At 52.1% G+C, this 57033-nt stretch carries 58 protein-coding genes, 3 tRNA genes and 1 other annotated feature (1 of these 62 running past the window's edge); of the genes, 29 read left to right on the plus strand and 32 right to left on the minus strand.

What is annotated here, in order from left to right:
• Nucleotides 1–226: 226 nt before the first annotated feature.
• The 5 genes from ACLJPQ_RS10255 to ACLJPQ_RS10275 all read right to left on the minus strand — a co-directional run bounded on the left by ACLJPQ_RS10255 (nt 227) and on the right by ACLJPQ_RS10275 (nt 3358).
• Nucleotides 227–688, minus strand: coding sequence for a DUF2501 domain-containing protein (locus tag ACLJPQ_RS10255; protein WP_080185051.1), 462 nt, complete (start codon nt 686–688; stop codon nt 227–229).
• Between the two features lie 57 nt (nt 689–745).
• Nucleotides 746–1483: a DNA replication protein DnaC gene (gene dnaC, locus ACLJPQ_RS10260; protein WP_000799924.1), complete on the minus strand. Its 738-nt coding sequence runs from the start codon at nt 1481–1483 to the stop codon at nt 746–748.
• Between the two features lie 2 nt (nt 1484–1485).
• On the minus strand, nt 1486–2025 hold the full coding sequence (dnaT, locus tag ACLJPQ_RS10265) for a primosomal protein DnaT (RefSeq protein ID WP_000098573.1): 540 nt from the start codon (nt 2023–2025) through the stop codon (nt 1486–1488).
• 92 nt (nt 2026–2117) lie between these two features.
• A complete protein-coding gene (locus ACLJPQ_RS10270) occupies nt 2118–2591 on the minus strand; it encodes a threonine/serine exporter (RefSeq protein WP_000511329.1) in 474 nt (157 codons plus the stop codon).
• Nucleotides 2582–3358: a threonine/serine exporter ThrE family protein gene (locus tag ACLJPQ_RS10275; protein WP_001727653.1), complete on the minus strand. Its 777-nt coding sequence runs from the start codon at nt 3356–3358 to the stop codon at nt 2582–2584. The genes ACLJPQ_RS10270 and ACLJPQ_RS10275 overlap by 10 nt, the downstream gene beginning before the upstream one ends.
• Before the next feature lie 712 nt (nt 3359–4070).
• Between ACLJPQ_RS10275 and ACLJPQ_RS10280 the strand changes: the two genes are divergently transcribed.
• Together ACLJPQ_RS10280 and bglJ are read left to right on the plus strand one after the other, a co-directional pair.
• Nucleotides 4071–4796, plus strand: a complete 726-nt coding sequence (locus ACLJPQ_RS10280; RefSeq protein WP_000936665.1) for a response regulator transcription factor — start codon at nt 4071–4073, stop codon at nt 4794–4796.
• Entirely contained in the window at nt 4757–5431 is a 675-nt protein-coding gene (bglJ, locus tag ACLJPQ_RS10285; protein ID WP_000431546.1) for a DNA-binding transcriptional activator BglJ, read from the plus strand. Before ACLJPQ_RS10280 ends, bglJ begins: the two co-directional genes overlap by 40 nt.
• 50 nt (nt 5432–5481) lie before the next feature.
• Here the strand turns inward: bglJ and ACLJPQ_RS10290 are convergent, their stop codons facing one another.
• The 3 genes from ACLJPQ_RS10290 to ACLJPQ_RS10300 form a co-directional block, all read right to left on the minus strand.
• A complete protein-coding gene (locus ACLJPQ_RS10290; RefSeq protein WP_000058276.1) occupies nt 5482–5940 on the minus strand; it encodes a YbaK/EbsC family protein in 459 nt (152 codons plus the stop codon).
• A gap of 150 nt (nt 5941–6090) precedes the next feature.
• Nucleotides 6091–6879: a siderophore-iron reductase FhuF gene (gene fhuF, locus ACLJPQ_RS10295; protein WP_000331526.1), complete on the minus strand. Its 789-nt coding sequence runs from the start codon at nt 6877–6879 to the stop codon at nt 6091–6093.
• A gap of 120 nt (nt 6880–6999) precedes the next feature.
• Nucleotides 7000–8064 (minus strand): GGDEF domain-containing protein, encoded by a 1065-nt coding sequence (locus ACLJPQ_RS10300; protein ID WP_000211207.1) that lies wholly within the window; start codon nt 8062–8064, stop codon nt 7000–7002.
• A 250-nt stretch (nt 8065–8314) separates the two neighbouring features.
• Between ACLJPQ_RS10300 and ACLJPQ_RS10305 the strand changes: the two genes are divergently transcribed.
• Complete coding sequence (locus ACLJPQ_RS10305) at nt 8315–8551, plus strand: DUF1435 domain-containing protein (protein ID WP_000941878.1); 237 nt, start codon at nt 8315–8317, stop codon at nt 8549–8551.
• A 31-nt stretch (nt 8552–8582) separates the two neighbouring features.
• Here ACLJPQ_RS10305 and ACLJPQ_RS10310 read toward each other — a convergent pair.
• The 4 genes from ACLJPQ_RS10310 to rsmC form a co-directional block, all read right to left on the minus strand.
• Nucleotides 8583–8669 (minus strand) — tRNA-Leu (locus tag ACLJPQ_RS10310).
• Between the two features lie 31 nt (nt 8670–8700).
• Nucleotides 8701–8787: transfer RNA gene (locus tag ACLJPQ_RS10315), tRNA-Leu, on the minus strand.
• Nucleotides 8788–8814: 27 nt separating this feature from the next.
• Nucleotides 8815–8901 (minus strand) — tRNA-Leu (locus ACLJPQ_RS10320).
• 190 nt (nt 8902–9091) lie between these two features.
• Complete coding sequence (gene rsmC / locus ACLJPQ_RS10325) at nt 9092–10120, minus strand: 16S rRNA (guanine(1207)-N(2))-methyltransferase RsmC (RefSeq protein ID WP_080185052.1); 1029 nt, start codon at nt 10118–10120, stop codon at nt 9092–9094.
• A 102-nt stretch (nt 10121–10222) separates the two neighbouring features.
• On the opposite strand from rsmC, the gene ACLJPQ_RS10330 reads away from it, so the two are divergent.
• The 8 genes from ACLJPQ_RS10330 (at nt 10223) to ACLJPQ_RS10365 (ending at nt 16707) form a co-directional block, all read left to right on the plus strand.
• Entirely contained in the window at nt 10223–10660 is a 438-nt protein-coding gene (locus tag ACLJPQ_RS10330; protein WP_080185053.1) for a DNA polymerase III subunit psi, read from the plus strand.
• Nucleotides 10605–11051, plus strand: a complete 447-nt coding sequence (gene rimI, locus ACLJPQ_RS10335; RefSeq protein ID WP_080185054.1) for a ribosomal protein S18-alanine N-acetyltransferase — start codon at nt 10605–10607, stop codon at nt 11049–11051. Before ACLJPQ_RS10330 ends, rimI begins: the two co-directional genes overlap by 56 nt.
• A gap of 21 nt (nt 11052–11072) precedes the next feature.
• Complete coding sequence (gene yjjG, locus ACLJPQ_RS10340; RefSeq protein WP_000870686.1) at nt 11073–11750, plus strand: pyrimidine 5'-nucleotidase; 678 nt, start codon at nt 11073–11075, stop codon at nt 11748–11750.
• A 91-nt stretch (nt 11751–11841) separates the two neighbouring features.
• A complete protein-coding gene (gene prfC, locus ACLJPQ_RS10345; RefSeq protein ID WP_080185055.1) occupies nt 11842–13431 on the plus strand; it encodes a peptide chain release factor 3 in 1590 nt (529 codons plus the stop codon).
• Between the two features lie 401 nt (nt 13432–13832).
• Complete coding sequence (gene osmY / locus ACLJPQ_RS10350; protein ID WP_000178963.1) at nt 13833–14450, plus strand: molecular chaperone OsmY; 618 nt, start codon at nt 13833–13835, stop codon at nt 14448–14450.
• A gap of 128 nt (nt 14451–14578) precedes the next feature.
• Complete coding sequence (locus ACLJPQ_RS10355; RefSeq protein WP_000490276.1) at nt 14579–14740, plus strand: DUF1328 domain-containing protein; 162 nt, start codon at nt 14579–14581, stop codon at nt 14738–14740.
• Between the two features lie 123 nt (nt 14741–14863).
• Nucleotides 14864–15937: a patatin family protein gene (locus ACLJPQ_RS10360; protein ID WP_000531538.1), complete on the plus strand. Its 1074-nt coding sequence runs from the start codon at nt 14864–14866 to the stop codon at nt 15935–15937.
• On the plus strand, nt 15934–16707 hold the full coding sequence (locus ACLJPQ_RS10365; protein WP_079966174.1) for a metal-dependent hydrolase: 774 nt from the start codon (nt 15934–15936) through the stop codon (nt 16705–16707). Before ACLJPQ_RS10360 ends, ACLJPQ_RS10365 begins: the two co-directional genes overlap by 4 nt.
• A 32-nt stretch (nt 16708–16739) precedes the next feature.
• Here ACLJPQ_RS10365 and ACLJPQ_RS10370 read toward each other — a convergent pair whose 3' ends face one another.
• Nucleotides 16740–17603 carry a YjjW family glycine radical enzyme activase gene (locus tag ACLJPQ_RS10370; protein ID WP_080185056.1) on the minus strand — a complete coding sequence of 288 codons (864 nt, stop codon included), beginning with the start codon at nt 17601–17603 and terminating at the stop codon, nt 16740–16742.
• Nucleotides 17575–19125 carry a YjjI family glycine radical enzyme gene (locus tag ACLJPQ_RS10375; protein ID WP_001111686.1) on the minus strand — a complete coding sequence of 517 codons (1551 nt, stop codon included), beginning with the start codon at nt 19123–19125 and terminating at the stop codon, nt 17575–17577. Before ACLJPQ_RS10375 ends, ACLJPQ_RS10370 begins: the two co-directional genes overlap by 29 nt.
• 259 nt (nt 19126–19384) lie before the next feature.
• Here ACLJPQ_RS10375 and deoC point away from each other — a divergent pair, with 259 nt between their 5' ends.
• The 4 genes from deoC (at nt 19385) to deoD (ending at nt 23814) form a co-directional block, all read left to right on the plus strand.
• Nucleotides 19385–20164 carry a deoxyribose-phosphate aldolase gene (deoC, locus tag ACLJPQ_RS10380; protein ID WP_001519713.1) on the plus strand — a complete coding sequence of 260 codons (780 nt, stop codon included), beginning with the start codon at nt 19385–19387 and terminating at the stop codon, nt 20162–20164.
• 123 nt (nt 20165–20287) lie between these two features.
• Entirely contained in the window at nt 20288–21610 is a 1323-nt protein-coding gene (gene deoA / locus ACLJPQ_RS10385) for a thymidine phosphorylase (RefSeq protein ID WP_000477838.1), read from the plus strand.
• Nucleotides 21611–21661: 51 nt separating this feature from the next.
• Nucleotides 21662–22885 (plus strand): phosphopentomutase, encoded by a 1224-nt coding sequence (gene deoB, locus ACLJPQ_RS10390; protein ID WP_000816454.1) that lies wholly within the window; start codon nt 21662–21664, stop codon nt 22883–22885.
• A gap of 209 nt (nt 22886–23094) precedes the next feature.
• Nucleotides 23095–23814 (plus strand): purine-nucleoside phosphorylase, encoded by a 720-nt coding sequence (deoD, locus tag ACLJPQ_RS10395; protein WP_000224864.1) that lies wholly within the window; start codon nt 23095–23097, stop codon nt 23812–23814.
• A gap of 37 nt (nt 23815–23851) precedes the next feature.
• On the opposite strand, the gene ACLJPQ_RS10400 is transcribed toward deoD, so the two are convergent.
• The 7 genes from ACLJPQ_RS10400 to ACLJPQ_RS10430 all read right to left on the minus strand — a co-directional run bounded on the left by ACLJPQ_RS10400 (nt 23852) and on the right by ACLJPQ_RS10430 (nt 31059).
• A complete protein-coding gene (locus tag ACLJPQ_RS10400) occupies nt 23852–24424 on the minus strand; it encodes a membrane protein (protein ID WP_000841607.1) in 573 nt (190 codons plus the stop codon).
• On the minus strand, nt 24421–26829 hold the full coding sequence (locus ACLJPQ_RS10405; RefSeq protein WP_023138566.1) for a fimbrial biogenesis outer membrane usher protein: 2409 nt from the start codon (nt 26827–26829) through the stop codon (nt 24421–24423). Before ACLJPQ_RS10405 ends, ACLJPQ_RS10400 begins: the two co-directional genes overlap by 4 nt.
• A 13-nt stretch (nt 26830–26842) precedes the next feature.
• Complete coding sequence (gene stjC, locus ACLJPQ_RS10410) at nt 26843–27550, minus strand: fimbrial biogenesis chaperone StjC (RefSeq protein ID WP_001112028.1); 708 nt, start codon at nt 27548–27550, stop codon at nt 26843–26845.
• A 77-nt stretch (nt 27551–27627) separates the two neighbouring features.
• On the minus strand, nt 27628–28317 hold the full coding sequence (locus ACLJPQ_RS10415) for a DUF1120 domain-containing protein (RefSeq protein WP_000722272.1): 690 nt from the start codon (nt 28315–28317) through the stop codon (nt 27628–27630).
• Between the two features lie 47 nt (nt 28318–28364).
• Entirely contained in the window at nt 28365–29054 is a 690-nt protein-coding gene (locus ACLJPQ_RS10420; RefSeq protein WP_000734712.1) for a DUF1120 domain-containing protein, read from the minus strand.
• Between the two features lie 310 nt (nt 29055–29364).
• Nucleotides 29365–30381, minus strand: coding sequence for a lipoate--protein ligase LplA (gene lplA / locus ACLJPQ_RS10425; RefSeq protein ID WP_080185057.1), 1017 nt, complete (start codon nt 30379–30381; stop codon nt 29365–29367).
• A 33-nt stretch (nt 30382–30414) separates the two neighbouring features.
• Complete coding sequence (locus ACLJPQ_RS10430) at nt 30415–31059, minus strand: YtjB family periplasmic protein (protein ID WP_000090067.1); 645 nt, start codon at nt 31057–31059, stop codon at nt 30415–30417.
• Between the two features lie 116 nt (nt 31060–31175).
• Between ACLJPQ_RS10430 and serB the strand changes: the two genes are divergently transcribed.
• From serB to nadR, 3 genes are all read left to right on the plus strand, one after another.
• Nucleotides 31176–32144 carry a phosphoserine phosphatase gene (serB, locus tag ACLJPQ_RS10435; RefSeq protein ID WP_001132983.1) on the plus strand — a complete coding sequence of 323 codons (969 nt, stop codon included), beginning with the start codon at nt 31176–31178 and terminating at the stop codon, nt 32142–32144.
• 83 nt (nt 32145–32227) lie between these two features.
• Complete coding sequence (radA, locus tag ACLJPQ_RS10440; RefSeq protein ID WP_001029710.1) at nt 32228–33610, plus strand: DNA repair protein RadA; 1383 nt, start codon at nt 32228–32230, stop codon at nt 33608–33610.
• 150 nt (nt 33611–33760) lie between these two features.
• Nucleotides 33761–34993, plus strand: coding sequence for a multifunctional transcriptional regulator/nicotinamide-nucleotide adenylyltransferase/ribosylnicotinamide kinase NadR (gene nadR / locus ACLJPQ_RS10445; RefSeq protein ID WP_001532645.1), 1233 nt, complete (start codon nt 33761–33763; stop codon nt 34991–34993).
• Nucleotides 34994–35110: 117 nt separating this feature from the next.
• Here nadR and ettA read toward each other — a convergent pair whose 3' ends face one another.
• The gene (ettA, locus tag ACLJPQ_RS10450) at nt 35111–36778 is read right to left on the minus strand and encodes an energy-dependent translational throttle protein EttA (protein ID WP_000046770.1); all 1668 of its coding nucleotides are present in this window, start codon (nt 36776–36778) and stop codon (nt 35111–35113) included.
• Between the two features lie 175 nt (nt 36779–36953).
• On the opposite strand from ettA, the gene sltY reads away from it, so the two are divergent.
• Together sltY and trpR are read left to right on the plus strand one after the other, a co-directional pair.
• Entirely contained in the window at nt 36954–38924 is a 1971-nt protein-coding gene (gene sltY / locus ACLJPQ_RS10455) for a murein transglycosylase (protein ID WP_155580949.1), read from the plus strand.
• Nucleotides 38925–38981: 57 nt separating this feature from the next.
• Nucleotides 38982–39308 (plus strand): trp operon repressor, encoded by a 327-nt coding sequence (trpR, locus tag ACLJPQ_RS10460; protein ID WP_000192003.1) that lies wholly within the window; start codon nt 38982–38984, stop codon nt 39306–39308.
• Between the two features lie 101 nt (nt 39309–39409).
• On the opposite strand, the gene yjjX is transcribed toward trpR, so the two are convergent.
• Nucleotides 39410–39925 carry an inosine/xanthosine triphosphatase gene (gene yjjX, locus ACLJPQ_RS10465; protein ID WP_000554311.1) on the minus strand — a complete coding sequence of 172 codons (516 nt, stop codon included), beginning with the start codon at nt 39923–39925 and terminating at the stop codon, nt 39410–39412.
• A gap of 48 nt (nt 39926–39973) precedes the next feature.
• Here yjjX and gpmB point away from each other — a divergent pair, with 48 nt between their 5' ends.
• Nucleotides 39974–40621 (plus strand): 2,3-diphosphoglycerate-dependent phosphoglycerate mutase GpmB, encoded by a 648-nt coding sequence (gene gpmB, locus ACLJPQ_RS10470; RefSeq protein WP_000942363.1) that lies wholly within the window; start codon nt 39974–39976, stop codon nt 40619–40621.
• On the opposite strand, the gene robA is transcribed toward gpmB, so the two are convergent.
• Complete coding sequence (gene robA / locus ACLJPQ_RS10475; protein WP_000371685.1) at nt 40618–41487, minus strand: MDR efflux pump AcrAB transcriptional activator RobA; 870 nt, start codon at nt 41485–41487, stop codon at nt 40618–40620. The two genes, gpmB and robA, sit on opposite strands and share 4 nt — an antisense overlap.
• Before the next feature lie 211 nt (nt 41488–41698).
• On the opposite strand from robA, the gene creA reads away from it, so the two are divergent.
• The 4 genes from creA to creD are packed head-to-tail and all read left to right on the plus strand — an operon-like array spanning nt 41699 to nt 45705.
• The gene (gene creA, locus ACLJPQ_RS10480; RefSeq protein ID WP_000875811.1) at nt 41699–42172 is read left to right on the plus strand and encodes a protein CreA; all 474 of its coding nucleotides are present in this window, start codon (nt 41699–41701) and stop codon (nt 42170–42172) included.
• Nucleotides 42173–42184: 12 nt separating this feature from the next.
• Nucleotides 42185–42874: a two-component system response regulator CreB gene (gene creB / locus ACLJPQ_RS10485; RefSeq protein ID WP_061383312.1), complete on the plus strand. Its 690-nt coding sequence runs from the start codon at nt 42185–42187 to the stop codon at nt 42872–42874.
• Complete coding sequence (gene creC, locus ACLJPQ_RS10490; RefSeq protein ID WP_080185059.1) at nt 42874–44298, plus strand: two-component system sensor histidine kinase CreC; 1425 nt, start codon at nt 42874–42876, stop codon at nt 44296–44298. Before creB ends, creC begins: the two co-directional genes overlap by 1 nt.
• A gap of 57 nt (nt 44299–44355) precedes the next feature.
• Entirely contained in the window at nt 44356–45705 is a 1350-nt protein-coding gene (gene creD, locus ACLJPQ_RS10495) for a cell envelope integrity protein CreD (protein WP_000920382.1), read from the plus strand.
• 57 nt (nt 45706–45762) lie between these two features.
• On the opposite strand, the gene sthE is transcribed toward creD, so the two are convergent.
• From sthE to arcA, 8 genes are all read right to left on the minus strand, one after another.
• The gene (gene sthE / locus ACLJPQ_RS10500; RefSeq protein ID WP_080185060.1) at nt 45763–46848 is read right to left on the minus strand and encodes a fimbrial major subunit SthE; all 1086 of its coding nucleotides are present in this window, start codon (nt 46846–46848) and stop codon (nt 45763–45765) included.
• A gap of 40 nt (nt 46849–46888) precedes the next feature.
• Complete coding sequence (locus ACLJPQ_RS10505) at nt 46889–47446, minus strand: fimbrial protein (RefSeq protein WP_023993828.1); 558 nt, start codon at nt 47444–47446, stop codon at nt 46889–46891.
• Between the two features lie 17 nt (nt 47447–47463).
• Nucleotides 47464–50001 (minus strand): fimbrial outer membrane usher protein, encoded by a 2538-nt coding sequence (locus ACLJPQ_RS10510; RefSeq protein WP_080185061.1) that lies wholly within the window; start codon nt 49999–50001, stop codon nt 47464–47466.
• Between the two features lie 45 nt (nt 50002–50046).
• Nucleotides 50047–50730 carry a fimbrial biogenesis chaperone SthA gene (sthA, locus tag ACLJPQ_RS10515; protein ID WP_000680522.1) on the minus strand — a complete coding sequence of 228 codons (684 nt, stop codon included), beginning with the start codon at nt 50728–50730 and terminating at the stop codon, nt 50047–50049.
• 70 nt (nt 50731–50800) lie between these two features.
• Nucleotides 50801–51346, minus strand: coding sequence for a fimbrial protein (locus tag ACLJPQ_RS10520; RefSeq protein WP_001727855.1), 546 nt, complete (start codon nt 51344–51346; stop codon nt 50801–50803).
• Nucleotides 51347–51684: 338 nt separating this feature from the next.
• Nucleotides 51685–52356: a winged helix-turn-helix transcriptional regulator gene (locus tag ACLJPQ_RS10525; protein WP_000811635.1), complete on the minus strand. Its 672-nt coding sequence runs from the start codon at nt 52354–52356 to the stop codon at nt 51685–51687.
• Between the two features lie 384 nt (nt 52357–52740).
• Entirely contained in the window at nt 52741–53055 is a 315-nt protein-coding gene (locus tag ACLJPQ_RS10530; RefSeq protein ID WP_080185062.1) for a hypothetical protein, read from the minus strand.
• 266 nt (nt 53056–53321) lie between these two features.
• Entirely contained in the window at nt 53322–54038 is a 717-nt protein-coding gene (arcA, locus tag ACLJPQ_RS10535; RefSeq protein WP_001194359.1) for a two-component system response regulator ArcA, read from the minus strand.
• 95 nt (nt 54039–54133) lie between these two features.
• Here arcA and yjjY point away from each other — a divergent pair, with 95 nt between their 5' ends.
• The 4 genes from yjjY to thrA form a co-directional block, all read left to right on the plus strand.
• Entirely contained in the window at nt 54134–54274 is a 141-nt protein-coding gene (gene yjjY, locus ACLJPQ_RS10540) for a protein YjjY (RefSeq protein ID WP_001541509.1), read from the plus strand.
• Between the two features lie 399 nt (nt 54275–54673).
• Nucleotides 54674–55360: a tRNA/rRNA methyltransferase gene (locus ACLJPQ_RS10545; RefSeq protein WP_001266773.1), complete on the plus strand. Its 687-nt coding sequence runs from the start codon at nt 54674–54676 to the stop codon at nt 55358–55360.
• Between the two features lie 213 nt (nt 55361–55573).
• Nucleotides 55574–55639: a thr operon leader peptide gene (thrL, locus tag ACLJPQ_RS10550; protein ID WP_001575544.1), complete on the plus strand. Its 66-nt coding sequence runs from the start codon at nt 55574–55576 to the stop codon at nt 55637–55639.
• Nucleotides 55575–55695, plus strand: a sequence feature (Thr leader region). (Overlaps the previous gene by 65 nt.)
• 25 nt (nt 55696–55720) lie before the next feature.
• A protein-coding gene (gene thrA / locus ACLJPQ_RS10555) for a bifunctional aspartate kinase/homoserine dehydrogenase I (protein WP_001264677.1) crosses the window boundary here: on the plus strand, nt 55721–57033 show its 5' portion. It continues 1150 nt past the right edge of the window; only the first 1313 of its 2463 coding nucleotides appear in the window; its start codon is at nt 55721–55723; the stop codon falls past the right edge of the window.

Here is a 57033-nt window from a genome sequence, read left to right on the forward strand (position 1 = left end):
TAATAGCGATGTCACATTGCTGCAATTCTAATAACTTTACACGGCGCTGTTATTTAGAATGAGTTTAGAAAGTTGGTTTTTTGATCGGCATCACTTCCTGCCATAGCGGTTAATAACAGGAAAAGACGAAGAGAAAAATCGGGTTAATGCCGTGTTGGCGGGTAAAGGGCCAAAACACGGCTTTTAACAGGGCGTCCCGGCGTGGCGCACGGTCAGAAAAGCGCAGTCAGGAGAGGAAATTCAGCCCTTGCTGCAACACCAGATCGCAAGCTTTGGTTTTCACCTTTTCCGCCAGCGGCGTACTGCCGATATTATTGAGGTTCAACTGCTGGCCGTCCTTCGTCTTGAGCAACCCTTGCAGGCCGTTCAGGTAGTTAGTGTCCTGCTCCTGCTGTGCGGTATCCAACCCCAACTTGTTCAGAATCTGATTTTTAACGTTTTCCACGTTGGTAGCGGACGCCAGTTTCTGTTTGGCGCAGTACTGCAAAATACCGGCGGCATTATTCATATTATCGGCGCTGAGCGACTGGGCACCTCTGCTGAGCAGACCGGTTAGCGCAGAAAGCGACATCCCGCCCTGCTGTGCGTTCGCGCCCTGAGCGCTTAACTGACTGGCGGCAATACCGCTGGTGGAAATCAGTACGCTGGCGATCGCCGCGCAGCACAGAACATGTTTTGCTGTATTCATGGTAATCACCTGTGTTATGCCAGCCAGGCGTCGTATCGCCCTGGCGCACGTTGCAATTTAATACTCTTTACCCGTCACCCGGCTGCGGTAACTGTCCCAGGTAAAATTAACCCATAAACTGTTGCCGAGACGCATACGGTCCATGACGCGTTCGCCAAGCATTTTCGTCATCTCTTCCATATTGCTGTTCGTCAACATGCCGGTGGGACGTTTTGACGAGGAACGACGATCGACAATTTGATTGATGATCACTTTTTCATAGCGGGATTCGGTCTGCACGCCGATCTCGTCGATCACCAACAGATCAACGTTACTCAGATCGTTAAGCAACTGCTCTTCGCTGGTTTCCCGATTGCTGAACGTGTCTTTCATCGCTGACATAATATCTGCTACGGTGATAATCAGTACTGACTTTCCGCGCAGCAGCAGCTCGTTACAAATAGCCGCGGCGAGATGGTTTTTACCGGTTCCAGGCTTGCCGGAAAAGACAAAGCTGGCGATATTGCCGTCAAATTCATCAACGTACTGTCGGGCTTTGCTTAACGCGTTCATTTGTCCGTCGCACTCAACCCGATAGTTATCAAACGAACAGTTTTGATGCAGCGGTCGAATGCCGGAACGGTTAAAGGTGCGCTGCATTTTCATCGCCCGATTTTCCCGCGCCAGCGCCGCCGCCCGGATCTCGCCTTGCTCTTTCTGCCACGCCAGCAATTCTTCGCCCGTTTTAAACGCCGGCGTAATATGCGCAGGCATCATTTTTTGTAGACGCTGCATCAGGTCGCCAACATTTTTCATCGTTACCCCCTAAAACCTGGTGGAATATGATTGTCAGGTTCGCTGACGCTATTGATGTCGCGCTGCGGCATTCCGCCATTGCTGGAGCGGCTGATTTGCACGCTGCGCGCCAGCTTTTGCTGCCACTGGATATGGTGAAAAACCTTACCTTCCGCCTGCCAGTAGGCGATAAACGCCGCCAGCTCTTCTGCGGTGACTGGCTCCCGAAGCGCCACGCCCCAAAGGGCAGCCTGACGCTGAAAATCCGCATCCGGTTGCCAGGCGGGATACATGGCGAATTTTCCGCAGGGAATCGCAACGGGGGCGGCTTCGGGTTCTTCGTAAAATTGCGCGTCTAACGCCACATCGCTTCCCGGACGTGATAACTTTTCTTCAAGCGCCAGCAGTTCAGCCATGCGTGCAGGCGTCACGGCATAAAAGGCAGGCGCATTATTAGCGAATACCGCCACTGCGCCGCCCGTTGACTTCGCCAGCACAGCATGATGATCGTGTAAAAGGGCGTCAATACCGATGACGTCCGACGTTAAAATTCTGGAAGACATAATGTTTCTCAATATGGAACAACAACCGAGAAGGGCGACTGTTTTTATAGTACCACACAGACCTGTAAGAACAGCAGGAGGCGTTCCACCGATCACACGCGGGGGCGTTTGCGGTACAGCCATAATCCCGGTACAGAGAGGCCAATTGAGAGCGCGCCAACAATGGAAGAGGCTTTCAGAAAATTGGTCAGCAGCGTAATCATCATCGGTTCGCTATAGCCCAGATGGCTAATTTTTACTGCGGAAATCATCGCGGTATAGGCGGAAATCCCCGGAAACATCGGGATCACGGCCGCGACGGTAAACACTTTAGGGTGAGCGAGATACCAGCGTGACCACTGAATACCAATACTGCCGACCAGCAGCGAAGCCATAAACGTCGACCATTCGATATTAAAGCCTGCGCTCATCATCAGCATACGCGAGCCATGACCCAGCGCCCCCAGTAGCGCGCACCACGGAAGCGCCCGGTGGGGAACATTAAAGACCATCGCAAACCCGACGGCGGGGATCGCAGACAAGATCATGTCCTGCATTAGCGCCAGTAAAAAGTCGATTATACCCATCCTCGTAGCCCCCATACTGTCATTGACATCACTACGCCCACACAGGTGGCCAGTGTCAACAGGCTGGCGATAGCCCAGCGCGCCAGCCCGGTATTAATATGTCCTTTAAACATATCTGCGACGGAATTAATCAGCGGAAAGCCCGGCACCAGTAGCAGTACGCTCGCCGCCATGGCGATAGTGGGCGTCTGGCTAAAGGCGGGAAGGGTGAGCATCAGCCCGGAAATCGTGGTAGCGACAAAGGCGGTAATGCAAAAATTGATCTGCGGATGTAAATGCCGCTGCGCCAGCATCTGGCGAATATACATGGCTATCATACTGGCGAAAAAGGTGATAACCGCGCCATCCCAGCCGCCATTATTCAGCTTACAAAAGCAGGAGCAGGAAAGACCGACCATAAACGCCACCAGCCAGCGCGGATAACGCAGCGGGCGGAGCTGGCTAAAGCGTTTTTCCACGCCTTTGTAATCCAGCAGACGATGTTCCGCGAGGATAACGATATGCTGAACCTCCGTGACGACATGCATATTAATGCCGCGATCCTGGTTTTTACGTGTCGATGTCAGACATTGTCCGTCTTTAATGGTCGTCAGGACAATGGCGTTAGAGGAGATCGCGCTTTCGACGCTATCCATACCGAGCGCCAAACCGAGTCGGGTGGAAAGCTCATCAACCAGTGCGCTTTCCGCCCCGTGCTGCAATAAAAGCAGCCCGCATTGAATACATAACCGTGTTACTGCTCGTTGAATTGATTGCTCTTCTTGCATGACTCGTCCTGTCCGAAAAGACATTCTATGCGCCGCCACTATGACAGAGGCTTTCTTTTTAACACGAAGCGCAGGCATGATGGCGTTGGTTAAGATCAATTTCTTGTTGATAAAAACGTCAGCCGCCAGACGCAACGCATAAGCTTCCTGAGACGTGCGCTTCGTCACAGGCAGGATATCCTTATGGGCGACGGTTCTTGTATGTCCGTTTCCAGAATAGAGGCATTATGCCAGCCTGGCCGCTCATTTTTGAATCAATGATGTGGTGAATTTTATCAACGATATGCATTAATGGTTTAACCACAATGGCGTGAGCAGCGGGCGTAAAAATAGGCATGACTTAGTGTAATTCGTAGATATTACATGGGTTTTATGGATGGTAGACAGTATTGTTGGGCTTTTGTTTTAGGACTCAGCAATATGAATGAAGGGCGAACTCATATTTTAAATTTATTAATATGATGCGTTTTCGTTAGAATTGCTAATGTGCAAATTTAGTTAATTTAATTGTCTTGCTTCTGGTTTTATGAGTAACTATGCGATAGTGATTTCATGTTTTTGTGCTATGTGGATTGTAGCGCAATCGATGTTAGATATTTAAAAATAAAACAAGGATAATTAATCCACTCGGCCTATATTTCTTTGCGATCATTGTTAATAGTGTTTTTATTAATGGGGCAATGAAAAGTGGCGGCGTGGGTGCGGAGGAATTATGCTGCCAGGATGCTGCAAAAATGGACTTATTATCAGTAAAACCCCTCTTATACAGGAAGGCCTTAAAGGGGCTATAACAGGTAATTTCCCCGATTATAAACTGGCGTATTGTCGTACGATAGAAGAGCTAACGCTGCTACAGCTACGCCGGAGTAATTTAGTTATTGCTGATTTAGCAGTTAACAATGCCTCTTCCCGCGCTATCTGCGAATATTTTTATAGCTTAATCTCGCAATATCGCGACATACATTGGGTATTTCTGGTTCCTAAATCCTGCTATCCACATGCGGTTGATCTCCTGATGGGCCCCGTCAGCACCTTGCTTTCAGACGAAGAGCCAATCGAGAATCTTATTAGCGTTATCCATGCGGGAAACGCTCGCTCAGAAAGAATAAGCAAAACGTTATTATCGCCTCAGGTACCGTCTGAAATTCAGCAGGCCCACGACAGGCCGATTGTCCTTACGCTGTCTGAACGAAAAGTATTACGCCTTTTAGGAAAAGGGTGGGGCATTAACCAAATTGCGGCGTTACTTAAAAAAAGTAATAAAACAATTAGCGCCCAAAAAAATAGCGCCATGCGACGCTTATCAATACACAGTAATGCAGAGATGTATGCATGGATAAACAGTTCTCAGGGAGCCAGAGAATTGAACCTACCTTCGGTATATGGAGAAACCATGGAATGGAAAACAGAATCAGCAAGAGAAATGTTGCGCTCGTAGAAAAATGCGTGATGAGCACCATTGGTATTAAAGGGCTATTTGATGCAATGCCGGATTGCCGACATACGCTTCATATTTTTTCAAAACCATCCGCGTTTTATAAGGCTGCGCTAAAGACGCCGTTTTCTGCCGTTATTTTTTCTCTTTCTGCGTTAAGAACTGAACGCCGGACAGGATTATCCAGCCTGACGGAACTGGCGATAAATTATCCCCATATGCGGCGTCTGGTGATTGCCGATGATGATGCTGAAGCCCGCTTAATCAGCGCATTATCCCCGCTGCCGCTGGATGGGGTCATCAGCAAAGCGTCGCCGTTGGATGTTTTACAGGATGCCTTATTTACATCGCTTAATAGCGCCCGGCGGACAACGGAGCGTACAGACAATCTTTGGGAGCTTCACCAGAATTGTATGCTTAGTCCAACCGAGCGGGAGATTCTGCGTTTCATGTCGAACGGCTACTCAATGCCGCAAATTGCCGTCCAGTTAGAACGTAACATTAAGACTATCCGGGCGCATAAGTTTAATGTGATGTCCAAGCTGGGCGTGAGTTCTGATGCCGGGTTACTCGATGCGGCGGATATTCTGTTATATCTGCGCGCCGGCGATGCTACCGCGCTCCAGCATCGGGTATAGCCCGCGCCGGATGCGCCGTGCTTGTTCGGGGAATCCGGGTGTCAGGCACGTTATTGGCACACGTCTACCCAGGTCGCCGATGTCAGTTCAGCCATTCTTTCCGGCGTGATGCGTACCGCGCTGTGCGTGGCGCCTGCGGCAGGCAATACTTCGTTATACCCCTTCAGAGAGATGTCGCAATAAACGGGCAGCGGGTGCTCCAGCCCGAAAGGACATACGCCGCCGACAGGATGTCCGGTTGCATTGACCACTTCATCGCTGCTCAACATACGGGCTTTTGCGCCGAAAGTGGTTTTAAGCTTCTTATTATCCAGGCGGGCATCGCCTTTCGCGACCACCAGGATAATGGTGTCTTTTACTTTAAGCGAGAGCGTCTTAGCTATCTGCCCTGGCTCTACGTTGTGCGCTTTGGCTGCCAGTTCGACAGTCGCTGTACTTTGATTTAATTCGATAATTTCAATATCGGGAGCATGATCGGCCAGAAATTGCCGTACAGATTGCAGACTCATTCTTCTCTCCTGAGACCTTACCAATAGCCACGGTAGACCCAAAAATGGCAAAACGTAATTTGGCATACGGAGAGCGCCGCTGTAAATATAATAATGTGACAGGCCAGCAGCAGTAAGCCGTGACGATAACTGAAGGTAGCGTAAAGCGGTTTACTTTAGCGTGCAGTCGCCGCACTGCTGTACATCAGGTAAGCGGTAACGTTGACAGCAGGTTCTGCGTACCAGAAGACCGTCGCGCATTACGACGGTCCGCCACAGCGGGTTATCCTGACCGTCGGATAGCTGCTTTTCAAAAAAACAGCGCTGGCGTAGCGTTGCCAGCAGGGCTTCGCCAAGCAGCGGTTTCATCTCAGTCAGATACCAGTTAATTAAATAACCGGTATTGCTCCAGATAAGTTTCGCGTTGATGTCGCCAGTCGCCTCCAGCGCCTGAATGACCGGCTGTAGTGCGGAGACTATCAGCGTTTCCATTCGTTCTTCCGGGGAACGCCCCGTTGCCAGGTTATCCTGATGCACGTCAAGCCAGAAACACGCGGCGCGCCCGGTTTCATGAAATTCAACGTGAATATGTTCTGCCGAGACATCGATAGCGCGCGCTTGCGTCAGTAATGCCAGCATCAGCGGCGGCGCCATCAGCCCGATATACCATTGCGCCCACAGGGAGAGTAACGGCTTATTTTCACGTGCCAGGCCTGGCGTGTGCCGATAGATGTGATCGGAATAGGCGGCCAGCAATGAACGAAACGTCGCGGGGCGCGTCCACTGGGCAAGAGTCATTGCCGTTGGCGGCGGTGTTTCATCCAGCCGGATGAAGTCCAACAGGTGCTCACGGGTAGAGGCGATCGTCTCGCGTACTGCGTCCGCCAGCGAGGCGTCTTCCGGCTGGGGAGCAGCTCGCCAGATAATATCGTCAGCAATCGGTGCGGAACGGTAGGCCATAGCGCAGTTTAATGATGTTAATCTAAATGATAATGATTGCTAATCCTATCGATAGCGATAAACGATGGCAAGCGGTTTATGGTTAACGCTGTTGGCGTAGCACGATTACGTCAGCAGGATTCATAGGGCGCGCATGTCGTCGCTGACCAGAATGTGGTTACGTCCAAGATGCTTGGCTTCGTAGAGCGCTTTATCCGCTTTTTCGATAGCGTCTCCGATATTGCGATCCGTCAGGGGCGCAATGCCGATACTGACAGTGACATTGGTGGCGACGCTTTCGTTAAACATATGCGGGATTTTAAGATCGTATACTTCCTGTCGGATACGTTCTGCGGTAGCGCGGGCTTGCTGTGGTTCGGCGGTGGTCAGCAACACCAGAAATTCTTCCCCGCCAAAACGGCAGACGACATCGCGCGATCGCACGGCGTCCCGAATTGCCGCTGAGACGCGGATTAACGCCTGATCGCCCATCATATGACCGTAGTGATCGTTGTACGCTTTGAAATGATCGATATCCAATAGCAGGACGTAGTGTTCATGGCTGCCCGGCGCCTGTAACGTATCCAGCCGATTTTGCAGGCCACGGCGGTTATATAAGCCGGTTAATGGATCAAGCATACTCAGGCCATTGAGGGTTTCCCGCTCGGCCAGCAGCTTAAACATGAGCTGTTGGGCAAAATTATCGTAGCGTTTCTGGATAACATGTTGAATAGCGATTCCCACCATTGGCAGGGCCAGCAAATAGAGAATTCGCAAACCTTGTTCATTACCGTTCAGCCACAGGCAGACCGCGACTGGCGGTAGCGAATAGAGCGTAAACGCGACGATATTCGCGGCAAAGGCTATCGAGCCGATAAACAGAACGCTAAGCAGGGAGATCAGTAAAAAAGAGAAATCATAATGGCCTAACGCCGGATACTTTAGCGCAATATGCGCCGCCCATATTCCCCCAAAGAGTAGGGAGATAAAGGGGAGATTAATTCTTTTTTGCCCATATTTCCCATGCCATATCAACAGTAATACGCTCAGGACCACTATCCCGATCATTGGCGTGCAAAATACATTGATCTGATAAAGGGGGAAAACGAGAGTAAATAGCGCCGACACGGCGTTGAGAAACAAGAAAAGACGTAAAGAAAACTGATACTTCTTAATACGAAGCGACCGCCAGGATGGTGTTGTCATGGGTAATTGTCGTTATTTATCGGTGATATACACGGAATCGGGCGCCAACATGAAAATAACGTATGAGAAAAGGTCGCCTAAAGCGAGGTGTTGTTGTTTTTACGTTAACAGTCGGACAATTTATCACCTTACTGAATACGTGTCATTAACCGTTAAGTAAAACTCATCTCTTTAGCTTTCTCCCTGGCTGACAAATGAGAAAATATATCATATGATATTGGTTATCATTATCAATTCCAGAGGTAAAACCATGTTGCAGCGGACGTTAGGCAGCGGATGGGGCGTGTTATTGCCTGGAGTGATTATCGTTGGACTGGCGTTTATCGGCCTGTCAGCTTATGCGCTGAAGCTGTTGATTGTATCAGGATTGCTACTGTCTGCGCTGATGTTGTATCACAAACAATTACGGCATTTTGTACTGCTGCCATCGTGTATAGCGCTTATTGGCGGCATGATGTTGGCAATGATGAACTGGAATCAGGGATGAAAATGAAGAGACTAAGGAAGGATAAGATAATTGGTGCGAGGGGGGGGACTTGAACCCCCACGTCCGTAAGGACACTAACACCTGAAGCTAGCGCGTCTACCAATTCCGCCACCTTCGCACAGTTATCTTACTTTTTGATATCGCCTCGTTGGTGCGAGGGGGGGGACTTGAACCCCCACGTCCGTAAGAACACTAACACCTGAAGCTAGCGCGTCTACCAATTCCGCCACCTTCGCCCAGTGCGAGCAATATCAACGTGGTTTTGGTGCGAGGGGGGGGACTTGAACCCCCACGTCCGTAAGGACACTAACACCTGAAGCTAGCGCGTCTACCAATTCCGCCACCTTCGCATACCATCGATTCTTGAAAAGAATCACTACCACGGAGGCGCATTCTAGTGGTTTTCAGCTATTCGTCAACAGTTAATTGCATGGGACAGATTGATTGCTGCAAAAATGGGCGCGAGACGTAGGTTGGATAAGACGCCTGGCGTCGCCATCCGGCACATGCAACCAGATGGCGCTGCGCTTATCAGGCCAACTATTTCTTCGCCTGACGGGTCATCACGGTACGATAAACCTTAAAGCGCCCGGTTTGCGCGATGACTTCATGGAAGCCAAAAGTCTCATCCAGAATCTTAGGATAGGGCAGAAAGGCGTTCGCCACGATGCGTAACTCTCCGCCGCTGTTCAGATGGCGCACTGCGCCGCGAATGAGCGTTTGCGCCGCATCGAGGCTGGTTTGCATTCCGTCGTGGAACGGCGGGTTGGAGATGATCATGTCAAAACGTCCTTTGACTTCCGAAAAGATGTTGCTGGCGAATACCTCGCCTTCAAGACCATTAGCGGCAAGCGTGGCGCGGCTGGCTTCCACCGCCGGCGCGCTGACGTCACACAGCGTCAGGCGCACTTTCGGCGAATGGCTGGCCAGCGCGGCGGAAAGCACGCCAGCGCCGCAGCCGACATCCAGCACTTTACCTTTGGTGTGCGGCGTCAGCGTAGACAGCAGCAGTTGGCTACCAACATCCAGTCCGTCGCGGCTGAATACGCCCGGCAACGTTTTGATGGTCAGCCCGTCGATATTGTACTCGGCCCACCAGGATTCAAGACTAAACTGCGGCTGCTTTTCCAGACGACCATGGTAAAGGCCGCAACGTCGCGCGCTATCTACTTTGTTCAGCGGCGCATAGTCCGCCAGCATCGGTTCGGCGCTACGCACGCCGCTGCGGTTTTCTCCCACGACGAAAACATCGCTGCCCACCGGCATCAGCGACAAAATATTCATCAACTGGAACTGCGCTTCGGGTTTATTTTTCGGCCAGTAGTAGATCAGCGTATCGCAGTCAGCGACATCGCTGGCTTGCGCGACCAGGCTAAAACGGATGTTATTGCCCATCTGGCGGCTTAACGCCTGCCAGTGGTGAAACTGTTGCGTATGCGCGCGGCTGGCGGCGCATTCAAAGCGCGCGGGCAGGTCATCCTGCAAATCTCCGGCAAAAAGAATACGGCTTTGTTCGAAATCATCACTGTGGCGCAGCAAGACTTCACTTGCCGGGGTAAAAGCAGACATGGAATGCTCCTTAATTCAGACTGGCGGCGATTATAGTAGTTTGATGGCGGAGATTCGACAGATTTGCTATATTTGCGCCCCTGATTACAGGAGCGTTTCGCTATGACATCCCGACGAGACTGGCAGTTACAGCAACTGGGTATTACGCAGTGGGCGCTGCGACGTCCTGGCGCGCTACAGGGCGAGATTGCGATTTCCCTTCCCGCGCACGTTCGTCTGATCGTGGTTGCAGAGGAATTACCCGCGCTGAACGAGCCGCTAATGCGCGATATTTTACGCGCGTTGACCGTGAGTCCCGATCAGGTTTTACCCCTGGCGCCTGAGCGCGTCGCCATGCTGCCGCAGGGCAGCCGTTGTAATAGCTGGCGGTTAGGAACTGACGTGCCGCTCCAACTCGAAGGCGCTCAGGTCACGACGCCGGCGTTTAATGAACTCCGGGCAAACCCGGCGGCACGCGCCGCACTATGGCAACAAATCTGCGAACATGAACACGATTTCTATCCTCAGCACGACCGATCTCCCCGCAGCCTGGCAGATTGAGCAACGCGCTCATTCGTTTCCGTGGAGCGAAAAAACGTTTTTCGGCAACCAGGGCGAACGGTATCTCAACCTTAAGCTGACCGCTGATGACAGAATGGCCGCGTTTGCCATTACACAGGTGGTGCTGGACGAAGCGACGCTGTTCAATATTGCCGTCGATCCGGATTTTCAGCGTCGGGGGCTGGGGCGTATGCTGCTTGAGCATCTGATTGATGAACTGGAAAAACGTGGGGTTGTAACGCTATGGCTGGAGGTACGCGCCTCTAACGCTGCCGCCATCGCGCTGTATGAAAGTCTGGGGTTTAACGAGGCGACGATTCGCCGCAATTACTATCCCACGGCACAAGGGCATGAGGACGCCATCATCATGGCGTTACCGATAAGCATGTAATAAAAGAGGCAAGGTGTAATGATGAAGTGGGACTGGATTTTCTTTGATGCCGATGAAACGCTGTTTACGTTTGATTCTTTCACCGGCTTACAGCGGATGTTCCTTGACTATAGCGTCACCTTTACCGCTGAGGATTTCCAGGATTACCAGGCCGTGAATAAGCCGCTATGGGTGGATTATCAGAACGGCGCGATTACCTCATTACAATTGCAGCACGCGCGCTTTCAAAGTTGGGCTGAACGGCTAAACGTTGCGCCGGGGCTGCTGAATGACGCTTTTATTAGTGCGATGGCGGAGATCTGTTCTCCTTTGCCGGGCGCCGTTTCGCTACTTAATGCGATTCGCGGGCAGGCTAAAATCGGTATTATTACTAACGGTTTTACCGCGCTACAACAAACTCGTCTGGAGCGCACCGGGCTGCGTGAGTATTTCGATCTGCTGGTGATTTCCGAGCAGGTTGGCGTCGCGAAGCCCGATCCGAAAATCTTTAACTACGCCCTGGAGCAGGCGGGGAATCCTGACCGCTCGCGCGTATTAATGGTTGGCGATACCGCGGAATCCGATATTCTTGGCGGCATTAACGCCGGACTGTCGACCTGCTGGCTTAACGCGCATCATCGCGAGCAGCCCGCGGGTATTCATCCAACCTGGACTGTGGCGTCATTAAGCGAACTGGAGCAGCTCCTGTGTAAACACTGATTGCCTCCCCCAGGTTGATGGGTAAAATAGCCGCATTTTTCGTATTCAACATGCGTGGTCAAACGCCGCGCTTACTCAAGAAGATTTGACTATGACGTTGTCTCCTTATTTGCAAGAGGTGGCCAAACGCCGCACTTTTGCCATTATTTCTCACCCGGACGCCGGTAAAACCACCATTACCGAAAAAGTGTTGCTGTTCGGACAGGCGATTCAGACCGCCGGTACGGTAAAAGGCCGTGGCTCCAGCCAACATGCAAAATCTGACTGGATGGAGATGGAAAAACAGCGTGGTATCTCTATCACCACCTCGGTGATGCAGTTCCCGTATCACGACTGTCTGGTGAACCTGCTGGACACCCCGGGGCACGAAGACTTCTCCGAAGATACCTACCGTACCCTGACGGCGGTGGACTGCTGTCTGATGGTGATCGACGCCGCAAAAGGTGTTGAAGACAGGACTCGTAAGCTGATGGAAGTTACCCGTCTGCGTGATACGCCGATCCTGACCTTTATGAACAAACTCGACCGTGACATCCGCGACCCGATGGAGCTGCTGGATGAAGTGGAAAATGAGCTGAAAATCGGCTGTGCGCCGATCACCTGGCCGATTGGCTGCGGCAAGCTGTTTAAGGGCGTTTATCACCTTTATAAAGATGAAACTTATCTGTATCAGACCGGTAAGGGCCACACCATTCAGGAAGTGCGCATCGTTAAAGGGCTGAATAACCCGGATCTGGACGCCGCCGTCGGTGAAGACCTGGCGCAGCAACTGCGCGACGAGCTGGAACTGGTGCAGGGCGCGTCTAACGAGTTTGATGAAGAGCTGTTCCTGGCAGGGGAAATTACCCCGGTATTTTTCGGTACCGCGCTGGGTAACTTTGGCGTTGACCATATGCTGGATGGTTTAGTGGCGTGGGCGCCTGCGCCGATGCCGCGTCAAACCGATACCCGCATAGTGGAAGCCTCGGAAGAGAAATTCACCGGTTTTGTCTTTAAAATTCAGGCCAATATGGATCCGAAACACCGCGACCGCGTGGCGTTTATGCGCGTGGTTTCCGGTAAGTATGAGAAGGGCATGAAGCTACGCCAGGTCCGTACCGGCAAAGATGTGGTGATTTCCGACGCGTTAACTTTTATGGCGGGCGACCGTTCGCACGTTGAAGAAGCGTACCCGGGCGATATTTTGGGTCTGCATAACCACGGCACCATTCAGATCGGCGATACCTTCACTCAGGGCGAGATGATGAAGTTTACCGGTATCCCGAACTTTGCGCCGGAACTGTTCCGTCGTATTCGCCTGAAAGATCCGCTCAAGCAGAAGCAGCTACTGAAAGGGCTGGTGCAGCTTTCTGAAGAGGGGGCGGTGCAGGTATTCCGTCCCATCTCCAACAACGATCTGATTGTCGGCGCCGTGGGCGTTTTGCAGTTTGACGTTGTTGTCGCGCGCCTGAAAAGCGAATACAACGTTGAGGCGATTTATGAATCCGTCAACGTGGCGACGGCGCGCTGGGTGGAAAGCGCCGATGCGAAGAAATTCGAAGAGTTTAAGCGTAAGAATGAAACGCAGCTGGCGCTGGATGGCGGCGACAATCTCACCTATATCGCCCCCACGATGGTTAACCTGAACCTGACCCAGGAACGTTACCCTGACGTTCAGTTCCGTAAAACGCGCGAACACTGATCCCTTTCCGGGCGCGGCATCCGCCGCGCCTTCGTACTTTCCCTGCCTTTTTAACCGCTTACGGAATGTTCTTAAATCCCGCGTTTTTTCTCCGATCTGCCTGTTTTTTATACGCACCGACAAGCGATTTTAAAATTGTGATCTATATTTAACAAAGTGATGACATAAATGTCGGCTTTAATGCCTGTTCAATGCGTGAATATGAGAGCTTAAAGCTGAGATTTGTTTCAGTCACGATATTAATAACTGAAACGGAAGGGTGGCAGGCGACGCGTCGTTACAAATTCACGAATGTGATGCCAGTCATTGACTTCAGAAACCGGTGAGTTTCACCGCATTCAGCAATGCAACCTCGTGTTGCCTGAGCTCAAATTACGAGCAAACTATACAGGACAAAATCGATGACTATGACAAGACTGAAGATTTCTAAAACTCTGCTGGCCGTAATGTTGACCTCTGCTGTTGCGACAGGTTCTGCCTTTGCAGAAAACGCAACAACGGACAAGGCGCAAAGCGGAACCGAAACCGCAGGGCAAAAAGTCGATAGCTCTATGAATAAAGTCGGTAACTTCATGGATGACAGCGCTATCACTGCGAAAGTCAAAGCTGCGCTGGTAGACCATGACAATATTAAAAGCACCGATATTTCTGTCGAAACCAATCAGAAAGTCGTCACCCTGAGCGGCTTTGTAGAAAGCCAGGCGCAGGCTGAAGCCGCCGTGAAAGTGGCGAAAGGCGTAGAAGGCGTGACCTCCGTTAGCGACAAACTTCACGTTCGCGACAATAAAGAAGGTTCCGTGAAAGGTTATGCCGGCGATACGGCCACGACCAGTGAAGTCAAAGCCAAGTTGCTGGCGGACGATCTCGTCCCTTCCCGTAAAGTGAAAGTGGAAACGACCGATGGCGTCGTACAGCTCTCCGGTACTGTTGAAACTCAGGAACAAAGCGACCGCGCTGAAAGCATCGCGAAAGCCGTTGATGGCGTAAAAAGTGTTAAAAACGATCTGAAAGTTCAGTAATTCGTCGTAATTCGTCCTCCCGACGTTTGTCGGGAGGCGTAATGTGCACCACACTAAAAATATCGCGAATGAGTAGCCTGAGCGCTCATATTTAGCGGTCGACATTAACTATGGTAAAGGAGAGGCTTATGTTTCGTTGGGGCATTATATTTCTGGTTATCGCGTTAATTGCCGCCGCATTGGGTTTTGGTGGACTGGCTGGTACGGCTGCCGGCGCGGCGAAAATCGTCTTCGTCGTCGGGATCGTGCTCTTCCTGGTCAGCCTGTTCATGGGCCGTAAACGACCCTAGCAGGCATCTGTAAAGATATATTGCTATCAAGCCAGTCCACCGGACTGGCTTTTACGGTTTTAGCCGTTAACGTTTTGCGTTACCTTGTCAGCCTGGAAAAAAATGAAAAACAGGAAGGCAGAGGTGGGCCAGCGAATACCGGTTACGCTCGGCAATATTGCGCCGTTATCATTAACACCGTTCCGGCCAGGCCGTATGGCGCTGGTCTGTGAGGGCGGGGGGCAGCGGGGTATCTTTACCGCAGGCGTGCTGGATGAGTTTATGCGTGCGCAGTTTAATCCTTTCCATCTCTACTTCGGCACATCAGCCGGTGCGCAAAATCTCTCGGCGTATCTCTGCAACCAGCCCGGCTACGGGCGTAAAGTCATTATGCGCTATACCACCAGGCGCGAATTTTTTGATCCGCTACGATTTGTACGCGGAGGAAACCTTATTGACCTCGACTGGCTGGTGGAATCCACCGCCGCCCGGATGCCGCTGCAAATGGATACCGCAGCGCGCCTGTTCGACAGCGGAAAATCCTTTTATATGTGCGCCTGCCGGGGGGATGATTACACGCCGGGCTATTTCTCGCCGACAAAACAAAACTGGCTTGATATCATTCGCGCCTCCAGCGCCATACCGGGTTTCTACCGTACCGGCGTTACGTTAGAGGGCATCAACTATCTGGACGGTGGCATTAGCGACGCCATTCCGGTTCAGGAGGCGGCAAAGCGGGGGGCGAAAACCATTGTGGTGATCCGCACCGTACCCTCGCAAATGTATTACACGCCGCAGTGGTTTAAGCGTATGGAGCGCTGGCTGGGAGAGAGCAGTCTACAGCCGTTGGTCAACCTGGTGCAGCATCATGAAACGTCCTACAGCGCGATCCAACAATTTATTGAAAAGCCGCCGGGTAAGCTGCGGATCATTGAAATTTATCCGCCGAAACCGCTGCACAGCATGGCGCTGGGCAGCCGTATCCCGGCGCTGCGTGAGGATTACAAAACCGGGCAATTATGCGGGCGTTATTTCCTTGCCACCGTTGGTAAATTGCTCGCCGCAACGCCGCCTCTCTTGCGCCATTCGTCGCGGATTGCCGTGCCGGAAACGGTGGTCGTGCCTCCGGCACCGGTGGCCAATGATACGCATGTGGCGGAGGTCATTAGCGCGCCGCAGGCAAACGACACCACATTTACCGACGAGGATCTGGCGTGAGCTGGCGCTTTATCGATACGCATTGCCATTTTGATTTCCCGCCCTTTACGGGCGATGAGCGCGCCAGTATTCAGCGTGCCTGTGAGGCGGGCGTTGAAAAAATCATCGTGCCGGCGACCGAGGCGGCTCACTTTCCCCGCGTGCTGGCGCTGGCGGCGCGTTTCCCGTCGCTTTATGCTGCGCTGGGATTACACCCCATTGTGATTGAGCGTCATGCCGATGACGATCCTGATAAGCTACAACAGGCGCTGGCGCAACAACAGAACGTCGTGGCGGTAGGCGAGATCGGTCTCGATCTTTATCGCGACGACCCGCAGTTCGCCAGGCAAGAGCGATTTTTAGACGCGCAGCTGCAACTGGCAAAACGCTACGATCTGCCGGTGATCCTGCACTCGCGGCGCACGCATGACAAACTGGCGATGCACGTAAAGCGCCAGGATCTACCGCGAACCGGTGTGGTGCATGGTTTTGCCGGCAGTCTGCAACAGGCCGAACGCTTTGTGCGACTGGGCTATAAAATCGGCGTCGGCGGCACCATCACCTACCCGCGCGCCAGTAAAACCCGTGATGTTATGGCGCGGTTGCCGCTGGACGCGCTGTTGCTGGAGACCGATGCGCCGGATATGCCGCTAAAGGGGTTTCAGGGGCAGCCGAACCGCCCGGAGCAGGCGGCGCGCGTATTTGATGCGCTCTGTGAATTACGTCCGGAGCCCGCAGAGGTGATAGCCGATACGCTGTATCGCAATACCATTACCTTGTTTCGGCTCTGATGGCATCGCAGCCGCCGTCCGGCAGGCGACGCTTACAAATATAGCGCCGGCAAAATCAGCTTCGCTACTCCACGCGCGCGCAATCCGTCAGCCAGCCGTTCCACCTCTTGCGGCGTCGCGCCTGGCCAGGCTTTCGCTTCGCCATAGACGCCGTGCGCATGAAAGGCATTCAGGCGCACCGGAACCTCGCCCAGCGAAGTAATAAACGCCGCCAGTGAATCAATATGCGACGCATAGTCCACCTGACCCGGGATAGCCAGCAACCGCAGCTCCGCCAGTTTTCCCCGCGCAGCAAGGAAGCGGATACTGTGCTTAATATGCGTATTATCACGTCCGGTCAGACGGTGATGACACTCGCTCTTCCAGGCTTTCAGATCGAGCATTACGCCGTCGCAAACCGGCAGTAGTTTCTGCCAGCCGGTCTCGCTTAACTGACCATTACTGTCCACCAGGCAGGTCAGTCGTTGTAACTGCGGATCGGCTTTGATCGCTGTAAATAGCGCCACAATAAACGGTAATTGCGTGGTCGCCTCTCCGCCGCTGACGGTAATACCTTCAATAAACAGCGATGCTTTACGAATATGACGCAGCACATCGTCAACGCTCATGGTCTGCGCCATTGGCGTTGCCTGCTGTGGGCACATTTTCAGGCAGGTATCGCACTGCTCGCAGACGTCCGACCGCCATACCACTTTCCCGCCATCAACGCTGAGGGCGTGGTGCGGACACTGCGATACGCATTCCCCGCAGTCGTTACAGCGTCCCATCGTCCACGGGTTATGGCAATTCTTGCAGCGCAAATTGCAGCCCTGTAAGAATAATGCCAGGCGGCTGCCTGGCCCATCGACGCAGGAAAACGCAATGATCTTACTGACTAAAGCGCATCTGTTGTTCATGGCTGACTACGCGTGGCTGTCGTTCCAGGATGCGGGTATTACGTGCGGCTTCTTCTCCCAGCCAGGTGGTATTCGTGCGCGAGCCTTCGGCGCGAAATTTCGCCAGATCCGACAGGCGCACCATATAACCGGTGACGCGCACCAGATCGTTGCCGCTGACATTGGCGGTAAATTCCCGCATCCCGGCTTTGAACGCGCCAAGACAAAGCTGAACCAGCGCCTGCGGATTACGCTTGATGGTTTCGTCCAGCGTCAGAATGTCGCTGATCCCGGCATGATAAAAGGCATGGTGCGGCGCGACGGTTTGCAAATGGGTGATAGGGTCCGGTTCATCGCCATACGGCAGACGTGCGCCCGGCGTAGTGCCAATATCGGAACTGATGCCAGACTGGGCATGGAGCAGCGCCCGTTGCTTCCAGCCATACTTCACTGGCGTATTTTCGACGAAATCCGCCAGTTGGGCGCTAATACGGTAGCCCAGCTCGTTCGCCGTTTCATTCTTGCCGTAACGGGCGTTCAGGCCCGCGTTTTCGCACAGCAGATTCACGGCTTCCGCCAGCCCGTACATACCGAACATCGGCGCAAAACGTTCGGGATCGATCAAACCTTCCTGTACAAGAAAGCTATTCTCAAAGAAATGTGACTTTTCATAGAGGAATTCACATCGTGAATTAATGATGGCGATCTGCTGTCGGCAGTAGTGCGGTAGCGTACGTGAAAAGAAGTCATCGACAGACGTACTGCGTTCTGCCACGGCTTTCAGGTTGAGACGTACCAGCGTACTGCCACCGCCGCCAAGCGGTAACGAGTTATAACAACTGACGATGCCATAATGGCCTTTTGTGAAAATTTTATCATTTACAGGGCCATTGGAAATGTGTGGCTTACTGCATTCGCAAATGTTTTTGGCGACCTCCAGCAGCAGATCGTCCGGCGTAATTTCCGCATCGTAGATAAACGTCAGGTTAGGCGCCACCTGCTTTAGCTCGGCATCAGCGCGCAAAATCGCTCGTGTGACAGGCGTATCGGCAGGGCCAATATTGGCATGCATAAAGGCGTCTGGCAGCGTTCTGTCGAGATAACGCCAGAAACGTTTTATTCGAATATCGATCGCATCTTGTGTTAGAATTCTAACATACGGTTGCAGCAACGCATCAAGCTGGCCGAGATAAACCGGCATGGACGTCACGGAAGGAACGTGATGATACAGAATGGTGAGTAGGGATAACGCATCATCCAGATCTTTCGCGCCTTCCAGTTCCAGCCACTGTGAACCGTTAGCCAGAAATCGGGCGTAATCGGGCAACACGTAGCGCGGTTTGAAGGGGGCGTGCCCCTCAAACATATCGCAAATGACGCCTTCATCCAGCGCCTGGCGGGCATCTTCCGGCAGAGTGGGATAAGGCAGGGCGTTTTCAGCTTCCAGCGCCAGAAAATGGCGTTTTTGTTCAGGCGTGAGCACCGGGCTGGTCACAATTTGCTGGCAACGCTGCTGGAGCGCAGTTTCGCATGAGGCAGGCATCTTCGTTTCCTCTTTATGCCGGGACGATGCGCTATTGTAGAAAATGGCGGCAAACCGACTTTGATCCTGATGCGCTTATCGCTCGAAGAACAGGCGGTGACGGCGGGATAATTTGATTCAGATCTCATTACAGTAATGCAAATTTGTACGTAGTTTTCATTAACTGTGATGTATATCGAAGTGTAAACGCGAGTGAATGTTAGAATATTAACAGACTCGCAAGGTGAAATTTTATACGGCAATGCCGTTGGAGAATGTCATGACTGATTTAAAAGCAAGCAGCCTGCGTGCGCTCAAACTGATGGATCTGACCACTCTGAACGATGACGACACCAATGAAAAAGTGATCGCGTTGTGTCATCAGGCAAAAACCCCGGTCGGGAATACGGCGGCGATTTGTATTTACCCGCGTTTTATCCCGATTGCGCGTAAAACTCTGAAAGAACAAGGTACGCCGGACATCCGCATTGCAACGGTGACTAACTTCCCGCATGGCAATGATGACATCGATATTGCGCTGGCGGAAACCCGTGCGGCGATCGCCTACGGCGCCGACGAAGTGGACGTGGTATTCCCGTACCGCGCGTTGATCGCCGGTAACGAGCAGGTGGGTTTTGACCTGGTAAAAGCCTGTAAAGACGCTTGTGCCGCAGCGAACGTATTGCTGAAAGTGATCATCGAAACTGGCGAGCTGAAAGAAGAGGCGCTGATTCGCAAAGCCTCTGAAATCTCCATCAAAGCCGGTGCGGATTTCATCAAAACCTCTACCGGTAAAGTGCCGGTAAACGCTACGCCGGAAAGCGCGCGCATCATGATGGAAGTGATCCGCGACATGGGCGTTTCCAAAACCGTTGGCTTCAAACCGGCGGGCGGCGTACGTACGGCGGAAGACGCGCAGAAATTCCTCGCGATTGCAGACGAACTGTTTGGCGCTGACTGGGCAGATTCTCGTCACTACCGCTTTGGCGCATCCAGCCTGCTGGCAAGCCTGCTGAAAGCGCTGGGTCACGGCGACGGTAAGAGCGCCAGCAGCTACTAAGCTCTGATTTGCCGGATGGCGCTGTGCTTATCCGGCCTACAAATCCAGGCCTGTAGGCCGGATAAGGCGTTAGCCGCCATCCGGCGATGTAAGCCTTCTACTCTTTTCCCTCAGGAGGGTACCGTGTTTCTCGCACAAGAAATTATTCGTAAAAAGCGTGATGGTCATGCGTTGAGTGACGAAGAAATTCGTTTCTTTATCAATGGTATTCGTGACAATACTATCTCTGAAGGGCAGATTGCCGCCCTGGCGATGACCATCTTCTTCCACGATATGACCATGCCGGAGCGTGTTTCGCTGACCATGGCGATGCGGGATTCCGGTACTGTCCTTGACTGGAAAAGCCTGAATCTCAATGGCCCGATTGTCGATAAGCATTCGACCGGCGGCGTAGGGGACGTGACGTCTCTGATGTTGGGGCCAATGGTAGCGGCTTGCGGCGGTTATGTGCCGATGATCTCCGGTCGCGGCCTCGGACATACCGGCGGTACGCTCGACAAACTGGAAGCGATCCCGGGCTTCGATATCTTCCCGGACGACAACCGTTTCCGCGAAATTATTCAAGACGTGGGTGTGGCGATTATTGGGCAAACCAGCTCGCTTGCACCGGCGGACAAACGTTTTTACGCCACCCGCGATATTACCGCGACGGTGGACTCTATTCCGCTGATCACCGGCTCCATCCTCGCCAAGAAACTGGCCGAAGGGCTGGATGCGCTGGTAATGGACGTAAAAGTCGGCAGCGGCGCGTTTATGCCAACCTATGAACTTTCTGAAGCCCTTGCTGAAGCGATTGTCGGCGTGGCAAATGGCGCGGGAGTTCGCACTACGGCGTTGTTAACCGATATGAACCAGGTGCTGGCTTCAAGCGCCGGTAACGCGGTGGAAGTGCGTGAAGCCGTGCAGTTCCTGACCGGTGAATACCGCAATCCGCGCTTGTTTGACGTCACTATGGCGCTATGCGTGGAGATGCTGATCTCCGGCCAGCTGGCGAAAGACGACGCCGAAGCGCGTGCGAAATTACAGGCGGTGCTGGATAACGGTAAAGCGGCAGAAGTCTTTGGTCGTATGGTGGCCGCGCAGAAAGGGCCAAGCGATTTCGTTGAGAACTACGATAAATACTTGCCGACCGCCATGTTGAGCAAAGCGGTATATGCTGATACCGAAGGGTTTATCAGCGCAATGGATACGCGTGCGCTGGGGATGGCGGTCGTCTCGATGGGCGGCGGCCGTCGTCAGGCGTCAGATACCATTGATTACAGCGTTGGCTTTACCGACATGGCCCGTCTGGGCGACAGCATCGACGGGCAGCGCCCGCTGGCGGTGATTCATGCCAAAGACGAAGCCAGTTGGCAGGAAGCGGCGAAGGCCGTCAAAGCGGCAATTATCCTTGACGATAAAGCGCCAGCAAGCACACCTTCGGTCTATCGTCGAATTACTGAATAGTTGTATACTGATCTGATCAATTATTTTTGAAGCACTAAGTACGGAGAAGATATGAAACGTGCATTTATTATGGTGCTGGACTCATTCGGCATCGGCGCTACTGAAGACGCGGATCGTTTTGGCGACGTAGGTTCCGACACTCTGGGCCACATCGCAGAAGCTTGCGCCAAAGGCGAAGCTGACAATGGCCGTAAAGGCCCGTTGAATCTGCCTAACCTGACTCGTCTGGGGCTGGTGAAAGCGCATGAAGGCTCTACCGGTAAAATTGCCGCCGGCATGGACGGCAACGCGGACGTTATTGGCGCATACGCATGGGCGCACGAACTGTCCTCCGGCAAAGATACGCCGTCCGGCCACTGGGAAATCGCCGGCGTGCCGGTGCTGTTCGACTGGGGCTATTTCAGCGACCACGAAAACAGCTTCCCGCAGGAACTGCTGGATAAGCTGGTGAAACGCGCCAACCTGCCGGGCTATCTCGGTAACTGCCACTCTTCCGGCACCGTTATTCTGGACCAGCTCGGCGAAGAGCACATGAAAACCGGCAAGCCGATTTTCTACACCTCCGCTGACTCCGTGTTCCAGATTGCCTGCCACGAAGAGACCTTTGGCCTGGATAAACTCTACGAGCTGTGCGAAATCGCCCGTGAAGAGCTGACCGAAGGCGGCTATAACATTGGCCGCGTGATCGCGCGTCCGTTTATCGGCGACAAGGCCGGTAACTTCCAGCGTACCGGTAACCGTCACGACCTGGCCGTAGAACCGCCAGCGCCGACCGTGCTGCAGAAACTGGTCGATGAAAAACAGGGACACGTGGTGTCCGTCGGTAAGATTGCCGACATCTACGCCAACTGCGGCATCACTAAGAAAGTGAAAGCGACCGGTCTGGACGCGCTGTTCGACGCGACCCTCAAAGAGATGAAAGAAGCGGGCGATAAAACCATCGTCTTCACTAACTTCGTCGACTTCGACTCTTCCTGGGGCCACCGTCGCGACATCGCGGGCTACGCCGCAGGCCTGGAGCTGTTTGACCGCCGTCTGCCGGAGCTGATGGAGCTGGTGGGGGAAGATGACATTCTAATCCTGACCGCTGACCACGGCTGTGACCCGAGCTGGACCGGTACTGACCATACCCGTGAGCACATTCCGGTGCTGATCTACGGTCCGAAAGTCAAACCGGGCTCTTTAGGTCACCGTGAAACCTTCGCGGATATCGGCCAGACGCTGGCGACCTACTTTGGCACATCGCCGATGGACTACGGTAAAAACATGCTGTGATACCCATTGTCTTTCGCGCTGTAGATGCGTTGACTTCATTCGCTCACCCCGGTCACATAGTTAATCTATGCTCCCGGGGATTCACGAATTCGTCGCCTTCCTGCAACGCGAAATCCTTAGGGTATTTCACTGTTTTTACGCACGTTTTGTAGGCCTGATAAGGCGTAGCCGCCATCAGGCAATAACAACAAATTTAAAGGGAACTGAAGATGGCAACTCCACATATTAATGCAGAAATGGGTGATTTTGCTGACGTCGTATTGATGCCGGGCGACCCGCTGCGCGCGAAGCACATTGCTGAGACTTTCCTCGAAGATGTTCGCGAAGTGAACAACGTTCGCGGCATGTTAGGTTTCACCGGGACTTACAAAGGCCGTAAGATCTCCGTGATGGGCCACGGTATGGGTATCCCGTCCTGCTCCATCTACACCAAAGAGCTGATCACCGATTTCGGCGTGAAGAAAATCATTCGCGTCGGCTCCTGCGGCGCTGTGCGCATGGACGTCAAACTGCGCGACGTGGTGATCGGTATGGGTGCCTGCACCGACTCCAAAGTGAACCGTATCCGCTTTAAAGATCATGACTTTGCGGCTATCGCTGACTTCGACATGGTACGTAACGCGGTTGACGCGGCAAAAGCGCTGGGCGTAGACGCGCGCGTGGGCAACCTGTTCTCCGCAGACCTGTTCTATTCTCCGGACGGCGAAATGTTCGACGTGATGGAAAAATACGGCGTACTGGGCGTAGAGATGGAAGCGGCGGGTATCTACGGTGTTGCGGCTGAGTTTGGCGCGAAAGCGCTGACCATCTGCACCGTGTCCGACCACATCCGTACCCACGAGCAGACCACAGCCGCTGAACGTCAGACGACCTTCAACGATATGATTAAAATCGCGCTGGAATCCGTACTGCTGGGCGATAAAGAGTAAGATTGTGAAGGGGGCCAGAGCAGGCCCCCTTCATCGTTTATTTCGTCAGCACTTCCCACTGTAAATTGCTTTCTAGCATGACCGTATCGGTAGCATGCGTAAATTGATTATCGTTCAAGACAGGTGTTAATGTCAGCGTGACGTTCATCATTTTCCCACTGACCTGCTGGTTATTATCCATCGCGATGATACCGTTGTTATTATGTAGCAACAGACTATCCAGGGCACTGTCATTGGGAGCAAAGCTCACTCTATCAAGGGTGCTGGCAATAGGATAACTTTTACCATCTACTATCATCTGACTAACACGTACGGCGAGACCACCGTTATTTCCAAAATAAAATCGTCCCTTTTCCCCCGCTGAGGCTTGCACAAAAAGAGCAATATTCTGGCTTTCTGGGCAACTCACACTAACGTGAACCTCCTGTGAAGACATTTGATTCCAGCCTTGCTGAGAATTGACGATATCATCTTGCTTAAGCCAGCCAAAGCTGACGTTTGGTGAAGAGAACGTTATTTGGCAGTCATCGTCGGCCCGGGCTGATGGAGGGAGTAGTGCGGTGAAGAGACAACATATAGCAATCCCCAACCATTTGCTGTTGGATTTCATTGACAGACTCCCTTTGCCGTTTCATAAAATGCCTCTTTATCCTGGGTTTTCTGCAGCGTGTAGTGGATGCGACACAGACGATTCATATCATCATCAGCGGCATATAACGCAGGATTATCCCCAACATCGGTGATAAATACGCGTCCGCTGTCGACAGCGCTGACCAAATAGTTATTTTTTTCATCTACAATGCTGGTGCCTTTAGGTAGCCATGAGCCGTCCGGACGCTTTACTGTCAGCATCACACGGCGTGTATTCAGCACGTTGAAATCCAGTACCCGAAAAGCGCTGTGCGCGACGGTAATATTCTTAATACCGTTTGCCAGTTCCATGCTCTTTGGTAGCGTATTCGCATTAACCTCTACGCGGGATTTCCGCCATTCAGTTAGCCCCGGAATGACGGCCTGCCCCCAGCGGTCAGTCCAGATTCGCCCCTGTGGCGTGGCGATTTCAATGCCGCTTTCTGGTTCGCTCAGGCGTGCGATAGCAAAGGTATTTTTGATGGTGTAAGGCGAGAACGTTATGCCATGTTCGTGTGCAGCGATGCCTCCGCTGAAGGTTGCGTTATAGTTGCGGTAATTATCGCCATCAGTGCCGCCGCCCACGCTGAGTTGAGTGTAATGGAGATTGCTATTGAGATTACCGTTGAAGCTATTTTGCTGGTTTTTTGCATCACGATCCGCAGAAATATAGTAATGGGTATCTTTACTCAGCGAACCATTATTTTGTAGCCCGTAGGTTGTTTTATCACCTTGATTACGCATATAAGCGCCGACGCGCTGCTCACCGAGTGGAATGCTGATGTTGATGTAAAACATATCATCATCATTACTGCCGTTATGATTCGCATCATCCTGATTAACAGCGTGCTGCCAGTTAGCGGTAATTGAGGCATATTTAAATGTTTTGCCCCAGGAAGCCATTATACTGCGAGAGTCGTTGTCATTATCCGTAGCCTGATAAGTGTAATAACCCAGAGAGAAGGTACCTAACAGATTATGGTTCCAGGCGATATTAGCACTGGAGCTACTTTGGTATTCGTAAGCATCTTTATTGAGCGCATCCGTTAACTCACGATATCCGTCGCTGTAGCGGGCGGTGCTGACGTCAAGTCTAATTTCCCCGGGCAGCGCCATGCTGGCGCGTAGCTCACTTTTCGCACCCTGCAGAGATTCGCCGAAGGACGCTTTACTGCCCAGCATTGAGCCGGAAAACGTCCATTTGTTGGTTGGAAGCCATTGCAGCATACCTCCTGCCGCTTGATAGTCTTGTGCCAGTACGCCAGACGCCTGCGCCAGCCAGTTTTCACTCAGTTTCCAACCATCGCTGATGTTATAGATCCAGGGGAGAGAATAGTCGCTGGTGGTATCACGTACGCGCCCTATGGACATTGTCAAGCCTGCGGGCGTGAGTTCGCGTAAATTAAAAGATACTGCCGGCACCGTGAAGGTTGTCGTTGAGCCATCGGTTTCAACGACGCTGACGTTAAGGTCGGTATTGCTGCGTATGATGGGGACATTTTCAAGGGTAAATGCCCCAGCGTTCACTGGTGCGGTATAAATAATCTGTCCGGACTGACGAACTTCAACGCGAGCCTGATGGGTTCGGGCAATACCGTTAATGGTTACGCCTTGTGTATCCTGTGCCAGCCCTTGTTCAGGGATAAGCTGTACGCCGTTGATCGGCGCGCCACTGAATAGACTGGAGTTGACGTTGATCTGCCCAACTTGCGCACGCATTTTTTGTGCCTGAAATACGTGCTCCGCATAGGTATATAGACTATCGGTACGGTATTCTCCATCATTATTCGTCAGCATGTAGCGGCTGCGCAGCGTCCATTCCGCGAAGTTTAAGCCAGCTTCAAGGTTTGCCTGGGCATAGTTTCGGCTATCGCTACCGGATGACTCGCTGCGACTGGCGTACAGGTTATAGTTAAATAACCCGGCGGTGCCGCCTTTAATCACGTTGTTTAGCGAGAGTAAGTTATTATCCAGAGCCTGCGCCGGAACAAAAAGCTCCAGCGATTCACTGTTTGGCAGTGGGGTAATAATCGCTGAGGGATAATCTTCTTGTAGGCTATGGCAGGTTTCTTTGGCGCTGATATTAAGCGGTACGAGCCCGCTGGCGCTGAGGAAATCGTCATCCACGCAAAGTTGGCCTTCTGTGTCGAAACGCGCGACCAACGACCCTCTATTTACGCCATTGATCTTTACCATGACGGTGTGGCTGCCTGGTAGAAAACGCGGCGCACGGGAAAAATATTGTGCCACGTTGGGGCTAATGCCTCTGGAGGTGAGAATACCCATGTCAAAATTCAGCTCCTCCGCCAGAGCCGAAAACGTCGTGGTCGCCAGTGAGCAATAAAGCGCAGTTTTGATGTATAGCGGCAGTTTTAAATACTTCACGTGCTAGCTCTCATCACGGCACCAGCGGTGAGGTAAAGCTGGGGACTTCAATGCCGTAACGGCTGGCAGGGTAAAAACGTACGGATGTATCAGCAGCAAGGGGCGTTTTTATACTGACGTTCAATGTTTCGCCGGGCAGAATATAGGTTTTTTTAATCGTGCCTTCGCCCCCGGAAGGTAAGAAGGTAATATTTTGGGCTAAACGTACAACGTAGGGAGACGGATTTTTGACGTTGATTGTTTGTCCGTTTCTGGACCAGGTTAATAATTTCCAGGCATCAGTAACGACCGGTAGATTTTTAGGACGAATTAATACCGGCAAATCCTGGCGTAGATTAAAACCTATTTTCATTCCCTTATTGGTAGATTTCGGAGGAATACCTTCAAACGTGACGCGTTTATAGTGCTCGACGGTGAGCGGTTCCGTGCTTTCCATAATAAAGCGTAGTTGCTGCTGCTGGCCTGCTTCAACGCGAACAACCGGTTGAGTGACATCCAGTTTCACACCATTGTCGTCAGGTAAATCAACGACGGTGGTATATAACAAAGCCGGATTGCTGTCGGTGTTTTTAACATTCATTACGCCGCTGTGTGTGGATTCTTCAATCACCAGTAGCGTAGTTTCCGGTACCATGCCGGCAGCGTTAGCCTGTGAAAAGAGTGCTGAAAAAACAAAGGGGACGCTGAGTAATAATAATGGAAGTTTAGTCACTGCTGGCATCAGAATTAGTCCTTTAATTTTGATCTGTCTCCCCATAATAAGGGAGACAGATCAATAACCTTTTTATACGGTCTGGATCAGAGATATTTAAGCGTGATGGTTGCCTGACCATCCAGAACAGTATCATCAGTAATGGCCAGCGTTGCAGTATCCTGAATGGCCAGTGAGGTTTTCAGCGGGAAAATGGCAAGAGTATACGGAACCGGTTCGGTGGTGCCTTTTGTAGCAACGGTAAACATTTCCATATTGCCGTTTTTGATAATCCCGGTGGTGGACTTCTGCCAGACTGGGCTATCAACGGTTCCTGAGATAGCGTCAGATTTTACACCATCAGCGGTAACGTTCGCGGTATCGGTGTAAATAGAGAACGCGCCGATTTTTACACCTTCGGTTGTTTTGCCAACGCCGTAGGACATTGTGGTATCAGATACTATACCATTAGTCATATTGCCATTGGCTATGGAGATAACGGATGCGCCTGGGTGGGTGTCCGCACGGTCATCGGTAATAGTCCAGGCTGCTTTGGTTGCAGACGGACAAGAGATACTCAGAGAGACATCTTTAGTGCCCAGTTGGTTTACATCGGTTGCGGAAAGTGTGGCGAGGCGGATAGTACCGTAATCAACCACGCCGCCGTCGCTGAGTTCTGGGGTACAACCGCCAACAATCAGTTGACCGGTGACTTTTAATACGGCGGTGGTGTCAGCATTCACGCTGGTTGTAGCAAAGGCTGCTGCAATTGCAGTAATAAGCAAAATTTTTTTCATTATAGTTCCATTAAAGAGGTGTTGAATATTCCATGTGAATGCTGGAGTTACAGATATACGAGTGTAAAGGTCGCCTGACCATCAAGCGTGGTGTTATCGGTAATAGCCAGTGTGTCCGTTCCCTGTATAGCGGCAGCTACGCGTATAGGAAATGTTGCAATGGTAAAAGCGGCGGGGCCATTTTCATCGCCGACACTATATGTTGTGATATTTGGAAATGTATTTGTAAGCGCAACGAATTCGTTTCCTGTGATAGCCCACAAATCTGGATTATTACTACTTGACGCTACCATTTTCGTCTGAATGCCATCGGCGGTCGCATTATTCAAGTCCATAGAGAGGCCGAATGAACCAATGTTGATACCACCTGCTGTTTTACCCAGACCTAGCTGATAGTTTGGTATTCTATTGTTCTGATGTCTAAATGTTGCGTCATCGATAGTCAATGATGTTACCGAATCGGCATGATTATCGGTAGCGGTCCAGCCAACTTTTGCCGGTGCAAGACACTGAATCGTGAGTGTTATATCTTTGTATCCCAGTTGATTCGTCTCAGTTGGCAGCAGATCGCTAACGGCCTTAGTACCGAAATCTACAACTCCACCATCACTTAACTCTGGTATACATGCGCCGTTGGTTAAAACGCCAGTCAGTTTTAATACAGCAGTGGATTCAACCGCTTGCGCTGAAGTTGATAATCCTATTACGACAGAGGTCGCTATTAATAATTTTTTCATCAGTAATCCCTAACGATTAAGTATATTTCCAAAGAACATGTAATGCGCGCCGGGATTCTATGAAGAGAATGATAGGTTGTAAATTTAATAAAATTAAATCTTGCTTAAGAAAAACTTTAATCATCATTGGTGATGATAAATGGTTTATAATTCGCTGGGTTTATGAAGTGCGGGGAAATAATATTAATTTTAAAGATTATAGTAGTTGGTGAGTGTGTTTTAACTATTTGTGCTATTCACTCATTTTTCAGAATATGTTGTTATGTTTAAATAATATCAGAGACACATTCATCTCTCTGATATTATTCATTTAGCGCACTGCTCTGGCAATCCACGCCGATAATTCCCGCAGTTCTTTTTCCTGCTCCGGGAAATCAACCAGTAGCGCTTCGCACGCCTGTTGCAGCATATCCGCGCGGTACAAGCACCCTTGCAGCCGCTCGGCCAGCGCTTCCAGCGGTGCCGGGTTCAGGCTATCGGTAAACACCTGTGCGCGGGTAATCACACCTTTCTCGACGTCAAAATGCAGCTCGACGCCGCCCCAGGTGAAACGTTCGTCCAGTAGATGGCTGAACGCCGGTGCCTGGCCGAAATTCCACTCCCAACTGCTCTGGCGCGCAAAGGTTTCGGCAAAATTCGGCAGATCCGGCGTTTTATCCGGTGAAATCACTTCCGCGTCGACGCGTTCGCCGTAATGGGCGAAAAAGGCTTCAGTGACCGCCTGGCAGACCTGTTCATGGGTGATACCCGGTATTAGCTCGGTAAGATTGGTCACGCGGGAGCGAACGGAGGTAATCCCTTTCGCCGCAAGTTTCTTTTTATCGGGATTCAGATAGTTCGCCAGGCGGCTGAGGTCGGCGTTCAACAGCAGCGTGCCGTGATGGAAACCGCGATCTTTGGTTTCGCGATAGGCTGAACCGGAGACTTTGCGATCGCCGTCCGGCGTTTTTACGACCAGATCGTTGCGTCCCGAAGCATCGGCCATGACCCCCAGCGAATTCAGCGCCGCGAGCACAATATGGGTGGAGATAGTTTTATCGTATTCCGGTTTACCGGCCATAAAGGTAAAGCAGGTATTACCGAGGTCATGGAATACCGCGCCGCCGCCGCTGCTACGGCGGGCCAGACGGACGTTATCTTCTTCCATACGCCGCGTATTACACTCTTTCCACGGGTTTTGCGCGCGTCCAATCACCACCGTATCCGCGTTGCGCCACAGGAACAGCACGCGCTGGGTGGCGGGCATCTGGCGGAAAATGCACTCCTCGACCGCCAGGTTAAACCAGGGATGGTAAGAGTCAGAAATAAGCAGGCGTAATGTTGTCATGGTGGTTTTCCTTACCTTTATTAAGCCGTCATTTTACTCTTTTTCCTCACGCTCTTCCTCTTCCGGAACAGGCTTGCTGGCCGTTAACAGGAAGGGCGACTGCTGCCAGCGGGTGCGTTTACCTTGTAGCAAGGTGCGCGTCAGCACCACGCCTATCGCCAGCGAGAGTAGCAGCATCAGACGTAGAATGTTGGTGGTGTTATCGACCTGCTTTGCTTCGGTGGCCAGCGTGTGGGTATCCAGCGTCAGACGCAGGTAGCCCAATGGGCCGTTTTTCCCCTGGATAGGCTCGACAATTTGTTGGTTAAAATAGCTGCCCGCTTTTTTGCCATCCAGCGCCAGCCTGTCGCGCACATTGACGCTTTCGCCAGCGCGAGTAATAAGATCGCCCTGTTCATCATAGACGCCGGCATCCAGAATACGGCTCTCTTGCGTGAGCTGACGCAGCACGGCGTTGATGCGATTTTCATCCGGTGTTTCGCTGCGCATCAGCGGGGCGATGTTGAGCGTCACCTGGCGCGCCAGCGTGCGGGCCAGCTCTTCCAGCTGCGGATTGCGCTGTCGCTGGTGGTTTTGACTAAACCAGGACGCGCCCTGCATGAGCGCGACGAGCAGTGTGAGACAGAACAATACAATGACTGCACGATGCAGCCGAAATTTCAGTTTTGCGCGAGCCATATTCCACCTGCTGAAAATTTGAGGCTTAATGTTGCCAGAAGCGATGGTTACAAGGTAGCCTCATGCGTTATTTTCCGCGGGGCGGTTACCGGCCTGAACGATTTACAGGAGCTTTAATGCCTAACATTACCTGGTGCGATCTGCCTGAAGATGTCTCTTTATGGCCTGGTTTGCCTCTTTCTTTAAGCGGCGACGAGGTGATGCCTCTGGATTACCATGCAGGCCGCAGCGGTTGGCTGTTGTATGGGCGCGGGCTGGATAAGCAGCGTTTAACTCAATATCAGACCAAACTGGGCGCCGCAATGGTGATTGTCGCCGCCTGGTGCGTGGAGGATTATCAGGTCATTCGTCTGGCGGGGTCGCTGACGCCGCGTGCGACGCGGCTGGCGCATGAGGCGCAGCTGGATGTCGCGCCGCTGGGTAAAATTCCGCATCTGCGCACACCGGGGCTGCTGGTCATGGATATGGATTCCACGGCGATCCAGATTGAGTGTATCGATGAAATCGCGAAGCTGGCCGGTACCGGTGAGAAGGTGGCTGAAGTGACGGAGCGCGCGATGCGCGGCGAGCTTGATTTTACCGCCAGCCTGCGCAGCCGCGTGGCGACGCTGAAAGGCGCGGATGCCGATATTTTGCGCCAGGTGCGCGGGAATCTGCCGCTAATGCCAGGATTAACGCAGCTGGTGCTAAAACTGGAAGCGCTTGGCTGGAAAATCGCTATCGCCTCCGGCGGCTTCACTTTCTTCGCCGACTATCTGCGTGACCAGCTACGCCTGACGGCGGCGGTCGCCAATGAGCTGGAGATCATGGACGGTAAATTTACCGGCCACGTTATCGGCGATATTGTGGATGCTGAGTATAAAGCCAATACCTTGCTTCGTCTGGCGCAAGAGCATGACATCCCGCTGGCGCAGACGGTGGCGATTGGCGACGGCGCTAACGATCTGCCCATGATCAAAGCGGCAGGGTTAGGTATTGCCTTCCATGCCAAGCCAAAAGTAAACGAAAAGACGGAGATTACGATCCGCCACGCTGACCTGATGGGCGTGTTTTGCATTCTCTCCGGCAGCATGAACCAGAAATGATTAACCTGCCCAATGGCAAGGCGACCGTAGGCCGGATAAGCGTCAGCGCCATCCGGCAACAGCGTTAACGAAAGAGGTAAAACGTGGCAAAAGCTCCCAAACGCGCCTTTGTTTGTAATGAATGCGGGGCCGATTACCCGCGCTGGCAGGGGCAATGCAGCGCCTGCCATGCCTGGAACACCATTACCGAGGTGCGCCTTGCCGCATCGCCGACGGTGGCGCGTAACGAACGTCTGAGCGGATACGCCGGCAGTGCGGGCGTATCAAAAGTGCAGAAACTGTCTGACATCAGTCTTGAGGAACTGCCGCGCTTTTCTACCGGTTTTAAAGAGTTTGACCGCGTGCTGGGCGGCGGGGTGGTACCCGGCAGCGCCATTTTGATTGGCGGTAATCCCGGCGCGGGCAAATCAACGTTGCTGCTACAAACGCTGTGCAAGCTCGCCGAGCAGATGAAAACACTGTACGTCACCGGCGAAGAGTCGCTACAGCAGGTGGCGATGCGTGCGCACCGTCTCGGCCTGCCGACCGCTAATCTGAATATGCTGTCGGAAACCAGCATCGAACAAATTTGCCTGATTGCCGAAGAAGAACAGCCGAAACTGATGGTGATCGACTCCATACAGGTGATGCATATGGCGGACATTCAGTCGTCGCCAGGCAGCGTCGCCCAGGTCCGCGAAACGGCAGCCTACCTGACGCGCTTCGCCAAAACGCGCGGCGTGGCGATCGTGATGGTCGGCCACGTCACCAAAGACGGGTCGCTGGCGGGGCCGAAAGTGCTGGAACACTGTATCGATTGCTCAGTATTGCTCGACGGCGACGCCGATTCTCGTTTCCGCACGCTGCGCAGCCACAAAAACCGCTTTGGCGCAGTCAATGAGCTGGGCGTCTTCGCCATGACCGAACAGGGGTTGCGCGAAGTGAGCAATCCGTCCGCCATCTTTTTAAGCCGTGGCGATGAGGTCACTTCCGGCAGTTCAGTGATGGTCGTCTGGGAAGGTACGCGACCGTTGCTGGTGGAGATTCAGGCGCTGGTCGATCACTCGATGATGGCGAACCCCAGACGCGTGGCGGTCGGTCTGGAACAAAACCGTCTGGCAATCCTGCTGGCGGTGCTGCATCGACACGGCGGTCTGCAAATGTCGGATCAGGACGTCTTCGTCAACGTGGTCGGCGGCGTGAAAGTCACCGAAACCAGCGCGGATCTGGCTTTACTGCTGGCGATGGTCTCCAGCCTGCGTGACAGGCCGTTGCCGCAGGATCTGGTGGTGTTTGGCGAAGTGGGGCTGGCAGGCGAGATTCGTCCGGTGCCGAGCGGGCAGGAGCGTATTTCCGAGGCGGCGAAACACGGTTTTCGTCGGGCGATTGTGCCTGCCGCCAACGTACCGAAAAAGCCGCCGGAAGGAATGCAGGTGTTCGGTGTTAAAAAGCTCGCAGATGCGTTAAGCGTGTTTGACGACTTATAATTCTCTGTATGTAGTGATGTTGTATAATTTGCCGGATGGCGATGCAATGCGTCTTATCCGGCCTACGGATTGATACGGATTGATGTTGTAGGCCTGATAAGCGAAGCGCCGTCAGGCAGTGTTATGCGATTTTTCCAGCAGGAGGCTCTTGTGTCATCGTTCGACTATCTCAAAACCGCGATTAAGCAGCAAGGTTGCACTCTGCAACAGGTGGCTGACGCCAGCGGTATGACCAAGGGGTATCTGAGTCAGTTACTTAACGCCAAAATCAAAAGCCCCAGCGCGCAAAAACTGGAGGCGCTACACCGTTTTCTCGGGCTGGAGTTTCCCCGCCGACAGAAAAACATTGGCGTGGTGTTCGGTAAATTTTATCCATTGCATACCGGACACATCTACTTGATCCAGCGCGCCTGTAGCCAGGTGGATGAGTTGCACATCATTATGGGATATGACGATACGCGCGACCGCGGGCTGTTTGAGGATAGCGCCATGTCGCAGCAGCCCACCGTGTCGGATCGCCTGCGCTGGTTATTGCAAACCTTCAAATACCAAAAAAATATTCGCATCCACGCCTTTAATGAAGAGGGGATGGAGCCTTATCCGCATGGCTGGGACGTCTGGAGCAACGGCATTAAAGCGTTTATGGCAGAGAAGGGAATACAGCCGAGCTGGATCTACACTTCCGAAGAGGCTGATGCGCCGCAGTATCTTGAGCATTTAGGGATTGAGACGGTGCTGGTCGATCCTGAACGCACGTTTATGAATATCAGCGGGGCGCAAATCCGCGAAAATCCGTTTCGTTACTGGGAATATATTCCTACCGAAGTGAAGCCGTTTTTCGTGCGTACCGTCGCGATTCTGGGCGGGGAATCAAGCGGCAAGTCTACGCTGGTCAATAAGCTCGCCAATATTTTTAATACCACCAGCGCCTGGGAATATGGCCGCGACTATGTCTTTTCGCATCTGGGCGGCGATGAGATGGCGTTACAGTATTCCGACTACGATAAAATTGCGCTGGGTCATGCGCAATATATTGATTTTGCAGTGAAATATGCGAATAAAGTGGCGTTTATCGATACCGATTTCGTCACCACCCAGGCATTTTGCAAAAAATACGAAGGGCGCGAGCATCCGTTTGTCCAGGCGCTGATCGACGAGTATCGCTTCGACCTGGTGATTTTGCTGGAGAATAATACGCCGTGGATAGCTGACGGACTGCGAAGCCTGGGCAGTTCAGTGGATCGCAAAGCGTTCCAGAACCTGCTGGTCGAGATGCTGAAAGAAAACAACATTGAGTTCGTTCACGTTAAAGAGGCTGATTACGATGGCCGCTTTTTGCGCTGTGTGGAACTGGTGAAAGAGATGATGGGCGAGCAGGGATAAGAACCCATGCCTGATGCGACGCTTACCGCGTCTTATCAGGCCTACAGTTTCACAACGTACTGGAATCGCTGGGTTTGTAGGCCGGGTAAGCGCAAGCGCCACCCGGCATTCAGACATTTATTTGGCAATACGCTTGTACTTGATACGCTTCGGCTCCAGCGCCTCGGCGCCCAGCGTGCGTTTCTTGTACTCTTCGTATTCGGTAAAGTTGCCTTCGAAGAATTCCACCTTACCTTCATCCTGATAATCCAGGATGTGGGTGGCGATACGGTCAAGGAACCAACGGTCGTGCGAGATAACCATCGCGCAGCCAGGGAACTCCAGCAGGGCGTTTTCCAGCGCGCGCAGGGTTTCGATATCCAGGTCGTTCGTCGGTTCGTCGAGCAGCAGGACGTTGCCGCCCACCTGCAGCAGCTTCGCCAGATGCAAACGACCGCGCTCACCGCCGGACAGTTCGCCAACGCGTTTGCCCTGATCGACGCCTTTGAAGTTGAAGCGGCCTACATAGGCGCGGCTTGGCATTTCAGTGTTGCCGATCTTCATGATATCCAGCCCGCCGGACACTTCTTCCCAGACGGTTTTGCTGTTGTCCATCGCGTCGCGGAACTGATCGACCGAGGCCAGCTTGACGGTTTCACCCAGCGTAATGGTGCCGCTATCAGGCTGCTCCTGACCGGACATCATGCGGAACAGGGTCGATTTACCCGCGCCGTTTGGCCCGATGATCCCGACGATAGCGCCTTTCGGCACCGAGAAACTCAGGTCATCGATCAGTACGCGGTCGCCGTAGGATTTACGCAGGTTGCTGACTTCAATGACTTTGTCGCCCAGACGCGGTCCTGGTGGAATAAACAGTTCGTTGGTTTCGTTACGTTTCTGATACTCAACGCTGTTCAGTTCTTCAAAGCGAGCCAGACGCGCCTTACCTTTCGACTGACGGCCTTTCGCGCCCTGACGCACCCACTCCAGCTCTTTCTCAATGGATTTACGGCGCGCTGCTTCGGCAGACGCTTCCTGCGCCAGACGCTGATCTTTCTGCTCCAGCCAGGAGGAGTAGTTGCCTTCCCACGGAATACCTTCGCCGCGGTCAAGTTCCAGAATCCAACCGGCGACGTTATCGAGGAAGTAACGGTCGTGGGTAATCGCCACGACGGTGCCTTCGAAGTCGTGCAGGAAACGTTCCAGCCACGCAACAGATTCGGCATCCAGGTGGTTGGTGGGTTCGTCGAGCAGCAGCATATCCGGCTTTTCCAGCAACAGACGGCACAGCGCCACGCGACGGCGCTCGCCGCCGGACAGTTTTTCGACTTTGGCATCCCAGTCCGGCAGACGCAGAGCGTCAGCTGCGCGCTCAAGTTGCACGTTCAGGTTATGACCGTCGTGCGCCTGGATAATCTCTTCAAGCCGGCCTTGCTCTGCCGCCAGCTTGTCGAAGTCGGCATCCGGATCGGCATACAGCGCGTACACTTCATCCAGACGTTTGAGGGCGTTAACCACTTCCGAAACGGCCTCTTCAATCGACTCGCGTACCGTATGTTCCGGGTTTAGCTGAGGTTCCTGCGGCAGGTAGCCAATCTTAATGCCGGGCTGCGGGCGCGCTTCACCCTCGATATCTTTATCGAGACCCGCCATGATGCGCAGCAGGGTAGACTTACCGGCGCCGTTAAGGCCCAGCACGCCGATTTTGGCGCCAGGGAAGAAGCTCAGCGAGATGTTTTTCAGAATATGACGTTTCGGCGGAACCACTTTGCCGACACGATGCATGGTATAAACGAATTGAGCCACGTTGGACTTCGCCTCTATGTTTATCGTGATGGTGAATAGATTTCAAAGGCGAAGTGTAGCCTTTTTCCCTGCCTAAGCCCAGCCAGCAGATCGCACTCGCAATAAAAGTAAAAAAGTGTCCGTAACGTGGCGCAAATGGCTATGACTGGTTAGCATAAATTCATTACGCGGCATGATGCTGCATTGGATAACAATTGAGGAAGTGCTTGTGGATAGAGCCAAACCATTTGTCTGGCGTCTCGTCGCCGCCAGCGTATGCCTGCTGACCTTTTGTCACCTCGCGCGGGCCGACTCACTGGAAGAGCAGCGTAACCGCTATGCGCAGATTAAGCAGGCCTGGGACAACCGCCAGATGGATGTGGTAGAGCAGATGATGCCGGGTCTGAAAGATTATCCGCTCTACCCGTATCTGGAATACCGTAAGATCACCGACGATTTGATGAACCAACCGGCGATTGCCGTCACGCAGTTTGTGCGCGCCAATCCTACGCTTCCGCCTGCGCGTACGCTGCAATCACGCTTCGTCAATGAGCTGGCGCGTCGTGAAGACTGGCGCGGCTTGCTGGCGTTTAGCCCGGAGAAACCCGGCACCACGGAAGCGCAATGTAACTATTACTACGCGAAATGGAGTACCGGGCAAACGGAAGCGGCCTGGCAGGGCGCGAAAGACCTTTGGCTGACCGGCAAAAGTCAGCCGAATGCCTGCGATAAACTTTTCAGCGTTTGGCGGGCCTCCGGCAAGCAAGACCCGCTGGCGTATCTGGAACGTATTCGGCTGGCGATGAAAGCCGGGAATACGGGGTTGGTTACGGTGCTGGCCGGACAGATGCCGGCGGAATATCAAACGATCGCCTCAGCGATCATTACCCTCGCTAATGACCCTAATAACGTGTTGACCTTCGCACGCACCACCGGCGCCACCGATTTTACCCGCCAGATGGCGGAAGTCGCGTTTGCCAGCGTCGCCCGCCAGGACGCGGAAAATGCGCGTCTGATGATCCCCTCGCTGGTACAGGCGCAGAAACTTAATGAGGAACAAACGCAGGCGCTGCGCGATATCGTTGCCTGGCGACTGATGGGCAACGATGTGACCGATGCGCAGGCGAAATGGCGCGATGACGCGATTATGCGCTCGCAATCGACGTCGCTTATCGAGCGGCGCGTGCGTATGGCGCTGGGGATGGGCGATCGTCGCGGTCTCAATACCTGGCTTGCCCGCCTGCCGATGGAGGCGAAAGAGAAAGACGAGTGGCGTTACTGGCAGGCGGATTTATTGCTGGAGCGCGGTCGTGACGCCGAAGCGAAAGAGATCCTTCATGCTTTAATGCAGAAGCGCGGTTTTTATCCGATGGTCGCGGCGCAGCGTTTAGGCGAAGAGTACACGCTTAAAATCGATAAAGCGCCCGCCAACGTAAACAGCGCGTTGACGCAGGGGCCTGAGATGGCGCGTGTACGGGAGCTGATGTACTGGAACCTGGATAACACGGCGCGCAGCGAATGGGCGAATCTGGTAAAAAGCCGTAGTAAATCTGAACAGGCGCAGCTGGCGCGCTATGCGTTTAACCAGCACTGGTGGGATCTGAGCGTACAGGCGACGATCGCCGGAAAACTGTGGGATCATCTGGAGGAGCGTTTCCCGCTGGCGTATAACGATCTTTTTACCCGCTATACCCGCGGAAAAGATATCTCACAAAGCTATGCCATGGCGATTGCCCGCCAGGAGAGCGCCTGGAACCCGAAAGTAAAATCGCCGGTAGGGGCCAGCGGCTTAATGCAGATTATGCCGGGCACGGCCACCCATACGGTGAAAATGTTTTCGATTCCGGACTACCGCGGCCCCGGTCAACTGCTGGAGCCGGAGACCAACATCAACATTGGCACCAGCTATTTGCAGTATGTTTATCAGCAGTTTGGCAATAACCGCATTTTCGCCTCGGCGGCGTATAACGCCGGGCCGGGGCGCGTGCGCACCTGGCTTGGCAATAGCGCCGGGCGTATCGATGCCGTAGCGTTTGTCGAAAGCATTCCCTTTTCGGAAACGCGCGGCTACGTGAAAAACGTTCTGGCCTATGACGCTTACTATCGCCACTTTATGGGGCAGAAAGAGGCCTTAATGAGCGACTCTGAGTGGCAGCGACGGTATTAATGCAGACGGGTTATGTTATCATTTGTACTCGTGTAACAGTACAAACGGCGGTATAACATGACCCAGCATTCCCCTTATTCATCGGCTATCGCCGAACAACGTAATCAGGAGTGGCTTCGTTTTGTGGAGTTACTCCGTCAGGCATATGCAGAGGATCTGCATCTGCCTTTATTACAACTGATGCTTACGCCGGACGAGCGTGAAGCGCTGGGAACGCGCGTGCGCATTATTGAGGAGTTGCTGCGTGGCGAAATGAGCCAGCGCGAGTTGAAAACCGAGCTGGGGGCGGGCATCGCCACCATCACGCGCGGGTCAAACAGCCTGAAATCCGCGCCGGTTGAACTGCGTCATTGGCTTGAGAACGTACTGCTGAAAAACGCCTGATTTGCTCCTAGGCCGGATAAGGCGAAGCGGCCATCCGGCAACATCGCCGCGAAATGCCTGATGGCGCTGTGCTTATCAGGCCTACAACATAGCGCAAATAATTATCGATACACCGCGTTATGAAACGGGCTTAACGCCAGGATCACCGCCTGGTAGTAAACGCTGGAGCGCGTTAATTTTCCGGCGGTAAATACGCCAATGGCGCCCTCTTTGCGACCAATCTCGTCAATACCTGTGTACTGCGACATCACCGGGCCAAGCGCTTCTCCCTGGCGGACTCTGTCGAGAATGACGGCGGGCAGCGGCAGCGTGGCCGATCGCGCTTCACCGCGCTGAACGCCGTTATCAATCACCACCCAACTGAAGGTGGCGTCATCGTCAATTCCGGCTTCAATGGCTACCCAGAAATCAGCTTGTGGATGCAGGCGTCGCGCATTATCCACGCGATTTCGTGCGCCAGCACGCGTTTCCTCGCTTCCGAAGGGCTGCTCCGGTACGCCGCTCTCGACGGCGACGGGCGTAATATGGCACGATCCTTCGCCGAAAATCTCTTCAAATGCCTGTAGAATTGCCTGAATTTTGGCAGGATTGGTGGTCGCAGAGATAACCTGGTGCATAATTAAGCTCAGTTTTAAAAATTTATCGCAGTATAACGGAAAAAAAACATGTTACAGGTATACCTTGTTCGCCACGGTGAAACGCAGTGGAACGCCGAGCGACGTATTCAGGGCCAATCGGACAGTCCCCTGACAGCAAAAGGCGAGCAGCAGGCCATGCAGGTAGGAGAACGCGCCCGCAGCCTCGGCATCACCCATATCATCAGCAGCGATTTAGGCCGCACAAAACGCACGGCGGAGATTATCGCCCAGGCGTGCGGGTGTGATATCACCTTTGACTCCCGCCTGCGCGAGCTGGATATGGGCGTGCTGGAAAAGCGCCAGATCGATTCGCTGACGGAAGAAGAAGAGGGCTGGCGTCGTCAGTTAGTCAACGGCACGCAGGATGGCCGCATTCCCGGTGGGGAATCGATGCAGGAGTTGAGCGATCGCGTTCATGCCGCGCTGGCGTCCTGTCTGGAGCTACCGCAGGGCAGCCGACCTTTATTGGTCAGTCACGGTATCGCGTTGGGCTGTCTGGTCAGTACTATACTGGGACTACCCGCCTGGGCGGAACGCCGGTTACGTTTGCGCAACTGCTCTATTTCCCGCATCGATTACCAGGAAAGTCAGTGGCTGGCGTCTGGGTGGGTGGTAGAAACCGCAGGGGACGTTTCGCATCTGGACGCCCCTGCATTGGATGAGCTACAGCGTTAACGGCGAATCGGGATCAGAAATTCGCAGCGCAGGTTGATAGGGCGATCGCCGGTTTTGGTATCTTCTGACGGGTAGTATCGCTCTATATCCTGTCCTTTACGACGGGTCAGATTCAGCATTGGCATACAGGTGCCGTAAACGGTCAGGATAAAATCCTGCACGCCGGTTCCTAACCCTTCATAGGTGAACATGACGTATTCACCGCCCTGCAACAGCACAGGATGCGCCGACTGAACATAGCCATCGGCCTGCTCTTGCGGCAGTGCGGTGGTATAGAATACTTCCTGCTCATCGTCTTTCTCCATGCTGGGGCGCGTTTCATTAAGCCCATAAAGCACTGGCGGAATAGTTGGCGAATGACCGAGGAAATCATGCCAGAATTGCACGCGCATTTCGTGGCGGAAGTCGGAAATCTGTTCCAGCGAGCAGGAATAGCTCTGCGTGACGCCAAGGAGCGGCGTATCTTCCAGCGTAACGAACTGATGTTCCGGCACGGTAAACTCGCCCAGCCGTAATGGCGGGCGAATGCCAAAGGCGCTCCATTCCGAGGAGCGACGATACAGCGCTGGCGTCTGGGAAAACTGTTTCTTAAAGGCGCGCGTAAAGGTTTGCTGAGAATCGAAGCGGTACTGAAGAGCAATATCCAGAATTGGACGCGCGGTCAAACGCAGCGCCACTGCTGATTTCGATAAACGACGGGCGCGGATGTAAGCGCCAATGGCGTGGCCCGTCACGTCCTTAAACATTCTCTGCAGGTGCCACTTGGAATAGCCTGCTTTTGCCGCCACATTGTCAAGTGACAGCGGCTGATCCAGATGACCTTCCAGCCAGATTAACAGGTCGCGAATTATGCCAGCCTGATCCATAAAATATCCCCATCCTTTCAACAACGAGCACCCGATATCAGGTAAGAGGATAATAGCATTTTTTGTTCTTTTAGCATTCAGTGTTTTTTTTGAGCTTAAATGCTTTTTTTAGGCAACGTGACAGGTAATTATTCTAATCCTGTGATCTATAACCATTTTATTTTAGAATGTCTAATAATTACGCAACGTAACTTTTATGAATGGTAACAATATGAAATACAAGAGCTTAGTACTTTTCTCAATTTTGTTGCTGCTGGGGCAGAGCGCCCGTGCGGAACAAATTGGTTCAGTCGATACGGTATTTAAAATGTTCGGTCCTGACCATAAAATCGTGGTGGAAGCTTTTGACGATCCTGATGTCAAAAACGTGACGTGCTATGTTAGCCGGGCGAAAACGGGCGGCATAAAAGGCGGATTAGGGCTGGCGGAAGATACGTCTGACGCCGCCATCTCTTGCCAGCAGGTCGGGCCTATTGAACTGAGCGACAAAATTAAGAACGGCAAGGCGCAGGGAGAGGTGGTTTTCAAAAAACGCACCTCATTGATATTTAAGTCATTGCAGGTCGTGCGTTTCTATGATGAGAAACGCAACACGCTGGCGTATCTGGCCTACTCCGACAAAGTAGTCGATGGGTCGCCGAAGAACGCCATCAGCGCGGTGCCGGTCATGCCGTGGCGACAATAACAGGGAAAGAGTATGCAGCAACCGCAGGTCTGGTTAGTCGAGGATGAACAGGGAATCGCCGATACGCTCATCTACACCCTGCAACTGGAAGGGTTTACCGTTGAGCTATTCGCTCGCGGGCTGCCCGCGCTGGAAAAAGCGCGTCAGCAACGGCCAGATGCGGTGATTCTCGATGTGGGACTGCCGGATATCAGCGGCTTTGAGCTGTGTCGGCAGTTGCTGGAACGCCATCCTGCGCTGCCGATTCTTTTCCTGACTGCCCGTAGCGATGAAGTGGATCGATTGCTTGGTCTGGAGATCGGCGCAGATGATTATGTCGCCAAGCCGTTCTCGCCGCGCGAAGTGAGCGCCCGCGTGCGCACGCTGTTGCGCCGGGTGAAAAAGTTTGCTGCGCCGTCGCCGGTGGTGCGTACCGGACATTTTGAACTCAATGAACCGGCGGCGCAGATCGCCTGGTTTGGTACGCCGCTCTCGCTGACGCGTTATGAGTTTCTGCTTCTTAAAACCCTGCTGCTGTCGCCGGAGCGCGTGTACTCGCGTCAGCAATTGATGGATATTGTCTGGTCTGATGCCCAGGAGACCTTCGATCGGACGGTCGATACACACATCAAAACCCTGCGCGCTAAGCTACGCGTGATCAACCCGGATCTCTCGCCAATTAACACGCATCGTGGAATGGGATACAGCCTGAGGAGCGTCTGATGCGCATCGGAATGCGTTTGCTACTGGGCTACTTTCTTATTGTCGCCGTCGCCGCTGTGTTTGTGCTGTCTATCTTTGTTCAGGAGATAAAGCCGGGCGTCCGCCGCGCGACGGAAGGGACGCTGATTGACACCGCGACGCTGCTGGCGGCGCTGGCCCGCGACGATCTTCTCTCCGGCAACCCGACTGACGGCCAGTTGGCGAAAGCATTCGCCCAGCTGCAACATCGCCCGTTTCGCGCCAATATCAGCGGGATCGTCAAAGTGCGCAATGAATACCATGTCTACATGACGGATGCGCAGGGGAAGGTATTGTTTGATTCGGAAAACAAAGCGGTGGGGCAGGATTATTCTCGCTGGAATGACGTCTGGCTTACGCTGCGCGGACAGTATGGCGCCCGCAGCACGGCAAAAGATGCTGCCGATCCCAATAGCACGGTGATGTACGTAGCCGCGCCGATAATCAGCGATGGACGGATTATCGGTGTCCTGACTGTCGGCAAACCGAATGCGGCAATGGCGCCGGTGATTAAGCGCAGCGAACGGCGCATTCTATGGGCCAGCGCCGTTTTACTGGGAATTGCGCTGGCGATTGGCGCGGGGATGGTCTGGTGGATTAACCGCTCCATCGCCCGGTTGACGCGCTATGCGGATTCCGTCACCGAAAACCGCCCGCTTGCGTTACCTGCATTAGGCAGCAGCGAGCTGCGTAAACTGGCGCAGGCGCTGGAGAGTATGCGCATTAAGCTGGAAGGCAAGAATGAGATTGAGCAGTACGTGTATGCGTTGACTCATGAGCTGAAAAGTCCGCTGGCGGCGATACGCGGCGCGGCGGAGATTCTGCGTGAAGGACCGCCCGCGGATGTGGTTACCCGCTTTACAGAGAATATACTGGCGCAAAATACGCGAATGCAGGCGCTGGTAGAGACCCTGCTGCGCCAGGCGCGGCTGGAAAACCGGCAGGATATCCCTCTCGCGCCGGTTGCTGTTGATGAGCTATTTACGCAGCTTGGCGAGGCGCGCAGTATTCAGTTGGCGGCAAAAAAGATCACCCTTACTCTACGGCCTTCCTCGCTGGTTGTCGTCGCCGACGCGGAGCTTCTGGCGCAGGCGCTGGGCAATGTGTTGGACAATGCCATCGACTTTACGCCTGAAAATGGCGTTATCACATTAAGCGCTCAGCCGATGGGGGAGAAAGCGATCCTGCAGGTGACGGATTCCGGCTGTGGTATTCCTGATTTTGCGCTGCCGCGCATTTTCGACCGATTCTATTCGTTGCCCCGTGAAAACGGGCGTAAAAGCAGTGGGCTTGGACTGGCGTTTGTCAGCGAGGCGGCGCGGCTCCTCAACGGTGAGGTGACGTTGTGCAACCGCCCGGAAGGCGGCGTGCTGGCCTCGTTGACACTTCACCGTCACTTCACATAACTTCAAATTCTCCCCACATCGCGTTCTTACACTGCTGGCATTGCAAAGGAGAACGCTATGTTGAAATCCCCCCTGTTGTGGAAAATGATTACGTTAGGCGGCGCCATGATCCTGCTGTTAATTCCCCTGATGATGGTACGGCACACCATCGTGGAACGTGCTGATTATCGAAGCCATGTAGAAGCCGCTATTCGTCAGAGTACCAGCGGCCCGCAAAAGGTTGTCGGCCCGCTGGTGGCGGTTCCGGTGACAGAGCTCTATACCGTGCTGGAAGAGGAGAAAGAGGTCCAGTATAAGCGCAGCTATCTCTATTTTTGGTTGCCGGAGTCGCTATTGGTCGAAGGCAATCAAAACGTTGAAGCGCGAAAAATAGGTATTTATCAGGGGCAGGTGTGGCATACCGATATGGCGATAAAGGCGGAGTTTGATGTGGCCCGTCTGCATGAGCTGAACAGACCGAACATTACCCTTGGAAAGCCCTTTATCGTCGTGGGCGTCGGCGATGCGCGCGGTATCAGCGCAGTAAAAGCGCCGCAGGTGAATGGTGAAACGCTCACTGTAGAACCGGGGACCGGCTTACCGGAAAGTAGAGAGGGCATTCATATCCCGCTGCCGGACAGTCAGTGGGCGACGCGCAACCTGACGTTGGCGATGTCGCTAAATTTAAGCGGAACCGGCAGCTTTTCACTGGTTCCCGTCGGGCGTAGCAGTGAAATGACCCTGACCAGCAACTGGCCGCACCCAAATTTTGTGGGGGATTTTCTTCCCGGTAAACGCGCAATCAGCGGTTCGGGATTTCAGGCCCAGTGGCAAACCAGCCGGTTTGCCACGAATCTCGGCGAACAGTTTGCTGATGCGCAAAAGGTGGATTGGGACAACTTACCGGCGTTTAGCGTCGCTGTATCGACGCCAGCCGATCAGTATCAACTGACGGACAGAGCGACGAAATATGCCATTTTGTTGATTACGCTAACGTTTATGGCTTTCTTTGTCTTCGAAACCCTGACGGGGCAGCGGTTACACCCGATGCAGTATCTGCTGGTGGGGTTATCGCTGGTGATGTTCTACCTGCTGTTGCTGGCACTGTCGGAACATATCGGTTTCACGCCAGCCTGGATCGCCGCCAGCCTGGTGGGCGCGTTGATGAATAGCGTTTATTTGCAGGCGGTGCTGAAAGGATGGCGCAATAGCGTGCTGTTTACGCTAGCGTTATTGGCGCTGGATGGCGTGATGTGGGGATTGCTGCGTTCGGAAGATAGCTCGTTGCTTCTGGGTACCGGCGTTCTGCTACTGGCGCTTGGCGGCGTGATGTTCCTGACGCGCCATCTGGACTGGTATTCGCTCTCTTGTCAGCAACGTAAGTCATTACCGCCAGTAAAAGATGACGAATTACGTTTGTGGAAATAAATCTAACGGGCGCGCGCGTTAACGTTTTCCCGCGCAGCGCCAGAAACTGTGATGCCGTTAGTTATAGGTCAGGTTTAATGTTGCCGTGGCATTCGCTTGCCCGGCCGTTACCGTGGCGGCGGTTTTATAGTAGCGCGCGCTAATTTTCAGGGTGGTCGACATATTCATGGTTCCGCCGTTAACCGTCTGGCTGCCATCGGCATTGGTGGTAATCGTGTGAGTAAAGAGATCAATTTTTTGATTGATTGGCAAACTGTCGGTAAAGAAACCGGCGTCCGGCGCCTGAATACCCAACTGTACGCCAACGCCGGTTGCGCTGGTTGGCGCGCTTGCATTGCTCAACTGGATGACTGAATTATCAGGATTGTTTCCGCTGGCCGGTTGGGCGCTTAACGATGCGGAAATAGCGGTGCCTTGTTCGCAGGTCAATAAGATATCCTGCTCGCCTGTGCCCGCGGTTTGACTGTTAGCGAAACTGCCTAAATTGACGCTGCCTAAATCCACGGTGATGGCAGGTGTTTCTACCCGACATCCCATCGCTTTCATAATCAATTGCGTATTCCCCAAATACAGATGGGTCAGGATATCGCCGCCGGAGTCTTCCGTTGCGCTATCGCGAAAAGATACGCGCGCCAGTGGACTTTGGAATGTCGCGGTACCGGAGGTGATCGGACCGCCTAAGGCGACCAGTTCAACATTGTAGGCGGGAGCCATCGCATGGTGTGTTTTATTGCCATCGCCATTATGGTAGGTATTATCGATTGGCATGACATTATCGTAAGGGCCAGCATTCGTTTGGGTTTTAATCGCAATGCCCACGCCGGAAATCCCGGTGCTAAATACCGGCGTGTTGTTCCCGTCATTCGCATTGATTGTCGCTGATGCATTTGACTGCGCGCTACCGGGTTCATATAAAAAACCGACCTTATAATCGCGACTACAGCCATCCATTGTGACTTCGGAGGTGGAAACCCAGCCCGATTGCCACAATACCTCGCCTGCGGTATAGGCGTGGCTATCCACCACAAGCTGCGACGGCGGGGTGATAGTGATCGCGCCTTCATTACCGGAACGTTTACAGGAGGCGTAACTATGACCGGAACACGCGAACAGCAGAATAAGCGCCAGATATAACCTTCTCATGAAAAATTCCTGCTTTTATACCAGGTGAAATAGAAAGATGTTATTGCCATGCGATAGTGATCGTCACAACGGACGTGAAATCCCCTGCCGTGACTTTTCCATACGGGGTATACATCCTTGCGGCGACAGGCAAATTGGCTTCATGGGTATTACTGTTGATATCCACCGTGTAAGTGACGTTGTTGGCCAGATTGACCAGACTTTTACCGTCCAGGTTAAAAAGCTGTAATCCTAAATCCTGCGCCGGATTGGCCGCGCTGTTTGCATAAATCGCAGAAGCATAATTTGGATCGGGATAAGGTACGCCGTTAAATGAAATCGCGGCTTTTGTGGTCGTTGCCGGGCAATTCGTCATTTTTATGGTGAAAGGAATGGTGGCGGTATTGCCACCGGCCACGGCGATATCCGCCCGGGCATATTGTCCAAGAGAGATCGTGTCAGGTACCGTAACGGTACACGGATCGGCATAAATTAATCCCGTAACGTTAATGTCTACGGCATCTGCGGTATTGTATGCCGCGTTGATCGAGGGCGACCATAATGCCAGACCCGTGAACGTTAACAGGGTGGCTAATGCAGCAAATCTGTTCATATTCATCTTTTATCCCACCAGAATCACTGGCATTGCTCGTGTAAGATTTCTACGCCAGAAGCGGAGGGGGAGCTCGGTATACGGTAAGAGACCTGACACCGGTCTGCTGCTGTTGGTCCCCACTTCACTAATAACCGCCCTTGTTTTTCCAGTCCGGTTAACCAGGCCTGCCCCGCATCACCAACAAAACTGCTGTGATTGTCTGGTTTTGTTAAAGACGAGACGGTCGCGCCAAAAGGAACAGGCAGATTGTTTATGCGGGTTAATACCATCAATGCCTTGTAACCAATATTGGTTTTATATTCAGCCCTGACCACCGCGCCACGGGTAGGCACCAGCGTTTTACTGGTATCAATGAGCTCAATATTTTTTCTAATGCCCGTCGTATCTAAAGACACTTCATTACGATGGTAAGGCGAAGCATAAGGTACGACGGCATAGCCCCGAAAATCGGTGTCCACGCCCGTTTCGTTATTCACGGGGACACCCGCTGCGCCAGGGGCTTTAACCAATATGATGGTGTCGTCCATTGGCTGGGATAGTGTCAGGCCATTTCGATGTAGTAGTACGCCGCCCTGAACGCCATAATTCAGGCGACGCATATGATTATCGTAGCTATACCCGCCGTTAATATCCGCATACGTCCCGTTATAGGTTGCGCTCACATTACCGCTGGTGGCTTTCTCTTGAGAGGAATAACCTTCCTGAACGCTCCATGAGAGATTTTTCTGTGCCAGCGCTGTTCCGTTTAAACCGACAGTGTGCGTGGTATCGTCGTCTTTCGCGGAGTTCATATTGTAGGTGGCATACGTTGACGGCATAAAGGCATCTAACGGAATACTAATATTGATTGAAATTTGCTGGTCATTACTGTCTTCCGTATCGTCATCTTCATCCTGAGAATTATCGGCGTTCAGCGTATAAGAATAGTTAATGCCATAGCTTACGTTATGCCATGTGTTGTTATAGCCAATACCTAATGATGTGGTATGAGTGTCATTCCAGTAATCTTCATTATATAAAGTGAGTGAAATGGAACCGTAGATAATGTCTTGCGATAACGACAGGTCGGTGCGATTACGTACATGATCATAGTGACTATTATCGCTATAGGTATCCAGCACATCCTCAAGAGCGTAGTAATCTTTGGTCGAATAACGGTAGCCGGCGACAGTGAAATTGGTGCCTGTTGACTGAATATCTTTGCTGTAACGAATACGCCAGGATTGTCCGGTAAGCGTATCGCTAACCACATCGCCTGCTTTAATTTTTGACCATGAGTTGGTGACGTCTAAAGACAATGCGCCCAGATCGCCAAGGTTTAAACCTGTCCCGATGAGCGCCGCATGATAAACATCATTGCTCAGCGTACTCTCTATTCCGCCATAGGCGGTTATGCCGCCTGCTAATCCGTATAAGGCCGTCAGTTCAGCGAAGTTCTGTTGCGCGGAATGCGTATCTGATGAACGCGTGCGGCCTACCGTCAGGTCGTATTTCAGGTGGCCTTCACGCTGTAATACCGGAACGCTGGCGTAGGGCACAATGAAATGCTGTTCAGAACCATCGGATTCTTTGATGGTGACGTACAGGTCGCCCGAACCGCCGGTTGGATAAAGATCATTGATGGCGAATGGACCCGCCGGAACGTTAGTTTTGTAGATGGTATAACCGTTTTGTTCAACGGTTACCTGCGCGCTGCTTTTGGCCACCCCGCGAATGACCGGGGCGAACCCTTTCATACTGTCCGGCAACATATCGTCATCAGAAGAGATCTGTACGCCTTTAAATGAAATACTGTCAAAGACGTCCGCGGGCGTGTTATTTTCCCCGGCGATCAGCTGTCCTTTTAAAAATTCGATATCGCGAGAAACATAGGTGTAGGCAGAATCCCAGCTATTTTGCCCATCGCTATCATGATTCCAGGTTGAGTAGTTACGAAAACGCCATGCGCCAATGTTAATACCAGGGCGCAGGTTAGCGTATTCGCTATTTTCCGTCCGGTTTTCATCAATATCGTGATCCTGCGATCCGGTAAAACTGTAGTTCAGCAAAAAAGCATTAATGCCTTCATCCCATTCGCTGGTAGGGACGAATTCTCGCGGGTCGGCGATCAACGCGATTTGAGGGATCGCTAAATCCAGCCGGTTACCGATGACATTAAACTTTGCTACAGCGCCAGCCAGCAGACTAAGATCGGTACACCCGTTTGGGTCATTTTTAAGCTCGGGGAAGTTTTCTGTTTTTACGCCCCACTGCTTGAGTTGTTCAACGCTAAGACACGGCTGTAGGGAGAGCTTATTATCTGCTGATTTTTTATTTTTAAAGGCAATATTTTTTGTTTCAACACTGGTGTTATTAATATAAATATCAACATTATAGGTGCCTTCTGCCTGCCCCCCCTTTTCGAAAACCGATAGATCGACATTCTCCACGCCCGGTTCATCATTTTCCAACGATAATGGATTAAAATGATCATGCGCTAACGCTGGTTTTATGGAACAGCATATAAAGAGAAACGATAACGCTAATTGAGAACGGGGCTCTACTCTGGAGAATTGCACAGTAAAAGTCCTGAAAGGGTAAAAGTAAAGTGAAGTCGTTAATGGCTAGAATGAACCGGAATGCGGCTCTAAACTCATCCCATAATCGCTGATTAATCGCCACGTTACCGTGCCATGAGGGGCGGCAGTAGAACCCAATTTAAATGACGCTGATGATTTTGGCGGAACGAAGGTCGCTGATTTCACTTCATGGCTGTTAAGCGTCACACTGGCAAAGTTCATATAATAGGGAGTGGGGTTATTTACGGTAATAACATCACCTGCCGTCTGCCATTTTAATTGTTGGCTCTGGCTATCAGGCGTTGATTTTGTTAATGCTGGCGGTCGATATATAAGCTTTATTTGGGTATTAATGGAGATTTCCACGCGGTTCGCGGAGGCATTATCATCAATAGAAGGAATACCCTTAATATTGAGCCAGTACATAGACTCCCGATCTGCAGGTAGGGGGGCGCCAGAGCGAATAACCCGAATACTGTTCTTTTGCCCGGCATCAAGGCGAAAAAGAGGCGGGGTGATAATAAACGCCTGCTTATTTGTGACCTGGGGATCGGCAACCGATAACCATGACTGAACAAGATTCGCTTTGCTGTCTTTATTCTCTACATTGATTGACGACTCATCATTATTGCCGTCGAAAACCAGTCGGGTTCCGCCAACAACAATGCTGGCATGGGCAACATGGCTTGTCAGTAATACGACCAACACGGATTTCTTTATGTGTTTCATTTTTTACTCTGTAAAGATGTTTTGCGCTATGGACTGGCATCCTGCCTGTCCACATCAGGATGAGAATGCCTTACTGATACGAAACGGTATACGTAACCTGAGTGCTAACATCTCCACCGGTTACGGTTGCGGAACCATCGTTTGCCATGGCGGCGTAATAGGTAAAGTCTGCTTTCGAGCCGTCGGTTGGCAAGTTCACTGCGGCATCATCCGTGTTATCTGTCACATCGCTATGTGAAGCGTTCTGAATAGAAATACCGACACCCGCGGCGCCCGTTTCCGATCCTTCGTCCGCGTTTTTGAAGTACGTTGGGTTGGAATCATCTGTTGCGCCGTGGAAGCGGAACATGGCCTGGGTCGGTACGCCAGTCCCTGCTTCCGGGCAGCTAACCAGGCTTACGGTAAACGGCACGTAATCGGTTGTGGCGCCTTTTTCCGCGATGCGTTCTTTGCTGTAATTACCTAAATCAATGGTGGTATCCGTGGAGCCATTAACCTGAACCGTACACGCCTGATCGTAAATTTTGCCATTGAACGTAATCGTGTTCTGGGCAAATACCGGTGTGGATGCTACGGCAGTTAACATTGCCAGGATGATAATTTTCTTATTAAACATATTAATTGTTGCCTGATTCAATTCGCTGAAAAATAAAGATAGCTATATAAAATAAAATATTATATTTTACTCTGTATGCGCTTCTTTCTGTTCTGTAGATAAGCAGGCGGCTATTCTACGTATATCAACTATGAACTCAATAAAAATTCTGATGCAATATTGAACGGCAGTCCAGTTTCGGACCCGGTAACAAAGTTTAATAAAATACCACTAAAGAAGTATGGTTGATGACTGGATTTATAGAGCAAGATCTCTTTTTTGATAATAGTTATTATTTCCTGGAGGATTTATTTAACTCTATATTGCTTTATTTTTAAGAATATACGACGCTTGTCCGTTTAAAATGAAACCGGCAGGTTTCGAAGCTCTAACAATCTTCCATGCAGTATTTTTATATAGTCCCCCGCTTTTAGTTCTGAAAGTACCTGCATGATACGGCTGCGTGAAAGCCCGGTTCTCTGCTGTATGAAGTTCTGTGCGTTGATCTCAAATCGTGAGCTTTCAGGATACGACCACAGTTCAAGTAACAGCGCTTTTATCTGGCTATAGGCGTCCTGCCCGATAAGGTTTCTGTCACGGTTAGTCATGAAAGCAATGCGGTACATCAGGATGTTCGAAATGTCACGCCAGAGATGCTTTTCATCGGCTATTTCCACAAAATCTTTTACTGGGACAGGATAATATTCACAGGTGGTTTCGGCGATAAAAAAGACGTCTGAATTCTCTTCTAACTGGTATAAGTCAGCATAGGCATCTACAAGGCCTAAAATCATTGGTGAGACACCGCAGCCCATTACAATGCTGTCGATACGCCGACATACTTTAATAGCGCCTTTAGTGATTAACAGGATGTGGGATTGATTATCAATCTTGATATCCAGTGTTTTACCGGCCGTAATAGTGACAGGGGAGATGTTTTGAATAACGTGTCGATGAATATTTAAAATGGCTTGCAGGTTTTTTTCTTTCCCTGTGGGACGATACACATTCCCGCCGTTTAACTGCTTCATATCTTCCCCATTATTATGGCTGATAAAGTGGTTGACTATTAAAAGGTAAAGATAAATTTAATATTCACTTAAAATTATAATTAAGTAAATTAAAATAGCCAACAAGAATATTTAAGTCAATATATTCACCTTATCAATGCATGAGCGACAATGCTGTTTGTAAGGTTAACCATAGTAAATGTGATGATTTTATTTGCAATCATTTTATGACAGCTATCATAGGTACCGTGCTTAACGAGCGCGTAGAGCGTACAGGATAGCGAAGCGATGAACATCGCTGTTGTAGGATACGAATGAGAGAAAAGAACAAAATGCAGGCGGGCGGCGTTTTACTGAGCGAAATCGCCGCCTGCCGGAACTCCTCCCGGCGGGAGCCATAAGCGGTTAGCGGTACTGGACAATCAGGCTTTGAATCTCCGGATGATCTTTTAACGACACGTGCCGTACCGTGGCTATTCCATCCATCAACGAAATAGCGTTTCCAGACGGTGTGGCGACTGTCTGTAAATGGGGGATATTATTCCGCAAACATGATATCTCGATATTGCGATCGTGAGGCGCAAGATTACAACCATATTCGACTATCTGGCCTTTGAAATGAATAACGCCTGCGGAGACCGGCGCGGTAGCAGCCAGCGCGGCTGATGAAGCTGACATCGCTGCACAAAACAGGTAGCAGCATAATGGTGATTTTTTCATCCTTTGAAACCTCACGTCCTGTGAGCATCCCCTTATTTTTTGGGGACTAACAAATCCCGTGTATTACTCTTTAATGTAAATACACAAACTACCTTAACTTTCGCAAGCTGAGATAAACAGCGCTATACGACAATTTTTATGTAAAAGAGTACGTCATAACGGCAGGTCAGGAGGGAAAGCGAGGCCGCTTAGCGGAAGGGGGACATAAGAAACAGCCAGTAAGAATAACTTACCGGCTGTTTTTACGGTTCGGCGCCTGGGCCGAATTAATCCTGCAGGTCGCCGCAGAAGCGATAACCTTCGCCGTGAATGGTGGCGATGATTTCCGGCGTATCCGGCGTGGATTCGAAATGCTTACGAATACGACGAATGGTAACGTCAACAGTACGGTCATGCGGCTTCAGCTCGCGGCCGGTCATTTTCTTCAACAGCTCTGCGCGCGACTGAATTTTGCCAGGGTTTTCGCAGAAATGCAGCATCGCGCGGAACTCGCTGCGCGGTAGTTTATACTGCTCGCCGTCCGGGCCGATCAGTGAACGACTGTTGATATCCAGTTCCCAACCGTTGAACTTGTAGCTTTCAACGCTACGACGCTCTTCGCTGACGGTACCCAGGTTCATGGTACGGGACAGCAGGTTGCGGGCACGGATGGTCAATTCGCGTGGGTTAAACGGTTTGGTGATGTAATCATCCGCGCCGATTTCGAGGCCGAGAATTTTGTCGACTTCGTTATCGCGGCCCGTCAGGAACATCAGCGCAACGTTAGCCTGTTCACGCAGTTCACGCGCTAACAGGAGACCGTTTTTCCCTGGCAGATTGATATCCATGATCACCAGGTTGATGTCATATTCAGAGAGGATCTGATGCATTTCCGCGCCATCTGTCGCTTCGAATACATCATAGCCTTCCGCTTCGAAAATACTTTTCAACGTGTTGCGTGTTACCAACTCGTCTTCAACGATAAGAATGTGCGGGGTCTGCATGTTTGCTACCTAAATTGCCAACTAAATCGAAACAGGAAGTACAAAAGTCCCTGACCTGCCTGATGCATGTCGCAAATTAACATGATCGGCGTAACATGACTAAAGTACGTAATTGCGTTCTTGATGCACTTTCCATCAACGTCAACAACATCATTAGCTTGGTCGTGGGTACTTTCCCTCTGGACCCGACAGTGTCAAAAACGGCTGTCATCCTAACCATTTTAACAGCAACATAACAGGCTAAGACGTACCGGACACCTAATAAAACTACGCTTCGTTGACATATATCAAGTTCAATTGTAGCACGTTAACAGTTTGATGAAATCATCGTAGCTAAATGCTAGCTTTCATCACAAATTTGCAATATTCCAACTAGTTACGTAAGCCAACTAATAAATGTGATGAATCCAAAGAACAGGATCTATTTTAAATTAAATTATCCTAAATAAACAGCAGGATAACGATGTTCTGTTAACATAAACAGCAATAGTACAGATACGCAATAGTGTAGCGTCTTTTACGAAATCAAAAATGCTTTTTCAGTGATATCCGTTAAAATTTTGTAAATTTGCGAAGCGTAATATGCTTACAAACGCCAGCTAATTTCCTGTAAATTAGTCAAAAAGAGTAATGAAATGCGTGTAACAATCGTTCTTGTCGCTCCCGCCAGAGCGGAAAATATCGGCGCAGCCGCCCGGGCAATGAAGACCATGGGATTTACTGACCTGCGTATTGTCGACAGCCAGGCGCACCTGGAGCCCGCCACCCGTTGGGTCGCACATGGATCTGGAGATATTATTGATAATATTGAGGTTTTCCACACCCTTGCCGACGCGCTCCACGATGTGGATTTTACCGTAGCGACGACAGCCCGCAGCCGGGCAAAATTTCATTACTACGCTTCGCCCGCTGAACTGGTTCCCTTATTACAGGAAAAATCACGCTGGATGCGTCATGCCGCGCTGGTTTTTGGCCGTGAGGATTCCGGTTTGACCAATGATGAGCTGGCGCTGGCGGATGTATTGACCGGCGTGCCGATGGTGGCGGATTACCCTTCGCTCAATCTGGGTCAGGCGGTCATGGTGTATTGCTATCAATTAGCAGGTTTAATGCAACAGACCACTGAATCCGTTGATATTGCTGATGAATCGCAGTTACAGGCGTTACGCGCGCGCCTTTTACGCCTGCTAACGACTCTGGAGGCGGCCGATGACCACAAATTAACCGACTGGCTACAACAGCGAATCGGCCTGCTGGGACAGCGAGATACGGTAATGTTGCACCGTTTGGTCCATGATATTGAAAAAAAACTAACAAAATAACGTGCTGTAATTTTTAAAATAATAAGAGATTACGTCTGGTTGCAAGAGATCATAACAGGGGGAATTGGTTGAAAATAAATATATCGCCAGCAGCACATGAACAAGTTTCGGAATGTGATCAATTTAAAAATTTATTGACTTAGGCGGGCAGATACTTTAACCAATATAGGAATACAAGACAGACAAATAAAAATGACAGAGTACACAACATCCATGAACCGCATCAGCACCACCACCATTACCACCATCACCATTACCACAGGTAACGGTGCGGGCTGACGCGTACAGGAAACACAGAAAAAAGCCCGCACCTGAACAGTGCGGGCTTTTTTTTCGACCAGAGATCACGAGGTAACAACCATGCGAGTGTTGAAGTTCGGCGGTACATCAGTGGCAAATGCAGAACGTTTTCTGCGTGTTGCCGATATTCTGGAAAGCAATGCCAGGCAAGGGCAGGTAGCGACCGTACTTTCCGCCCCCGCGAAAATTACCAACCATCTGGTGGCGATGATTGAAAAAACTATCGGCGGCCAGGATGCTTTGCCGAATATCAGCGATGCCGAACGTATTTTTTCTGACCTGCTCGCAGGACTTGCCAGCGCGCAGCCGGGATTCCCGCTTGCACGGTTGAAAATGGTTGTCGAACAAGAATTCGCTCAGATCAAACATGTTTTGCATGGTATCAGCCTGCTGGGTCAGTGCCCGGACAGCATCAACGCTGCGCTGATTTGCCGTGGCGAAAAAATGTCGATCGCGATTATGGCGGGACTTCTGGAGGCGCGTGGGCATCGCGTCACGGTGATCGATCCGGTAGAAAAATTGCTGGCGGTGGGCCATTACCTTGAATCTACCGTCGATATCGCGGAATCGACTCGCCGTATCGCCGCCAGCCAGATCCCGGCCGATCACATGATCCTGATGGCGGGCTTTACCGCCGGTAATGAAAAGGGTGAACTGGTGGTGCTGGGCCGTAATGGTTCCGACTATTCCGCCGCCGTGCTGGCCGCCTGTTTACGCGCTGACTGCTGTGAAATCTGGACTGACGTCGATGGCGTGTATACCTGTGACCCGCGCCAGGTGCCGGACGCCAGGCTGCTGAAATCGATGTCCTACCAGGAAGCGATGGAACTCTCTTACTTCGGCGCCAAAGTTCTTCACCCTCGCACCATTACGCCTATCGCCCAGTTCCAGATCCCCTGTCTGATTAAAAATACCGGCAATCCGCAGGCACCAGGAACGCTGATCGGCGCGTCCAGCGACGATGATAATCTGCCGGTTAAAGGGATCTCTAACCTTAACAACATGGCGATGTTTAGCGTCTCCGGCCCGGGAATGAAAGGGATGATTGGGATGGCGGCGCGTGTTTTCGCCGCCATGTCTCGCGCCGGGATCTCGGTGGTGCTCATTACCCAGTCCTCCTCTGAGTACAGCATCAGCTTCTGTGTGCCGCAGAGTGACTGCGCGCGTGCCCGCCGTGCGATGCAGGATGAGTTCTATCTGGAGCTGAAAGAGGGGCTGCTGGAGCCGCTGGCGGTTACGGAGCGGTTGGCGATTATCTCTGTTGTCGGCGACGGTATGCGCACGCTACGCGGCATTTCAGCGAAATTCTTCGCCGCGCTGGCGCGGGCCAATATCAATATCGTGGCGATCGCTCAGGGATCTTCTGAGCGTTC

The sequence above is a fragment of the Salmonella sp. SAL04213 genome, from assembly GCF_046550535.1.
GTDB classification, from domain to species: Bacteria; Pseudomonadota; Gammaproteobacteria; order Enterobacterales; family Enterobacteriaceae; genus Salmonella; species Salmonella enterica.

Coding starts and splice junctions, on each gene's coding strand:
- trpR (WP_000192003.1), top strand. CDS start 38,982: ATGACCCAGCATTCCCCTTATTCATCGGCTATCGCCGAACAACGTAAT.
- ACLJPQ_RS10420 (WP_000734712.1), bottom strand. CDS start 29,054: ATGAAAAAATTATTAATAGCGACCTCTGTCGTAATAGGATTATCAACT.
- bglJ (WP_000431546.1), top strand. CDS start 4,757: ATGGAAAACAGAATCAGCAAGAGAAATGTTGCGCTCGTAGAAAAATGC.
- ACLJPQ_RS10330 (WP_080185053.1), top strand. CDS start 10,223: ATGACATCCCGACGAGACTGGCAGTTACAGCAACTGGGTATTACGCAG.
- rsmC (WP_080185052.1), bottom strand. CDS start 10,120: ATGTCTGCTTTTACCCCGGCAAGTGAAGTCTTGCTGCGCCACAGTGAT.
- ACLJPQ_RS10530 (WP_080185062.1), bottom strand. CDS start 53,055: ATGAAAAAATCACCATTATGCTGCTACCTGTTTTGTGCAGCGATGTCA.
- robA (WP_000371685.1), bottom strand. CDS start 41,487: ATGGATCAGGCTGGCATAATTCGCGACCTGTTAATCTGGCTGGAAGGT.
- deoB (WP_000816454.1), top strand. CDS start 21,662: ATGAAACGTGCATTTATTATGGTGCTGGACTCATTCGGCATCGGCGCT.
- ACLJPQ_RS10505 (WP_023993828.1), bottom strand. CDS start 47,446: ATGAATATGAACAGATTTGCTGCATTAGCCACCCTGTTAACGTTCACG.
- ACLJPQ_RS10255 (WP_080185051.1), bottom strand. CDS start 688: ATGAATACAGCAAAACATGTTCTGTGCTGCGCGGCGATCGCCAGCGTA.
- prfC (WP_080185055.1), top strand. CDS start 11,842: ATGACGTTGTCTCCTTATTTGCAAGAGGTGGCCAAACGCCGCACTTTT.
- ACLJPQ_RS10280 (WP_000936665.1), top strand. CDS start 4,071: ATGCTGCCAGGATGCTGCAAAAATGGACTTATTATCAGTAAAACCCCT.
- gpmB (WP_000942363.1), top strand. CDS start 39,974: ATGTTACAGGTATACCTTGTTCGCCACGGTGAAACGCAGTGGAACGCC.
- ACLJPQ_RS10520 (WP_001727855.1), bottom strand. CDS start 51,346: ATGTTTAATAAGAAAATTATCATCCTGGCAATGTTAACTGCCGTAGCA.
- osmY (WP_000178963.1), top strand. CDS start 13,833: ATGACTATGACAAGACTGAAGATTTCTAAAACTCTGCTGGCCGTAATG.
- stjC (WP_001112028.1), bottom strand. CDS start 27,550: ATGCCAGCAGTGACTAAACTTCCATTATTATTACTCAGCGTCCCCTTT.
- ACLJPQ_RS10270 (WP_000511329.1), bottom strand. CDS start 2,591: ATGGGTATAATCGACTTTTTACTGGCGCTAATGCAGGACATGATCTTG.
- yjjY (WP_001541509.1), top strand. CDS start 54,134: ATGACTAAAGTACGTAATTGCGTTCTTGATGCACTTTCCATCAACGTC.
- ACLJPQ_RS10375 (WP_001111686.1), bottom strand. CDS start 19,125: ATGCCTGCCTCATGCGAAACTGCGCTCCAGCAGCGTTGCCAGCAAATT.
- creC (WP_080185059.1), top strand. CDS start 42,874: ATGCGCATCGGAATGCGTTTGCTACTGGGCTACTTTCTTATTGTCGCC.
- fhuF (WP_000331526.1), bottom strand. CDS start 6,879: ATGGCCTACCGTTCCGCACCGATTGCTGACGATATTATCTGGCGAGCT.
- creB (WP_061383312.1), top strand. CDS start 42,185: ATGCAGCAACCGCAGGTCTGGTTAGTCGAGGATGAACAGGGAATCGCC.
- ACLJPQ_RS10290 (WP_000058276.1), bottom strand. CDS start 5,940: ATGAGTCTGCAATCTGTACGGCAATTTCTGGCCGATCATGCTCCCGAT.
- ACLJPQ_RS10275 (WP_001727653.1), bottom strand. CDS start 3,358: ATGCAAGAAGAGCAATCAATTCAACGAGCAGTAACACGGTTATGTATT.
- creD (WP_000920382.1), top strand. CDS start 44,356: ATGTTGAAATCCCCCCTGTTGTGGAAAATGATTACGTTAGGCGGCGCC.
- yjjG (WP_000870686.1), top strand. CDS start 11,073: ATGAAGTGGGACTGGATTTTCTTTGATGCCGATGAAACGCTGTTTACG.
- deoC (WP_001519713.1), top strand. CDS start 19,385: ATGACTGATTTAAAAGCAAGCAGCCTGCGTGCGCTCAAACTGATGGAT.
- ACLJPQ_RS10305 (WP_000941878.1), top strand. CDS start 8,315: ATGTTGCAGCGGACGTTAGGCAGCGGATGGGGCGTGTTATTGCCTGGA.
- deoD (WP_000224864.1), top strand. CDS start 23,095: ATGGCAACTCCACATATTAATGCAGAAATGGGTGATTTTGCTGACGTC.
- ACLJPQ_RS10525 (WP_000811635.1), bottom strand. CDS start 52,356: ATGAAGCAGTTAAACGGCGGGAATGTGTATCGTCCCACAGGGAAAGAA.
- arcA (WP_001194359.1), bottom strand. CDS start 54,038: ATGCAGACCCCGCACATTCTTATCGTTGAAGACGAGTTGGTAACACGC.
- dnaC (WP_000799924.1), bottom strand. CDS start 1,483: ATGAAAAATGTTGGCGACCTGATGCAGCGTCTACAAAAAATGATGCCT.
- ACLJPQ_RS10400 (WP_000841607.1), bottom strand. CDS start 24,424: ATGAAATCCAACAGCAAATGGTTGGGGATTGCTATATGTTGTCTCTTC.
- yjjX (WP_000554311.1), bottom strand. CDS start 39,925: ATGCACCAGGTTATCTCTGCGACCACCAATCCTGCCAAAATTCAGGCA.
- rimI (WP_080185054.1), top strand. CDS start 10,605: ATGAACACGATTTCTATCCTCAGCACGACCGATCTCCCCGCAGCCTGG.
- ACLJPQ_RS10370 (WP_080185056.1), bottom strand. CDS start 17,603: ATGAACAACAGATGCGCTTTAGTCAGTAAGATCATTGCGTTTTCCTGC.
- ACLJPQ_RS10415 (WP_000722272.1), bottom strand. CDS start 28,317: ATGAAAAAAATTTTGCTTATTACTGCAATTGCAGCAGCCTTTGCTACA.
- ACLJPQ_RS10355 (WP_000490276.1), top strand. CDS start 14,579: ATGTTTCGTTGGGGCATTATATTTCTGGTTATCGCGTTAATTGCCGCC.
- lplA (WP_080185057.1), bottom strand. CDS start 30,381: ATGACAACATTACGCCTGCTTATTTCTGACTCTTACCATCCCTGGTTT.
- dnaT (WP_000098573.1), bottom strand. CDS start 2,025: ATGTCTTCCAGAATTTTAACGTCGGACGTCATCGGTATTGACGCCCTT.
- serB (WP_001132983.1), top strand. CDS start 31,176: ATGCCTAACATTACCTGGTGCGATCTGCCTGAAGATGTCTCTTTATGG.
- ACLJPQ_RS10545 (WP_001266773.1), top strand. CDS start 54,674: ATGCGTGTAACAATCGTTCTTGTCGCTCCCGCCAGAGCGGAAAATATC.
- sltY (WP_155580949.1), top strand. CDS start 36,954: ATGCTGCATTGGATAACAATTGAGGAAGTGCTTGTGGATAGAGCCAAA.
- ACLJPQ_RS10300 (WP_000211207.1), bottom strand. CDS start 8,064: ATGACAACACCATCCTGGCGGTCGCTTCGTATTAAGAAGTATCAGTTT.
- ACLJPQ_RS10430 (WP_000090067.1), bottom strand. CDS start 31,059: ATGGCTCGCGCAAAACTGAAATTTCGGCTGCATCGTGCAGTCATTGTA.
- creA (WP_000875811.1), top strand. CDS start 41,699: ATGAAATACAAGAGCTTAGTACTTTTCTCAATTTTGTTGCTGCTGGGG.
- sthA (WP_000680522.1), bottom strand. CDS start 50,730: ATGAAACACATAAAGAAATCCGTGTTGGTCGTATTACTGACAAGCCAT.
- sthE (WP_080185060.1), bottom strand. CDS start 46,848: ATGAGAAGGTTATATCTGGCGCTTATTCTGCTGTTCGCGTGTTCCGGT.